The sequence below is a fragment of the Streptomyces sp. NPDC048516 genome, from assembly GCF_043199875.1.
Classification (GTDB): Bacteria; Actinomycetota; Actinomycetes; order Streptomycetales; family Streptomycetaceae; genus Streptomyces.
In genome coordinates this window covers 1-45,021 of record NZ_JBICWS010000022.1, presented here as the reverse complement: position 1 = coordinate 45,021, position 45,021 = coordinate 1, and the positions used below count along the sequence as shown (strand labels likewise).

The window sequence follows — 45,021 nt, the reverse complement described above, 5'->3', positions numbered from 1 at the left end:
GTGCCCGCATCCACACCAGCGGAGACATTTCCGTTGCTCTCGGCATCGTCGGCCCCATCGGCGTCATCCGCCCCGTATACGTCATCCGCCCCGTCGTGGCCCCCCTCATGGTGCCCGGCAGGCTCGGTGCCGTCCGTCTCGTCGTGGTGCCCGGCCTGCCCGCCGCGCTTCGTGCGCTGCATCGGGAAGTGGCCCTCACCGGTGGACGGAGCGTCCAGAGCCGGCAGGGGCAGCGGGCCGCCGAGCCCACGGACGAGGAGGGGATCGCTGTCGTGCACCTCGATCCGGCAGCCTGCCGGCCCCAGCTCCACCACCAGCTCGATGGGGTCCGTATCGCAGGTGTGCTTCAGGGCATTGGCCACGAGTTCGGCGGTCAGCAGCTGTGCGGTGGTGCGGTCGGCCGTGGCCCGGAGGTCCTGCATGGCGGTCCTGACCATCGCGCGGGCGATGGGGACGGCCGTCGCGCCGCGCGGCAGCGTGATGCGCCAGGTCGAGGGGGCGGGCGGTTCCAGCATGTGCTGTCCGTTCCGTTCGCAAAAGGCCGGGCCGGATACCTGAGGCCAGATGGGACACGTCCACGGTAGGAAGCGCGCGGGCGGTCGGAGCAGGGGCGAGTGACCAGGAAGGGCACGACCTAAGTCATACGGCGGCCGGGACCTTCGGCAGGTGGCGACGCGATGACGCGGTGACGCCGTGACGCGGTGACGCCGTGACGCGATGACGCCACGAGGCGATGACTCCACGAGGCGATGACTCCACGAGGGGATGAAACGGTGAAGCAATGGCGCGATGACATCCTCACGGCGCCGCCGCGCCGCTATCGCGTCCTCGTGACGACAGTCACCAACCGGTGATAACTTCGACACGGCATCCGGAACACCATCCACCCGGCCGGTAGGCCAAAGGGGGCAGGCAGCCCGATGAGCCCGTTCGCAGGATCAGCCCGCAGTACAGACGCCTGGCAACACATCCGCGTGACCAGGAAGGACGGGATCGCCACCGTCACGCTGGCGCGCCCGGACAAGCTCAATGCGCTCACCTTCGAGGCCTACGCCGACCTCCGTGATCTGCTCGCCGAGCTGTCCAGGGAGCGTTCCGTACGTGCCCTGGTGCTTGCGGGGGAGGGGCGCGGCTTCTGCTCCGGCGGCGACGTCGAGGAGATCATCGGCGCCACCCTGGGCATGGACACCGCGCAGCTCCTGGACTTCAACCGGATGACCGGTCAGGTCGTACGGGCGGTGCGGGAGTGCCCGTTCCCGGTGATCGCGGCGGTGCACGGGGTCGCGGCCGGCGCGGGCGCGGTGCTTGCGCTGGCCGCGGACTTCCGCGTCGCCGACCCGTCCGCCCGCTTCGCCTTCCTCTTCACCAAGGTCGGCCTCTCCGGCGGTGACATGGGTGCGGCCTATCTGCTGCCCCGGGTGATCGGCCTCGGCCATGCCACCCGGCTGCTGATGCTCGGCGACGCCGTCCGGGCCCCGGAGGCCGAACGGCTCGGCCTGATCAGCGAGCTGGCCGACGAGGGCCGGGCCGACGAGGCGGCCGCGGCGCTCGCCCGACGGCTCGCCGAGGGGCCCGCGCTGGCACACGCCCAGACCAAGGCGCTGCTCACCGCGGAACTCGACATGCCGCTGGCCGCCGCCGTCGAGATGGACGCCGCCACTCAGGCGCTGCTGATGAACAGCGCCGACTACGCGGAATTCCATGCCGCTTTCACGGAGAAGCGGACGCCCAAGTGGCAGGGGAAATAGCCATGCGGGTCGCCGTCATCGGCGGGGGACCGGGCGGGCTGTACGCCGCGGTCCTCCTCAAGCGCCTCGACCCCACCCGCGAGATCACCGTCTGGGAGCGCAACGCGCCCGATGACACCTTCGGCTTCGGCGTGGTGCTCTCCGACGAGACCCTGGGCGGTATCGAGCACGCCGACCCGGAGGTCTACCGTGCCCTCCAGGCGGAGTTCGTCCGCTGGGACGACATCGACATCGTGCACCGCGGCCGCACCCTGACCTCCGGCGGGCACGGCTTCGCGGCGCTGGGGCGGCGCCGGCTGCTGGCCGTGCTCCACCGGCGCTGCCGCGATCTCGGCGTCGACCTGCGCTTTCGTACCGAGGCCCCGCCCGCCGCCGAGCTGGCCCGCACGCATGACCTGGTGATCGCCGCGGACGGGGTGCACAGCGCGACCCGCACCGCCCATGCCGACGCCTTCCGCCCGCAACTGACCACCCACCGCTGCCGCTACATCTGGCTCGCCGCCGACTTCGCCTTCGACGCCTTCCGTTTCGAGATCGCCGAGACCGAGCACGGCGTCGTACAGCTTCACGCCTACCCCTTCGCCGGCCCCTCGCCCGCCCAGCAGCACCCCGCCCCGCAGCAGCACCCCGGGGCACCACCCTCCGGGACGGCGGAAGGCACCCTCGGGGCCAGCACGGTCATCGTCGAGATGCGCGAGGAGGTCTGGCGGGCGGCCGGACTCGACCGCTGTGATGAGCGCGAGTCGGCGGAGTGGTGCGCCAAGGTCTTCACCGACGCGCTGCGCGGCCGGTCGCTGCGCTCCAACAACTCCAGCTGGATCGCCTTCCGCACGGTCGTCAACGACCGCTGGTCGCACGGCAACACGGTGCTGCTCGGTGACGCCGCGCACACCGCGCACTTCTCCATCGGCTCCGGCACCAAGCTCGCCGTCGAGGACGCCCTCGCGCTGGCGGCCTGCCTCCAGGAGCAGCCCGACACCGCCGGTGCCCTGGCCGCGTACGAGCAGGAGCGCCGCCCGGTCGTCGCCTCCACCCAGCGCGCCGCCCGTGCCAGCCTCGCCTGGTTCGAGGAGCTGGCCACCTACCTCGACCAGCCGCCCCACCAATTCGCCTTCAACCTCCTCACCCGCAGCCGCCGGGTCACCCACGACAACCTGCGGCTGCGCGACCCCGGCTTCGTCGCCGCCGTCGAGCGCGAGGCGGGCACCCCGTCCGCCACGCCCCCGATGTTCACGCCGTTCCGGCTGGGGGAGCTGACCCTGCGCAACCGCGTCGTGGTCTCCCCGATGGACATGTACTCCGCCGCGGAAGGCGACGGCACCCCCGGCGACTTCCACCTCGTCCACCTCGGCGCCCGGGCGCTGGGCGGCGCCGGGCTGGTGATGACGGAGATGGTGTGTGTCAGCCCCGAGGGCCGGATCACACCGGGCTGTACGGGGCTGTATGCGCCGGAACACGAGACGGCCTGGCGCCGGGTCACCGACTTCGTCCACGCCTCCGCGCCCGGCACCGCCATCGGCGTCCAGCTCGGCCACTCAGGACGCAAGGGCTCGACCCGGCTGATGTGGGAGGGCATCGACCAGCCGCTCCAGGACGGCAACTGGCCCGTCATGGCGCCCTCCGCACTGCCCTACCGTGCCGGCGTCAACCAGGTCCCGCATGCGTTGTCCGCGGCCGAACTGCACACCGTACGCGAGCAGTTCGTCCGGTCCGCGGAGTCGGCCGCCCGGGCGGGCTTCGACCTTCTCGAACTCCACTGCGCCCATGGCTACCTGCTCTCCGGCTTCCTCTCACCGCTGACCAACCACCGCACGGACGCCTATGGCGGTGCTCTCACCGGCCGGCTTCGTTTCCCGCTGGAGGTCTTCGACGCGGTGCGCGCCGTCTGGCCGGCCGGCCGCCCGATGACGGTCCGTATCTCCGCGACCGACTGGGCGGACGGCGGCACCACCGGGGACGACGCGGTGACGATCGCGCGGGCCTTCGCCGCGCACGGCGCCGATGCCATCGATGTGTCCACCGGACAGGTCGTCCCCGACGAGCGCCCCGACTACGGCCGCTCGTACCAGACCCCGTTCGCCGACCGGATCCGCAACACCGTCGGCGTACCCGTCATCGCGGTCGGCGCGATCTCCTCCTGGGACGACGTCAACTCCCTGGTGCTGGCCGGGCGCGCGGACCTGTGCGCACTGGCCCGACCGCACCTGTACGACCCGCACTGGACGCTGCACGCCGCCGCGGAGCAGGGGTACGCGGGGCCGGGCGCCGTCTGGCCGCTGCCCTACCAGGCGGGCAGCCGCACCCCGCCCACCGGACGTACCGACGCGCCGAAGCCCCGCCTCACGCTGCGGTGACGGGGAGGCACGGGCAGCGGGGCGGGGCCGTTCCGTGGCCGGCCCGGCAGCCGGCGGGCCGGTGAGGACGGCCGGTCAGGGTGGCAGGGGCCGGGGGCCGGGGGCCGGGGGTCGGCGCGGGGCGGTCAGGACGTCGGTACGCAGGCGATCCGCGCCGAGACCACCGGCTTGCCGTGCTGTTCGACGGTGACCTCGACCTGTCGCCGGTCGCCGTCGGTGCGGTCCGTGGTGCGCGCCTCCACCCAGGTGGGCGCATCGAGTTCGGCGTAGCGCTCGAAGGCACAGTCCAACGCGGCGGGCACGGTGAAGCCGGGCGTTGCCGCCTGCGCGGCCTGCCGGGCGGCTTCGACCATCAGCATGCCGGGCGCGTGGTCCACGGGATGGTCGAAGAGCACCGGGTGCGAGGTGTCCACCCGTAGTTGCCAGCGGTCAGGGCGGTCGGTGGGGGAGAGCACCACATCGCGGTCGCGTTCCCGGGCGACCAGTTGCGGGGCGACGGCCTCCGGCAGCGGCAGCCTCCGGGAGTTGGCGAGGGCCAGGTCGCCGTATTCGCCGCGCAGCCGGCGGTAGACGGCCGGGCTGTGACAGGAGTAGAGGAGCGTCGCGGAGGCCAGGTCGGCGCCGTCGCACACGATCCGGAACTCCTGGTGGGCGCTGACCAGCCGGGTGCCGCGGTGGACCATGTCGCGGTCGGTGATGTGCAGCGTGACCTCGGCCGGCTGGTCCGTGGTGCGCAGCGCCTGCGGAGCGAGGTCATAGCGGACCCGCTGCCAGATGATCGGGTGGTCCAGCGGCAGCCGGTGCGCGACATGGCTCAGTAATATCGCGGCCTGCCGGATGGTCTCTATCACCAGCAGCGGGTCGTGCAGCCCGTGGACCGGACCGTAGAAGGTGTGGGCGCGCGGCCACTGGGCGCTGACCACCCAGCCCTCGTCGCCGCGCCGCCAGTTGGTCAGGAAGACCTCGGAGATGGCGGTGCGATGGACGTACTCGCGCGGCACGGTCGTGGTGAGGTCGGACGGTCCGGTTCCGTCGGCGAACCGGCCTCCGAGGTCGTGGGGCTGATCGCGCAAGTACGGCGTGAGTGTCGCGCCGGCCATAGGTCTTCCTTTCTGCGTACGGCTCTCAACGCCCTGACGCGCCGAGCCTCGGTGATGTGATGACAGCCCGACCATAAGATACGGACCATGTGGTTTGTTTTTCGGGCCTGGACGAGCCCTGGTCCGCCGGGGAGGCGGGGGCAGGGACGTCAGGCCGAGATCTTCACACTGCGGCCGTGCGGGTCCAGATGGCCCAGCGCGCCCGGCGACGCCAGACCCGGCAGCGTGTGCTTCCACAGGGCCGTGACGCGCTCCGGGAGGTCTGCGCGGTTGGTCGCGGCCCGCGAGAACAACTGCACCCCCATGTAGGCGGAGACGAAGAACTCGGCCGCCCGGTCCGGTGCCACGCCGGGCAGCAGCTCGCCGTTGTCCCGGGCCTCGGTGAACATCGTCGTGATGATGTCGGTCCAGGCCTGGTACGGCACGAGCGGGTCCTCGCTGAACGTCGTCTCGACCGCGATACGGGTGCCGGCCTGCAGCAAGGGGTCACTGCGCAGGGCCAGCGCCACCTGGTGGGTGAAGTCGATGGCGTCCTGCAGCCGGGACTCGCTGACTTGCGGAAGGAACGGATCGGTCTGCTCCGTTATCACCGCGCGGGCCAGTGCGTCCTTGGACGTGAAGTGGAAGTACACGGCTCCCTTGGTGACCCCGGCGCGCTGGATGATCTCGGCCATCGTGGCGGCCTGGTACCCGCGGCTGCCGATGACATGAGCCGCTGCTTCGAGGACGGCACGCCGGGTGCGCACTGCGCGTTCCTGCTTGACCACCGATCATCCTCCGTATGCTCTCTTGGAGTTGTTGTGCCTGAGTGCGACCCGCTCCCGTGGCCGTGCAGTCTATTTCCGCATCATAAAGAAGCCAACCATGCGGTATTGAATTGCGCGGAACGAGTGGGAAGTCCGAAGGGTGCGCTGAGGCGTCGCGAACCGCTGCGATGCCGTCGAGTACTACGAGCGCGAGGAGCTGTCCGATGCCCCCCACCGTCGTCCCCGCCATACCCGCCGTGCACCGCGAGGTCCGGCTCGCCGACCGGCCGGACGGTGAACTGACCACGGGTCACTTCACCATCGCCGAGGTCCCGGTGCCCGAGCCCGCGCCGGGGCAGGTGCTGGTGCGCACCCGTCTGATGGCGGTGACCGCGGCGATGCGGACGCAGATGGCCGGAATGCGGCTGCCCATGGCCTCATTTGTGCCGGGTGAGGCGCTGTGGGGCTCTGCGGTCGGTGAGGTGGTGGCGGCTCCGGACGGCGGCTTCACACCCGGCGAACTGGTCCGTCATCCGTACGGCTGGCGAGAGTTCGCGGCAGTCGAGGAGTCGCGCGTCCGGCGGCTGGCGGCGGACGAGCTGCCGACCCTCGCCGCGCATCTGTCGCAGGGCGCGACGGCCTGGGGTGCGCTGCGCCGTGCCGCGGAGGTGCGGCCGGGGGACACCGTCTTCGTCACGGGGGCAGCGGGTGGTGTGGGCAGTATGGCAGGGCAGCTGGCGCGGCGGCTGGGCGCAGGACGGGTCGTCGGCAGCACCGGCTCGGAGCGCAAGGCGGCCCGGCTGCGCGCCGAGCTGGGGTACGACGACACGATTGTGCGCGGCGCCGCGCCGATCGAGCGCCAGCTGCGCCGGGCCGCGCCGGGCGGCATCGATGTGCTGCTGGACACCGTGGGCGGCGAACAGCTCACGGCGGCGCTCGCCATGGCGCGCCCCGATGCGCGGTTCGCGCTGGTCGGCGCGCTCTCCAGCCAGCTGGGCGGGGGCGTCGGCGGCGGCGCCCCGGTGGAGCTGGACGCGGGGCTGATCATCACGCGGCGGGTGCTCCTGCGTGGCTTCGGCCTGCACGCGCATCCGGACCTGCCGCAGGAGTGGACCAAGGAGTTCGGCCAGGGCCTGCGGGAGGGCTCCCTGGTCTTCCCGCATGCCCTTCTGCAGGGGATCGAGCAGGCGCCGCAGGCGCTGTGCGAACTCACGCGGGGATGTCATATCGGGGCCGTGCTGGTCGAGTTGTGAGGCCGGGGCGCGAGAGCCGGGGCCGGGCGGGGCGGGGCGGGGCGGCGGGCGAGGCCAGGCGGCCGGTCCGGGTCAGCCGGCCGCGCTGATCTGCGTCGGTGCCGGGATGCCGACGGCGGGTACCTGTCCGGGCGCGGCCGGCAGCAGCGCCCACAGGCCGACCACGGCCTCCCGCTCCCACCACGTCCGGTCCTCGCTGCCCAGGTGGAGCAGGCCCACGACGAGTGAGGTCAACAGCTGTGCCGTGCGCCGCGGTTCGGTGTCCGACGCATGCGGTCCGACCGGACCGCCGGTCCCGCAGGTCACCGCCTTGTCGAGGAAGAGCGCGTACCAGCGCTGTTCCAGGGCGTAGATGCCGAGCCCCGGCGCGGTCTCCGGACGCAACCGCAGCCCGGCGCGCAGCACGGCGTCCGACTCCACCCGCTCGAACAGCTCGACGGTGAAGTTCCTTACGGCGGTGGCCAGTGGTTCCGGGGAGCGGGTGAAGGCGTCCTCGATCTCCTGGAGGGTCGCGAGCGCCGCGTCCCGCACCGCGAGCGTGAGGTCGTCCTTCGAGGTGAAGTGGAAGTAGAGCGCTCCTTTGCTCAGCCGGGCCCGCCGGCTGATCTCGACCATGCCCGCGGCGGGTACCCCCTTCTCCAGGAAGGTCTCTGCGGCCGAGCGGATGAGTGCCTGGCGGCTCTGGATGGCGCGATGCTGGGTGGGCACGGTGTCCGTCCCGTCTCTAGTACGGCTGCGAGCTCAATGCAGTCTACATAGAAAACCAACCATGCGGTTCTGTATGCTCCCGGTGATTGGCCGGAACTGGCGGGCCCTGACGTGAAGTCGGCGATCGACCGTTCGATCGGATCCCCGGCGGCCATTCCGGCGCCAAGCCCCCAGTCTGGCCCCCGGTAAGGGCGTTGTCGACCCGTCAGGGGCAGTAGGGGTCCATTGACAAACAGCGCAGACGGTTTTTAAATCTCCGAAGGCGGTAAGCGGGAAGGTCCCTTCCGTTGCAGCCGCCTTGACGGTCGCGTACCGCCGTTGGACAGCGGTGCGCCATGGCGAGACCGCCTCTGCCTTCACCGGTCCTCGACCGCAGGCCGCCCCACCAGCCGAGCCAGCAACGTCACCCGAGCCCCTGCACCCCCATCGGAATCCGGAAAGGTCTCCAGCCATGCGCGTAGCAACGGAAGTCGAACGTCCCGTGAGAGGTGCACGGGGCGCCGGCGGCGAGACGATCAGGGCCGCCGTCTTCGACCTGGACGGCACCCTCGCCAACACCCTGCCCCCGATCAGCAAGCTGCTGGTCAAGGTGGCCTCGGAGCAGGGGTGTTCGGTGACCGCCCGGCAGGCGGCCGCTGCCATCGGCAAGCCGCCCGGCCCCGCCTTCGGCCGGCTGCTGGGCAAGCCCGAGGACGACGGCCGGGTGCAGGCGGCCATCTCCCGCTACCGCGAGCTGTTCGCCTATGAAGTGCTGTGCCAGGGACCTCAGCTGCTCTTCCCCGGTGTGACCGCGGGGCTGTCCGCGCTGCGCGCCCATGGCGTGGAGCTGGCCGTCGCCACGTCCAAGACGACCCGCAGCGCCGAGGCGCTGCTCGACGTCATGGGCATCCGCGATCTGGTCGGCCCGGTCATCGGCCAGGACATGGTCCGGCGCGGCAAACCGCACCCGGAGATGGTGCTGCGGGTGGCCGGCCGGCTCGGTGTCGCGGCCTGGCAGAGCGCGTATGTGGGGGACACCGTGGGGGACATGAGGATGGCGGTCACCGCGCGGATGGAGCCGGTCGCGGTGACCTACGGGGTCGGTACGTTCGGTGAACTCGCCGCGGTCGCCGGCACCCGGATGTGCGGCTCGTTCAAGGACGTGGTCTCCGTGATCGCTGCTGCCCGGCCACGGCCGGCCGTGGGGGTGGGGGCCCAGCAGCGCCGCCGCTGAGGCGGCGGGTGGCGGAGCGAGGACGCTATGCGCCGGTCGTCACCTCGTGCGCGTAACGGGCCCCGGCGGCCTGCAGTGCGGCGTGCAGCCGGCTGAACACTTCCGCCGCGCGGCCCCCCGGCCAGTCCTCCGGCAGGAGGGGAGAGGGCAGCCCGGGATCCGCGTAGGGCAACTGACGCCAGGCGTCCAGCGCCAGCAGATAGTCGCGGTAGGCCGCTTCGGGGGGCACCGAGCGGCGCCGCGACCACCGCCGGAGGACGGGTTCCTGCTCGTCGAGGAAGGCGCGGTGCCGCGCGGCGATGCCGTCCAGGTCCCACCAGCGGGCCACCGCGTCGGCCGTGGGGGCGAAACCGGCGTGCTCACCGGTGAACAGGTCGACGTACGGGGACAGTTGCAGGCGTTCCAGGGTGTGCCGGGTCTCCTCGTAGAGCTGGGCGGGGGCGATCCACACACCCGGTGCCGCGGTGCCGAAACCGAGCCGCGACAGCCGGGAGCGCAGCAGATGCCGCTTGTGGCGCTCCTCCTCGGGGACGGAGAAGACGGCCAGCACCCAGCCGTCGGACAACCGGGCGGCCGGGCGGCCGAAGATCCGCCGGTCGCCGTCCTCCAGCAGTTGGCGGGCCGCGTCGGACAGCTCGTACGCGGCCGCTCCGGTGGCGGTGCGCGCGGGGACCAGCAGCCCGCGCCGCTTGAGCCTGGAGACCGCGGAGCGCACCGACGGCGGATCCACTCCGAGCGCACCGAGCAGCCGGATCAGGGCGGCGACCGGCACCGGTGCGGCGGTGCCGTCCGCCGACCCGGCCCCGCCGCGGCCGTAGGCGCCGTAGAACGTGACGATCAGGGACCGTGGGGTGCGCTGTGTTTGCTGGTCGTTCACCGGGTCACTCTAGAGGGGGTCCCGCTGGAGGTCCCGCAGCCGGAAGCGCTGGAGCTTACCGGTGGGGGTGCGCGGCAGCAAGGTGTGAAAGACGATCTCGCGCGGGCATTTGTAGGGCGCGATCCGGGTCTTGGTGAAGGCGCGGAGCGCGGCGACGGTGTCCTCCCCCCGGGAGACGCCGGGCCGCAGCACGACATGGGCCACGACCACCTGCCCGCGGTCCTCGTCGGCCCGTCCCACCACCGCCGCCTCGCTCACGTCGGGGTGGCGCAGCAGCGCGTCCTCCACCTCGGGGCCCGCGATGTTGTAGCCGGCCGAAATGATCATGTCGTCCGCGCGGGCCACATAGCGGAAGTAGCCGTCCGCTTCGCGGACATAGGTGTCCCCGGTGATGTTCCAGCCGTCCCGTACGTAGTCGGTCTGCCGGGTGTCCGCGAGATAGCGGCAGCCGGTGGGCCCCTGTACGGCGAGCAGCCCCGGTTCGCCGTCCGGCAGCGGCGTGCCGTCCGCGCCGACCACCCGCGCCCGGAAGCCGGGGACCGGAATCCCCGTCGTCCCGGGGCGGGCCGCGCCGTCGGCGGCCGAGAGGAAGATGTGCAGCAGCTCCGTGGCGCCGATGCCGTTGATGATCCGCAGACCGGTCGCCTCGTGCCAGGCCTGCCAGGTTGCGGCGGGCAGGTTCTCACCGGCCGATACGCACCGGCGCAGCGAGGAGACGTCGTGCCCGGAGAGCTTGGACAGCATGGCGCGGTAGGCGGTCGGCGCGGTGAACAGCACCGAGATCCGGTGCGCCGCGATATCGCCGAGCAGACGCTCCGGTCCGCCCCAGTCGGCGAGAAAGGCCGAGGCTCCGGCCCGCAGCGGGAAGATCACCAGCCCGCCCAGACCGAAGGTGAAGCCGAGCGGCGGGCTGCCGGCGAACACGTCGTCCGGCTCCGGACGCAGCACCTGCGCCGAGAAGGTGTCCGCGATGGCGAGCACATCGCGGTGGAAGTGCATACAGCCCTTGGGGCGGCCGGTGGTGCCGGAGGTGAAGGCGATCAGCGCCACATCGTCGGCGGAGGTCTCCACGGCCTTGTACGGCGCGCCGCCGGGCCGGGCCAGCTGCCGCAGATCATCCGGCGCGTCCCCGCCGAACGTGGTGATCCGCAGCCCCGGGATCTCGGCCTTGACCAGGTCATCGACCGAGCGGACGTCGCACAGCGCATGGCGCACCTGTGCGATCTCCGCGATGGTGGCCAGCTCCTTCGGGCGCTGCGCGGCCAGCACGGTCACCGCGACCGCGCCCGCCTTCATCACGGCGAGCCAGCAGGCCGCCAGCCAGGGCGTGGTGGGCCCGCGCAGCAGGACGCGGTTGCCCGGCAGCACCCCCAGCCGGCCGGTGAGCGCACGGGCGATCGCGTCGACCTGCGCACGCAGCTGCCCGTACGTCCAGACCGGCCCGCCCGCGTCCCGGAACGCGGGCCGGTCGGCACCGAGCCGCGCGATGGTGGCGTCCAGCAGCTCGGCGCCGCAGTTCAGCCGGTCGGGGTAGCCCAGGTCGGTGAGGTGCGGCCACTGGTCGTGGGGCGGCAGCCGGTCGCGCGCGAAGGTGTCGGTGTGGGCCGAGGACCGTAGCTCCATGGCGTATGCCCCCTAGGGCGTGTCTTACGGATCATGGCGGTGGCGGACTCGCGGGAAGGGGGCCGACGGGCGGCCGGGAGACGGCGGGGCGAGGGCGAGGGACGGTGCGGCAACCGGTCGGGGCGGTGCGGTGACCGACCGGGACGGCGCGGTTGCCTGCTCGTTCCACGGGTCGGGTACTGCCGTTCGGATCCGTCGTCAGCGTAACGTGTTCGTGACGGCAGTCAACAGACCGCGATAGAGGACCGCTACCAGGGAGCCGCCTCGTGACCGTATTCGCGCTGGGACCGGATGAGCTGGAATGGTGCGCCGAACTGCGCGCGCTGACGGCCGAACGGCTGAGTCCGCTGGCGGAGAAGGGGGAGGAGGGCCGGGTCAACCGCCCGCTGGTCGCGGCCCTGGGCGAACTGGGCCTGCTGCGCCGCCTGTTCCCCGACGGCGGCGCCCTGCGCGCCCTGGACCTGTGCCTGCTGCGGGAATCCCTCGCCCAGGAGTGCACGGAGGCGGAGACCGCACTGGCGCTCCAGGGCCTGGGGGCATATCCGATCGTGCAGTCCGGGACCGAGGCCCAGCGCGCCCGCTGGCTGCCGGAGGTGGCCGTCGGCCGCGCGGTCGCGTCGTTCGCGCTGAGTGAGCCGGGCGCGGGCTCGGACGCCGCCGCGCTGTCCCTGGCCGCCGAGCCGGACGGCCCGGACGGCTGGCGGCTCACCGGCGAGAAGTGCTGGATCTCCAACGCCCCCGAGGCGGACTTCGCCACCGTCTTCGCCCGCACCGGAGGCGGGGCGGGCGCGCGCGGCGTGACGGCCTTCCTCGTGCCGGCCGGCCGTCCGGGCCTGACCGGCGCGCACCTGGACATGCTCAGCCCGCACCCGATCGGCACGTTCCAGTTCGACGGCACGCCCGTGACCAGGGCGGATGTCCTGGGCGAGGTGGACGGCGGCTTCGCCGTCGCGATGGCCACCCTGAACCTCTTCCGGCCGAGCGTCGGCGCCTTCGCGGTCGGCATGGCGCAGGCCGCGCTGGACGCGGCGCTGGCGCACGCGGGCGTGCGCACCGCGTTCGGCGGCCCGCTCAGGGACCTGCAGTCCGTCGGTCACCAGCTCGCCGAGATGGCCACCCGGGTCGAGTCCGCCCGCCTCCTGGTGTACGCGGCCGCCTCCGCGTACGACACCGGAGCCCCGGACATCGCCCGCCGCTCGGCCATGGCCAAGCTGCTCGCGACCGAGACCGCCCAGTACGTCGTCGACGCCGCCGTCCAGATCCACGGCGCCCGTGCGCTGCGCCGCGGCCACCTGCTGGAACACCTCTACCGCGAGGTCCGTGCCCCCCGCATCTACGAGGGCGCCACGGAGGTGCAGCGCTCGATCATCGCCAAGGAGCTGTACCGCAAGCGGCCCTGAACTCCCGTGTGGTTCCGGGGCGTTGCGCGAACCGAGGAGTAACGCATCTCAGTGCGGGCCTACCGCCCCCGGCCCAGCCGGGGGCGGGCGCGCGGACGCCGGAGCCCGGCCGACGGGCGGTTGTCAGTACCGGATGGCAGGCTGAATCCAGAGGATCCGCGAAGGGAATCATCATGATCACTACTGACTTCGTCCCCGGCTCCCCGTGCTGGCTCGACCTCGGCGCCCCCGATGTCGAGGTCGCAACGGCCTTCTACCGGGCCGTGTTCGGCTGGCGGTCCGAACCCCATGGTGATCAGGACGCGGGCGGATACACGCTCTTCCGGCTCGACGGAACGGCGGTCGGCGCGGTCGGCCCGCTCCCCGAGGAGGGTGCCCGCTCCGCCTGGACGCTCTACTTCCACACCCCCGACGCCGAGGCCACGGCCAAGGCGGTGGAGCAGGCGGGCGGCTCGGTCCGCTCGGCGCCCGCCCCGGTCGGTGCGGACGACGGCAGGTTCGCCCGGCTCGCCGACCCGCAGGGCGCGGAGTTCGCCGTCTGGCAGCCGGTGCGCTACCCGGGCATCGAAACCGCGGACGGTGCCGGCAGCCTGTGCTGGACGGAGCTGTACACCACCGATCCGGCCGCCGCGCAGACCTTCTACACCACGGTCTTCGGCTGGAGCACCCAGGACATGCCGCTCCCCGGCGGTGGCGGCATCTACACCCTTCTCACCCCCGCGGGATGCGGCGAGGACCGGATGCACGGCGGCCTCATGGGCGTGCCCGCCGATCTGCTCGGGCCCGGCGGAAAGCCGTACTGGCACCCGGTGTTCGGCTCCAAGGACTGCGACGCCACCGTCGGCCTGGTGACGGGCAACGGCGGCACACTCTCCATGGGCCCGGAAACCGCCGCGGGCGTCGGCCGGCTGGCCGTCTGCAACGACTCCTCGGGCGCGGAGTTCGTGGTGCTCACCCCTGAGGGGGACCTGGGTTCCGGGGCCCTGTGACGTGCACGATGCACCTCGTGGGGGAAGGCGGTTGCGCTCGGTACCCGGCTGGAATGGGTACCGAGCACGCGAGGGAGAGCCCTCAGCGCCGGAACCGACGCGCTACACCGATCGCCACTCCCAGCGCGACACCGACGCCGATGCCGAGGCCGAGGTTGTCAAAGACCAGCAGTCCGAGTCCGACTCCGGCCAGCAGGCCGAAGGAGATGCTGAGCGCGAGAACCGCGTCAGGAGACGGGGTGCGCTGTTCCTCGTTGTGTGTCATGGGACCATTGTGCGGCAAACGGGCAGGCCATGATCCCCCGATGGTCGCCGCAGGCCGGACCGGTCAACGGCACCACCAATCGCGGTTCTCCCGGTACCAGGCCACCGTTTCCGCCAGCCCCTCGTCGAATGCATGATGCGGCTCGTACCCCAACTCGGTGCGGATCTTTGACCAGCCGACCGAGTAACGCAGATCGTGGCCCTTGCGGTCCGCCACATGGTCGACGCTGTCCCAGTCCGCGTCGCATGCGGTGAGGAGCCGGTCGGTGAGCTGCCTGTTGGTGAGTTCCGTGCCACCGCCGACGTTGTAGACCTCCCCGGCCCGGCCGCCTTCCAGAACAAGCCGGATGGCGCGGCAGTGGTCTTTCACATGCAGCCAGTCACGGACCTGGCTGCCATCTCCGTAGAGCGGCACCTGGCGCCCTTCCAGGAGGCGGGTGACGAACAGCGGAATGATTGGTCTGCTCACTGCGAAGCCGTGTCAGGTGCTGGAGAGTTCGTGATGCCAAGCGATCTCGCTCGGCCACCTGTATGGCATGCCAGGTAGATTGTTCGTCTGCCGCCTGGCCGGACGGCGCCGCTGACGGTCCTGCCCGCCGAATCCGGTGGCGGGGCCGTCAGCGGGTCACGTTCAGTGGACGAGTTGGATCTCAGTGTGCGTACCGGCAGCGTCTACGCCCGGATAGAGGCTGACCGCCCCGCTCGCCCACCGCACCATGATGTCGTTGGCCCGGTCGTTGGCGGCGAAGGCACCGGCGGCTACCACCGTCGCGTTCTTCCAGAAGGACATCCGTGGGCGGACGCTGATGTCGCCGTGGAAGCCATCGGCATCGACGCCTGGATAGATGCTGGCGGCACCGTCCGACCACCGGACGAGCAGGTCCGCCGTCTTCTTACCGGTGAACTCGCCCGCAGTGATCTGATCCGCTTCCTTCCAGGCTGTGTTCGCCTTCATCAGTGTCTTCTCGGCATTCAGACCATTGGTGGCGAGATCGCTGTTGAGCGTGACCCGGCCGTTGTCCCAGGTCACGATCATGTCGTCGCGCTGGGCGTTGGCCGTGTATCGGCCCATGGCGATCTGCCGGGCGTGCGGCCATTTGTCGTTCTTCGGCTTGGCGAGCTGCTTCTCCGCGTGGAAGCCGCTCTTGTCGACGTGGGCGTACTGCGTCAGCTCCCCGTCGCCCCAGCGCACGGTCAGCCCGTCCGTGCCGCCCCCGAAGCCCGCACCGGTGAACTGCTTGGCGTACTGCCAGATGCTCGTCTTGCCCGGCTTCGGCGGTGCCGCCAGCTGGTACTCGGTGGAGAAGGGGCCTCGGCCGTCCCTCTCGTCGGAGCCCTGGTAAAGGGTGACCTCCGCGTCGGTCCAGCGCACGATCATGTCCATGTCCCGGGTACCGCCGGCCGAGCCGCCGGTGAAGTACCCCGTGGCGATGTGGGTCGCCTTCGCCCACGGTGCGCCGGCGAAGGCCGGACGGTATCGGACGTTCTGCACCCAGGAGTTCAGGTTGTCCACGCGGGTGCTGGTCGCGTCCCTGCGCGTCTCAGCCGCGTCGACGCCGAAGCAGCCCGCCTGCCAGGATGTGCTGTTGAGGGCGACCAGCTGCGGTCGTCCTGACACCGTCCGGAAAGCGGGGCCGCCGGTGTCGCCCGCGCAGATGGCGGCATTGGCGGGATCCGCCCCGCCGATCTTCAACGAGGTGGTGTCCGCCGCCTTCACGGTGAACTCGGCGGAGTGCAGGCGCTCGGGTGCCCATTCGTCCTCGGTGCGCCCGTAGCCAGTGACCCGCAACGTCTCGCCCTGCGCGGCGGGATCGGCTGCGACCGTCGCCGGTGTGATCCCGGTGACCGGCTTGGCCAGTCTCGCCATGACGACATCCCGGTCCGCGTGGGGCACGAGTTCCACGATGTCCGCGATCTGCCCCTTGTCGCCACTCATGTCGGTACGGCCGACGGTGGCGACGGTCTTCAGCTTCGGGGCGCCGGGCTCGACTTTGGTGCTCTGATCGGGCCGGTCGGCGAAACACCGGGCGGCGGTTATCACCCATTGCGGGTCGACCAGCGCTCCGGTGCAGCTGCGCTGGCCACCGATGTCGAGCTGCGCGGTGAAGGCGAAATCACCGTCCTTGACCGCCGGGCCGACCACGGCGTGGGCCGGTGCGGCGGTGAGCAGACCTGCCGCGACGCCGGTGGTGAGGACTCCGGTTAACCACGCCAGGCGTGGCTTCCTGCCGAACACCTGTGTCTCCCCCGGGAGTTGTGGGAATGCAGCGAGAGCTGCTGGACGGGCAGCGGTGAGCCGCGCCTGCTTTCGTCGGACCGGTGCTGGGGGGCGTCACTCACCTGGTGGCGACGAGTTCCAGCAGGGTGTGGTCACGGTGGGTGGGGTCCGCGGTCTCGCCCACCGGGGTCCAGGCGTTCTTCGTGATGTCGAAGGACGCCTCGCGGTTGTTCACCGTCATGTTGGCGCGGAGCTTGTAGTCGTTGCCCTTGATGCCGTAGACCCGTGGGAGCTCCATGCTCAGGTAGCCCTTCTTCCCGGTGACGCGGAAGCAGAACTTCCCCAAGTCGCGGGTGGACACCTCGACCAGACCGGGACGGCTGTCGCAGGTGGCGAGCACGATGTGCCCGTCACCGCGCTTGAGGAGGATGCCCTTCTCCTTGAAGATCTTGTCGGCCTGCGGATAGGTGAAGTCTTCGACCGCCGACGGTTCCGTCGTGGTTCCCGGGTCGTCCGGCTGGTCCGCGGCCGCTGCCACGGCTGCGCCGTGCAGCACCGCGGCAGCGGCCACAATGCCGGCGGCCAGCAGTCGGCAGGCGGCCAACACCGCCACTTCCGCGGCCCGCACAGCCGCGAACGCCGCGTCCGCCGCGGCCTCGGCCGCCGCCGCCGCCGGGCAGGCGGCGTCGCGTGCCTACCAGTCGGCGAACTCCGCGGCCCAGGACGCGAGCCAGGCGTCGACCGCCCGGAAGGCGGCCCAGGACGCCCGTGCCGCCGCGGCCGGCGCACGCACCGCCGCGGATGCCGCGCTCAACGCGATGAAGGCCGTTTTCAACGCCGTCAACTCCGCGCAGTCGGCGGCCAGCGCCGGTACCCACGCGGCAGCGGCAGCGACGGCGGCGGCCGAGGCAGGGACCTATTCGGCGACGGCGGGTGCGGAGGCACACCGCGCAGCGGTGGCCGCGGCCAGAGCCCGCCGGGCAGCGGCCACCGCGACCCGGGCCGCCAATGCAGCCGAAACGCTGGCCAATACAGCCGCTGCTGCGGCGAAGGAAGCCCACAGCGCCGCAGACAGCGCCGCCAAGCACGCCGACGCGGCCGCCGACGCGGCCGCCGACGCGGCCGAGGACGCCGCACAACACGCCGGCCAGGCCAACCGGTGGGCGGACAAGGCCAAGAAGTGCGCCACCGCGGCGATCAGCGCGGCCAACGACGCCGGCAAGGCGGCGCAACAGGCCCGCACCGTCGAGCAGACCGCGGTAAGGCCGAAGCCGCCCAGTTGGACGCCGACAAGGAACAGGCCATCCAGTCCGCCGAGGACGCCAAGGACAAGGACAAGGAGCAGGACGAGGACCTCTCCTGGGAGCGGGCCGAATCGGCCCGGCAGGACAAGGAAACCGAACAACTCCTCACCGAGGCGACCGCGAAGGACGCGGACACCGGTACGGCTGTCGCCAAGGGCCGCCGGGCCGCCATGCGGCTGATGGTCGCCGGGGGGCCCTGGACGCAGCAGGCCGCGGCGGATGCGCTGTCCGGTACCGGCGCCGACGTTCAGCAGTGGCTGCTCACCGGCCGCAGGACCGCGGCGGAGCAGGACGATCGCGCCAGGGTCGGTCACCTGGCGGACTCCGACAGGCCGAATCTGAAGAGAGCGGCACTGGCCGCCCTGTCCGGATCGCCGGCCGAGATAGAAGAGTTCCTCACCACGGGTCAGCACACGGCACAGGCTGACGACTACCGTGTCGAGATCCTGCGGCTGATGAAGGACGGCGGGCCCTCGGTCAATGAGCGGGGCAGCGCAGCCATCGATGCCGGGACCGCCGACCGGCTGCGGGAGTTCCTCGACGTAGGCCAGTACGCGGCTCGCGAGGTGGACGACCGTGCCGAAACCTTACGGATCATGCACCAGGGCGGTGCTCGTGTGAAGGCCGCTGCCGAGGTCGCGCTGGCCGGTCCGCCGTCCATGCTGCGGGACTTCGTCGGCGTTGCCCACTTCAAGGCGGCCAAGCAGGATTTCGACGCCGCGGTCCACGTGGCGGAGGTCAACCGCCTCGTCGCCAACGCGCAGCGCTCCGCCGCGACGGCCAAGAAGAATGCCGCGCAAGCAGCCGAAGCCGAAGCCAGGGCCCGGCACGCGGCGGACGAGGCGAACAAGTACGCCAAGCAGGCACGGGACTCGGCCACCGAGGCCCAGGGGTATGCCGACGACGCGAAGAAGTCGGCGCACGACGCCGATGTGTCCGCCGAAAGCGCCGCCGACTCCGCCCGCCAGGCCAAGCAGGCTGCCGCATCCGCGGGCAGAGCGGCAGTTGCCGCCACCGCTTCCGCCAACCGGGCATCGTCGTCCGCGGCTCAGGCCCGCACATACGCGGACCTGGCCTACGCCTCCGCGGAGTCGGCCCGCAAGTCCGCCCTCGACGCTAACAAGGACGCCGCCGAAGCGGCCAAGGCCGCCACTGAAGCCGTCGAAATCGCGGCCGAGAAGTGGCGCAAGGAAGACGCGGAACGGCGCAAAGACACCTCCGAGCCTTCCGGCGGCAAGGGCGCCGGGACCGTGGACACCCTCAAGGACTATGAGAACGGCTCGGCACTGCTGTCCTTCGACGGCACCTGCTACCTCAATGGCGTCCCGCTCCCCGACAAGCTGGGCGTCGGCTCCTGCGAGGCGCTGGCTGCGGACTTCGACAGGTGGATGGGGGACAACGCCGACCACCTCAGGATGGACACCTTCAAGGACCGCGACGACGCGGCCGCGATGCTCCTGGCCGGGTACTGCTCGTGGACGAGCAACAGCATCTTCTCCGACGCGGGCAACAGCGACAAATGCGGCCCGGAACTGATGAAGCAGCTCCAGAACACCCCGGCCGTCGAGCCATACCTGGAAAACGGCATCGGGTCCGGACTGGCCAAACTGTTCAAGCCGCTCGGCAGGAAGCTCGGTTGGAAATGGCTGGGAGGGCTCTCGCGCCCGTTGAACCAGCTGGCGCACAACAGGTACCTTCACGAGGCTTACAAGGACATCCTTTGGGCCGAGATGCAGAAGCCGCAGGTGGGCAACGAGAAACTGCAAGAGTCCATAGATAAGCTGTGGCGCAAGAACGCCGTTATCGGCAATGGGAGCACCGCAGCCGCCGTCCGGTTCACCAAGCTCACAGGGAAACTCGTGGGCGATTCGGACCATATAGATAAGGCTGAGCAAGCCATCGTGTTCCTAGGCAGATGGCTCAGGAATAATCCCGAGGCAGCGGCATCCGACCGCCATGCCGCGGAAAATGTGATCCGTGATCTGCAGAATTCTTTGGAGGGCAAGCCCTGATGTCCACACCTACCTGGTGGAGTGAACTGCTCGGCGCGAGCCAGGTGCTCGCCGAGAGTGACCGCGAGGAAGTCCGTGAGTGGCGGAACAAACCGGATGGTGAGGATCTGGTTGTTCCCACGGAGCGGGACGAGGATGACGTTCCGCCACTGACCGCACGCCTGGGTTTGCTCGCCGGCGCGTTCTGTAAAAATGTTCCCGCGATGCCCTCGGAGGAACGCAGGAGAGTCCTCGGAGTCCTGGAACGCATCATGGCCACCGAGAGCCACGAGGACCGCACGGCGGTGGGAACCGGTTTCCTCGAACCGCTGCTGATGGCTTGGGACGAAGGCTTTGATCTTCGCCTGATCTGGGGCGAACTGGGTCGGGAATCCCGTTCTTTCTGCCTGGCACTCAACGAGTTCTGGGGCGTTAAATCGCCCGACTGGATGCGCGGGGAGTAGCCCACCGCGCAAGGGAATGACCCCTTCATCGGCGGCGGGAGCCCTTTGCCTCCGCCGCCCTTGAGCCGACCACAAGGGCTGCCCCGTGATCCTGATACCTGAAATGACGGCCCGCCCGCCGGCAGCCAACCCGGGCCGGGTCGAGGCATGGCCGCCCGAACGCGTGCTGTCCGTCCGGACAGCTCTAGCGGAGCGCTATCGCGTCCTCGTCGAGATCGACGAGGGCCTCGGCCTCCGACAAGGGGAGGCGTTCGGCCTGTCGACGGAGGACATCGACTTCGCCGAGGAGGTCGTGCGCGTCCGACGTCAGGTCAAGATGGTGCGGCACGCGGCAGCTCCGCCATCGATGCGGTCTTCGCGCAGTCGTAATTTCAGGACGGCGAGAAGAGACCGATCCTGGCACAAAGTCCCAGAGAAATCCCAGAGGTGCCGCGGCACCCTTTCCGGGCCCGTATCCCTGCAGGTCAGGAAGGGGGCAGCGGCATCCAGATGACGGCTGTCAGATATCCCGGAAGAGACCAGGGGGTGCCGTGACCTGGCGCGATGGGTGGCTGCGGGGCGCTGACCTGTGCTGATGGTCTTTCGGCTGTTTCACGCTCGTGCCTGTGATGCAGCCGGAAATCCCAGAAAAGTCCCAGGGGACTCCCACCTGTGATCGCCTCTCTTGCGGCTCTATTCCTTCGTGGTTGGGTTCGGGCAATCATTGCGACTGATCTCGGTTGGCAGCAGGCCCCGTGAAATCTGGCGGGGCCTGCTGCCGTGTGGGCCGCCGCCTACGGGTGGTGCATTGGTGAGACCGATGCCGAGTGCGATGGCGTCGTGCCGACCGGTGCCTTGCTGCCTGTTCCCGGCCCGCCGGCCAGGGCTAGTAGTAACAGGAGCAACAGGAGACATCCTCCGACCCTGCCTTGCCGGCTCCTCTCGGCAGCCTGCCGGGGTGACGGCCTCAGCACCTGCGCCGTTCGGAGCCGATACGGGGACGCAGTCCGTACGCGACCTTGGCCACGCCTCCGTGTTCGCTCCACAGCCGCGTTCCCGACCGCATGAGTGCCCAGCCGATCTTCTCGTAGGGCATGAGTTCACCGACGCTGAGTTGTCCCAGGAGGTGGGTCAGCTCCTCGGCCGTTCGCAGATCATGCTCGCGTTCTCGTTCGTCGGCGCTGGCGTACCCACCGGCACGAGCGGTGAACTCCTCATATGTCAGCTCACCGAGGCGGCGCCGGTGTGCCAGCAGCGCCTCCCTGTCGACGTACGCGTCGGAGTACTCCTTGCCGAAGCGGCGCCCATACTCGCGGACCTGTTGACGTTCCTTCTCCAGCACCTTAGGGCTGATCTGCCGCTGGCGGGCCGTGGCGGCTTTGTCGGCGCGGGACAGGAGCCAGGTCAGAGGGGACGGGCAGAGGAAGATCCCCAGCCTGCCGTAGCCCTTCCATTGGCAGTGCGTGTATCCGACGGCCTGCGCAACCCAGCCGTAGCGGTCGCCGGTGCTGGTGTTCGGAGCGAGGCTCTTGAACTCGACGCCGAAGGCAGGGCCCTCATCGTGCCAGCCTCCCGGATTTCGAGGCCTCAGCACTGCGTCTATTCGTGTCTCTTCTCCGGTCCAGTAGCGTCCTGGTACCTGCTCCTCAATGTGGAACCACTGGTCCAGCTTGCCGAGGACGAACGCGGCAAGAGCCTTCTCGTCAGGGAACGTTCCGGGATCTGGCAGCAATGCCTTCTGTCCGTAGCGCACTTGGCCGACTCTACGGCGCCGCCGGGCCTATGCGACAGGCAGTGGCTCCGGATATCCCCGACGCGATCGCGGTGCGATCTCGGTGACCTGCCCCTCGACGAGGGCCTTGATCTCATCGCGGATGGGTGCCGACGGCATCAAGGCCCTGTCCGGCAGAGTTCGCTGCCAGTCGAGCCGGCGAATGCAACCACAGCTGCAACCATGAGCAGTGCGTCGTGCTTGGTCATGAGGGAGCCGCAGTTCTGCGGCTCCTGGTTGCGGCTTATTGCCCTGGCGACGTCCCGGGATGTTCGTCCCACGCGAGCCAGCACGAGATGGGGCATACGGAGGGCATGCCGACCCCGAGATGCCTGGAGAAGGAACAAGCCCCCCATGCCGCTGAACTGGGGCTTCGGCATGGCGCGGGTGACGAGACTCGAAACTGCGCTCTGAGCTTGGGAATCATGAGCTCCTCAACAATCAAAGTGGCTCTGACCTGCGTGTTTCCCTGGAGCGGGGTGATTGGCTTCGGTCTCTGGGAGCCGTACTTAACGCTGTTGTCCGCTCCGAAGGGCACGGATGGGGCACGGCGACGACATCTTCAAGGCGGGCTCCCATTACCGCGGTCCGTCGACACCTGCACGGATGCACGACTCTCGTCGCCTGGTGCCGGCATCCAGGGCTGCAGCCCCTGCGGGGTGTGGAAGCCCGCGTAGGCACTCCAACAGTCGACGGTCCCGTTGCTGTTGGGGCTGCTTGTGCATCAGCCCTCTGGGGACCCTGTAGCGCCCCGTTGCCAGACAGGGATGCACCCTCCAATGGTGAACTTCTGTAGCAGTTCGTACGCATTGTTATCCGGTATTCAAGACTGTTCGAGGGGAGCCCGCTTTCGGAGTAGTGCTCAGCGACCCAATCTGCTCGAGAGGCCAGCTATGCCTGGGCAGCTTCGTCTCCTGAGTGCGCTGCCTGATGGAGTTCTGCCGCTGCCACCCACTGGTATCCGAGGGCCCTGATGCGCTGACCTGCCGTGTGGACGCTGGCTGTGCAGCGGTAGCGTTGTTCAGAGCGTTGAAGCGCACCGATACGGGAGGAAACCAGGAACTCGAGGGCTTCCACGACCGTGCCCTCGTCGACGCGGTACCCACGGGTCCGGAGCTCGCGTCGGATCGATGTGAGATCGAGCCAGCCCCCCTCCTCCAGTGGGTCCTCTGCTTCCGCATTCAAGATGTCGACCAGCGCGTACTCGAGCCGACTGCGTATGTCCTGGGCCTCCCAGCACCCGCGCATGGCGTCGCCGCGGTGAGCTCCCTTCAGGGCTGGGTCAACGAGGGGTGCCAGTTGGGCCAGGGTGAGCGGCGTCTGTTCCTGGCGACGGACGACTTCGGCCAGCAGTCCGGTGTCGATCACGGCGATGGCGGGATCGTCGTCGGCTTCCTTGAGCATGCGACGCTCGAAGCCCGGCCCGATGAGGAGGTGTACATGTGCCCCGACCCTCGCTCGATGTTCCGGCAACCCGAACAACGGCTGATCCCTTACCGGACCAGTGGCCGAAGTCTTCGCCTCGATGGCCAGGGTCCGCGAGTCCGTACCGACCCCGAATCGCACATGGCCGTCCACCGCTCCGGGGCCGCCCACGTGCTGGCCCGGCATGCCCAGGTAGCTGAGCGCAACGATGGCAGCCTTCTCCAATCGTTTGGATTTCGCGCTATCCCGTGCGGCATCCTCCAGCTCCGCCGCGATGTGCGACGCCGTGGAACTGGATTGGTGAGTGATGCCCGAAAGGCCGTCACCGTGGTGGTTGTCGGTGGTTCCGTCGGAGGGTGCGCGACTTGCGGCGTCATTCGGCTGGAAGCAGGGCAGTGAGTCCTTGAACGCTCGCCCAAGAGTCGTCGTACGGTAAGTGGTCTGCGAGAGCCGGGTGACGAGCCCGCAAGCATGCAGCAGATTTAGACGGGTATTGACCGCACTGCGGGACAGAGGCTTCCCGCGGTTGGGGAGGTAAAGGGAACTGCGTTCCGTAAGCGTGCCGGTCGTGGGCCGAACCGTATGGTCAAGCTCGCCCAGCACCTCACAGAAGAAGGCGATCGCGGCATGAACAGTGCGTGCAAGGTCCAGCGGTTCGCCCGACGCGACCCAAGCAAGGGCAGCTGGTGTGGCGGCCCAGCTCTTGGATGACGTCCGCTGAATCAGCCCGAGCGCCTTGAGGGTGTCCTTCGCCGTTCGTGCCGTGGCCACAGTTTGGGCCTTGGGGAAGTTGCTCTGTACGAATCGCACAAATTCCTCGTCACTGACCGATGGAATGGCTGCCTCGGTGAGCACCTGTAGTGCATCCAGCATTCCGCCGTTAGCAGCGACTCCCGGAATATAGAGATTCGCGCCGTCCGCTCTATCCCTGAGGCCAGCTTCGTCGAGCTGTTCGACAAGCCTGGCGATGGCTCCGGGTGTGGGGGCGAGCTGTACGACGGTGTCGGTGCCGTCGGGCTCGGGCTTTCCCAACTCGATGGTAGCCAAGACGCGCCGACCTGCTTCTGTCAGGTGGACTTGGCGGTCGAAGAGTTCAACCATTCCCGTGACAGCGAGCCACCCTGTGCGATCACGCACAGGGGCCGGGGTGTCCCACTGCAGATCGAACTCTTCGCGGGCCAGCCTCAGGAGCTGCTCATGCGTGCGAGGCCCGGAGTACAGGGCGTCCATGGCTTCACCCACGAACCTCACGTTGCAGTGGAGCGCTTGCACGAGCACGGCAGGGTCGCCACTTTGCTGCCAGGAGGTGGCAGCGGCACTGGGCATAACCGTCGCCCCTTCGCGAGCGAGCAGTCCGGCGCGGACGAGCCGCTGAAACTGGTACCGGTTCAGCCCACCGGTCCGAGGGAGGGACACCTGATCGCTTGACGCCGGCTGTCTGTTGGTGGACAGCTCCTCGATCAGCGCGTGAAGTGTGATGAGCCAGGTGGACTTTGCGCCTGGCAGCACTGGCATACCCATCGATCGTTGCGCCCACGTCCGAGGGCGTATGAGGTCTCCCATGGTCATGCACGCTACGTTCATCGTGGCCGTGATGGAGCAATCTTTGGAGAAATTGCTGACAAGAATCGCAAGAGTGATCGCGCGCATCGTGCTGACCTTGATCTCTCTGGACTGAAGACTGCTCATCGGGTGACCGGTGAACACCAGGTCTCTCCCGGTACGCAGGAGGGCAGGCTTCCTGGCTTCGTTTTCGGTCGGCGCCCCGTATGTCGGCCGGAAGGTAATCTGACGCACCCAAGAGAAGGCATGGCGCGCGATGTCATGGTGACCCAGAAAGGTTCGGCAACATAGAGGCGTCCGACTGCTGGCTGGGGCTCTTCAGCGGAGCGGGTGACGGGAATGGAACCCGCGCTCTGAGCTTGGGAGTCACCGTGCGTGCCGTGCCGACTGTGTGGCTGAGCTGCGCGAACAGTGGTCGGCGTTGTGGCGGCGGCCTATGTGGTGACCCATGATTGACCGCGGTTTACCCCTCGTTCTGGTGCGCATCTGGTGCGGTGTGATGCAGCCTCGCAGGTGGAGTAGTTCCTTGCAGCAGGGGGATGCCAGTCTCCCGAGGGTTTGGCGCGCGGGCCTTCCGTACAATTAGGGGTGAGGCATGGAGTGGACAGCAGTCGTGGCGACGGCTGTGGGTACGGTTCTTGGCGTAGCCAGCACTCTTGTTGCCGACCGCATTCGGTGGCGTCGAGAGAGGTCGGAGAGGGACCGCGCTGAGCTGCGCACCTCATTCATGGAATACCTGGGTGCCCTGGCTCAGGCCCGTGACGCTTTCTCTCGGACTGAGCCTTCACAGGGCGAGTACATCCGCCACGGCATCGTCTCGGTCACCGTCGCGCTGGACGTGCACACCGGTCAGGTGGTCATGGAGGAGCTGAAGCGCAACGACTCCGCGCACTTCATCCGGTTCCTGGCCCGGCTTCAGCGGTGCATTCCAACCGGGCTGACGATCCATCTGATCCTGGACAACGGCTCCTCGCACACTTCCAAGGCCACCCGGGCCTGGCTGAAGCGGCATCCGCGGATCGTGCCGCACTACACCCCCAAGCACGCCTCCTGGCTGAACCAGGTGGAGATCTTCTTCTCCCTGCTGGCCCGCGCCGTCCTGCGTCACGGCGACTTCTCCTCCCGCACCGACCTGCTTGAGAAGGTCAGCGACTTCGCCATCGTCCACAACGAGACGGCTTGTCCGTTCCGTTGGAACTACGACGGTCGACCCCGCCAGGCCGGGGACGAGCCCGCCGCCGCGAAGGAAGAGTGCCATGCCCGCTGACTCCGTCCTGCAGATCAAGGTCACCCTGGCCGACATCCACCCGCCGATCTGGCGACGGCTGCAGGTCCCGGCCGACCTCAAACTCGCCCGTCTGCACCTGGCGATCCAGACCGCGATGGGCTGGGAGAACTACCACATGCACCTCTTCACCACCCCGGCTGGCAACTACGGGCTACGCGACAGCGAACCCGGTCACCGCGACGAGCGGAAGGCCCCGCTGGATACGGTCGCTCCCACCGCCGGCGACACGCAACTAGGGTACGGCGTAGGAGCCAGACTCCCGTCGACCCCGTCGCGCACAACCGCCTCGCCTGGGACCGCGAGGTGGAGGAGGGCAACGAGTGGTCACGCCCGGTCGGCCCCGAGGTGATCGCGAAGGCGCGGGCCGGCCAGTGGTCCATCGTCCTGATCGGGTACGAGCCGGTCGACCCGACCTGGTTCCCGCCGGAGATCGCCGGTCGCGACGTGCTCTGCCTCGCCTCCGGCGGCGGGCAGCAGGGTCCGGTGCTGGCCGCGGCGGGCGCGCGGGTGACCGTCTTCGATAACTCGCCCCGCCAGCTGGCGCAGGACGAGATGGTCGCGGCGCGGGAGGGGCTCGACCTACGCACCGTGCTCGGCGACGCGCGCGACCTGAGCCCGTTCCCGGACGCCTCGTTCGACCTTGTCGTCCACCCGGTCTCCAACCTGTTCATCCCGGAGCTGGCGCCGGTCTGGCGCGAGTGCCACCGCGTGCTGCGCCCCGGCGGGACGCTGCTGTCCGGCTTCCTCAACCCGGACGTCTACCTCTTCGACGCCGAGTCATTGGAGGCGCGCGGCGAGCTGGTGGTGCGCCACCGTCTGCCCTACAGCGACCTCACCCACCTGGAGCCCGCCGAGCGGGTACGGCTGTGGGGCCTCGACGCGCCGGTGGAGTACAGCCACACGCTCACCGAGCAGCTCGGCGGGCAGATCGCGGCGGACTTCGCCATCACCGGCTTCGCCGAGGCGCCGCACCACTCGGAGGCCACCGCCGGCTGGCTCTCCGGCTACTTCGCCACGAAAGCGGTCAAGGCTGGCGCCGGTCACTGACCCTCCACCGGCCGGGCCAGGTCAGCAGTGAGGCCGGCGGGCGGCTGGGTCAGGTGGCAACGACCCTGCTGATACACAAACCGGGAACACCCCGGCCTCGGCAACCCCGCGTCGCTCATCGTGCTGGCAACCGTGGGGCACCCGCACCGCGCATGACCGCACCGCCTCGACATCGACGCCATCAACGAACAGCTCACCGCCTGATAGCCATCGGCGGAACTTGTGCGGTGCAGCACTAGATGCGAGTCGCCACGAGATCGCTGGCATCTATGCGGAGTTCACGAACGTTACGACGCAAGTGTTGGGTAACCCGTACGGAGATGACGCGACGAGTCAGTTGGCGGAGCGCCCATGACGGGCTGAGCCACATCGTGTCAGTAGATCGCTCCCCCGGCCACGTGTCGGGGTACGTCCGCTCCACGCTCCCGCATCCGTGACGGTAGGGCGCGTGCGGGACGGGTGGCCTCGGTCAAGCTGACCACCCGGCTGTCACAGGAATGACGCGTCAGCAAGGGCCGTCCGCGAGCCCTCCAGCTCACGGCCCGGTTCGATGCCCTGACTGTGAACTCCGGCGAGGAGTTCACGAATCTCGGTTGGGCGTGCCGTACTGATGGGCGGGCAATGCGCCAACTTCGGGCTGTGGGCATCCGTCCCACTGACCACTTGTAGGAATCTCGTAGACAATCTCGCACAGCCTGGCGGGGACGAGGATGTCCGCTTTCTCCACGGGCCGCCCTTGACCGCTGTAGTACGTCCGCCGGATGCGCGTGATCAGGCTGGCCTTCTGGGTGCCGAGGAGTGATGCCTCCTCGGCATTCGTTTGCCGCGGCTTCGGCTGCTCCACAGCGTGGCTGACCGTAATGCCGATCTCGGCCATGCGGTTCACCACGCCCACCCCGGCGTGCGGCCCCCCACCCTCTGGGGGGACGACAGAGTGCCGCCTGTGAGGTCGTACGGATCCAAGTTCGTCGACAGCTGCACCAGCTTCCCGTCAGCGAGGAACTCGTACACGATGCGGACGCACAGGTCGCCCTCGTCAATGCCGAGGCGTGCCGCGATCTCAGCCGGCGCCGGGACCTTCGCCGCAGCCCTGCTCTCCCAACCCCCTTGCTTGCCCGGAGCCTTCATGTCCGCGCGAAACGGGGAGTCGTTGGGCTGTTCGCGTACCGAGGAGTCGCCGTCGACTCGCTGGGGGTTCGCTCCTCGCCTCCCACCGGCTTGCAGCGGAACCAGGACCACGATGCCTCGTGCCGTGTTCTTGTAGACCCCGGTGAGCTCGTCCACCTCTACGTGGATGCCGGACTCTTCCCAGATCTCGCGTCGCACTCCGGCCTCCGGAGTCTCGTCGCGTTCGAGTAACCCGACCGGCAAACCGTTCCGGCGTTCCACCTTCGGGCGGAAATGGCGCAGGGCCCGCGCGCTCGTCGGCATGCCGGAGGGCTTCCGCCTCTACGACCTTCGTCACACTGGGCAAACCCTGGGGACGCGGTCCGGAGCCACGTTCAAGGACACGATGGTGCGCGCCGGCCAGTCGTCGGAACGAGACGCACTGATCTACCAGCCCTCGGGCCTTGCTGCGAGCGGGCTGGACGATCTGGTGCGGGCCGCTCGCAGCAAGGCCCGCCAGCAGCCTTCCGGTGAGCCTTCTGGTGCGGATCTGGTGCGCGACGCTTAACGGGGTCTAGACGACAAACAAGGCCCAGGTCTCTGACCTGGGCCTCAACTTTGGAGCGGGTGACGGGAATCGAACCCGCGCTCTGAGCTTGGGAATCAGGGGGCTTTCGCAGGCTACGAACGCCCGCCCCTGACCTGTACAAACAGTGTGCTGAGCGGGCTGTAAGCGGACGCTTTTCTGCCCATGGTTAACCGCTGTTTACCGCTGCATCTGGCACGGCACTGGCACGGGGCCGTCAGAGATACGGATCGGACCGGACTCCCAGGGCGGGTTGTTGCGACGCCGCGGTTGTCGATGTGTCAGTGACTGGTGGAGTTGTGACGCCAGACGCGACAGGGCGGGGGCGGATGGAGGGTTACCGCTCCCAGTACTTCGCCGCCGCTTGTGCGTACGCCACGCGGTGGTCGAGCCTGTCATCCGGGACCCGGAACCGGCCGCGCGCGGACTCGGTCAGTGCCGCCCGGCCAAAGAGCTCACCCGGCCGCTTCCAGGCCGTCCGCAGTGGGGCGGTGGTGGCGTCGGCAGGGGAGTCGGACAGCGTCAGGGCAACCAGGTACAGCAGGACGAACGGCAGCATCACCAGGCACAGGAGCAGCGACGGCACCGTCCCCTCCCGTCCACGCAGCACCGTTCCGTCGGGCAGGTGGATTTCGTACACGGGCCGCCACCGCTTCTTCTTTGGCGGCAGGCGCAGTTCGGCCAAGTGCTCGTGCTCCGGGGTGAGCACGGCGAGGCGACCACCGTCCTTCCGGACGACCACGGCGAGCGGCGAGCCACCGGCAGGCTCAGCGGCGAGGACGAAGCGTGGTTTGCATCCCTTGGGAAGGGGGCGGCCGTCGGGGGCCCCACGGCGGACGTGGACGGGGGCGGAGCCCCGGGGGCGCAGTTCGTAGCGCTTGCCGTCGAGGTGGCGGGTGAAGGCGAGTGTCATGGAGTGTCTCGTCTCGTCAGTTCTGGGCGCCGCACAGTGTGCTCAGGGGAAACACGCTGACGCGGTGAAGAATTGCGAGGGGGCCGACGAGCGGGCGCGCAGCGTGTGGCCGTCCGGGAGGAACACCTCGCACGACGGCAGGCGGCTCCCCGCCGCTCGCGGAACTCGAGGCGCGCGAGTTTTCGGTCGTGCGGGTCCGAGACCGTGGGGGTCACCGTGCCTCCCGCCTAACCGAACACCGCGCGCACGCCGCCAGCCGCCGGCGTCTCCGGGAGGTCCTCCGCCTGCTCCGCCGGGCGGATGACCAGAGACTCACCGATCTGCCGCAGGATACCCGTGTACCGCGGCAGGTCGGCGAAGCACGGTGTCGTGAGAGCGAGCACCACCAGCCAGCCTCGAACCGGAGAGGGTACGTACAACTCGACGTGGGCGAACTCCAGTGCCGGAAGGATGGCCTCGCCCTCCGTCTCGGTGGCGTGTAGGGAGAGCACGGCCGGGCCACAGGGCAGGTCCACCCGGGCGATGCTGCGGTGCTCGTCGAAGGAGAGTGTCTCCTGGAACGAAGCGGCGACGATTTCCGGAGCCTCCGGGGCCACGGCCTCTGCCCGTACCAGGAGGTGAGCTGTGCTCGCCGCGCCGTCCTCCGTCTCGTAGAAGGCGACGGACGCGTGAAGAACGTTGTCGGCAGCCAGGGTGGCCGTGAGGTCGGAGTAGACGACGGCGGTAGTCTCGCGCTGGAAATCCGTACCACCCGGCCAGATCTTCTCCGCAAGCTCCCACAGGGCGGCGTCGAAGACGTCCGGGGGGAGGTGCAGCGGCAGCTCGTGGAAACCCTCCGGGGTGTCCAGGGCGAGTGACACGCTCTGCGGAACCGTGGTCATCAGAGCCGCCCCGCAGCCGGCGAACCGGGATTGGTGGCCTGGCTGTAGCCGTCGATGGCGAGGCCCGGCACCTGCTGGGCCACCTGCGGGCCCTTGGACCACCACGAGGTCGGGTCGATGGAGCCGTCGGCCCTGAGGGCCCCGCGCAGGGACGTCTTGACCGCGTCGGGGGTGAAGCCGCTGTCCATGATCTTGGTGAGGCTCTTACTGAGCCCCGCCTCCTTGATGCTCGCCCCCGCAACGTCCTGGACGTGGCTCGTCCACGCCAGCTTCACGCGGTTGCCGATGCCGGTGGTGGTGAAGACCTTGCTGCCGCCCGCGTACTCCGCACCCCTCCCGAAGAGTGACTTACCCTCCAGAGCCCGGCCGGTGAACCCGGCGTCCCGCAACGCGCGGATCTTGTTGACCTTGTCGATGGAGGCGACGGTGCGGCCTTCCACCTGTACCAGCTTCATGGGTACCTTGGCGCCCTTCATCGCGACGGAGCCGAACTTCCCGAACGGGACCACCCCGATCCCGTCGCCCACCAGGTCCATCACGCTCACGTTCGCCCCACCGAGCTTCGCCGCCCCGTGGGTGGCGAGGGCGCCGAGGGAGGCACCGGCGCTGGCGAGGGCCAGGGCACCGGAGAGCGGCGGGCACCACAGGGTCAGCAGCGAGGCGACGCCCAGGATGCCGGAGGCGAGAGAAAGCCAGTCGCCGATCTCCTTGAGCAGGTCGGCATGTTTGGTGCACCACTCTTGGATGCCGTGGCCCATGCGGGTGAAGAGGTCACCGAGACTTTCCCAGAACCCCGGGTCCGGCGCGTTCTCCGTGGCCCGCCGGATGCGGTCGGCGATGTCCCGGGCCTTGTCCTGGTGGTTGCCGAGGAGTTCCTCAGCCCTCTTGACGATCGCCTCAAGCTCGTCGGTGGCGGAATCCAGACGGCGGCGGGCGGAGTCGAGGGCGGTGTCCGCCTTGTTCAGGCGGTCGTTCGCTGCGTCGATTTTCTTCTGCGCGGCGTCCAGGGCAGCCTGGTCGGTGTAGTAGGTGCCGGCCAGGCGGAGGTCCGGGTTGGCTGCGGCCTCGTTGTAAGCGTGGTGCGCGCGCTCGTTCTCCGCCTTCCGGGTGGCCACCGTCTGCTTGGCCGCGGCGGCATCCGCCTCGTGCTGGCGGCCCTTGGTCTGGTACGAGGAGAGCGCGGTGTGCCAGGAGCGGAGCTGGGTGACGGCGTCGTGCATGGCCTCGCGGCTGTCACTCACGTACTTGGGCAGGTCGCCGACCTTTCCCGCGAACGCCTTCGCCGCATCGCCCTCCCAGTCACCGCCGCCCTTGCCGAGGCGGGACAGGACGGCGTGGGCAGAGTCCAGGGAGCGCTTGGCCGAGCCGAGCTTGCCGGTCAGGTCGTCGACGGAACCCAGGTTGCCGGGCGCCGGGTTGAAGCCGAGGGCGGGGAAGTCGTGCGTGGTCATGGAGTCACCTGTAGTAGGTCGGAGAGAAGAGGACGGTTCGGGTGAACGCACACTGCACGGCGCCTACTTGGCGTTCTTCGCAAAGGCGTCGCGCAGCGCGTGCTCAATCGACTCGTAGTTCTGCTTGACCTGCTTCAACTTCTCCTCGATGGCCTGGGTGCCGTCGGCGATCTTCTTGATGGCGTTGTCCCAGCTGTCGTGGAACTCGTCGCAGGCGTTGTCCAGAGCCTCCGCTCCCGTCGACTTCGGGCCGGTATCCTTCAGCGCGTCCAGCGCCTTGCGCATGTTGTCCTGGCTGTTGTGCAGGTCCTTCAGCAGGCGTCCGAGGTTGTCTGCCTCGACCTTGAAATAGCCCCCCATGCGCCCTCCCTGGCGTTCCCCGTATCTGTGCACAGTCGTCCCACACGTTACCGTCGGCCGGGCGTTGGCCCGAACGGGCTGTCGGATACCCGTCGCGCCTCCCCGCTTCGATGTTCGGATCATCGAGCGCGGCTCGAACCAGTTATTGGGCTCCACGGCGTTAAGCACACGCACCCCGTTTCCACCACCGCCGCGTCCTCCCCCTCGTCGACTCTGCCTCGGTGCGGCGGTGCGCATTGTTGCGGGGCAGCGTGCGGGGCACGCTTATTCGTAGGCGGCTGCCAGCAGGAGGTGAACGATGGTGGCCAGGGGGGTGCCGGCATCGGACGCGCTGGAGTCAGGCGTACGGAGAGTGAGAGCCCCGCCCGATCAGGGCGCGGGGCCTGGCTCACCCCCGCTGTTCGTCTGTCTCGTACAGCCTCCAGGCCGGCCATCGAGCGGCTTCGACTTCGCCGTCCCCACTGCCCAGCAGGTTCCGCCGGTGCAGCATGAGCCGGATGTGGCGTGCCGCGTCAGCGCCCTCTTCGACTCCTCTGTCGAGCAGTACAGCTCTAGGGGCGGTGTCGCCGACGCCTCCCACCAGAGCGTCCGCCGGATGCCCGTGAACGGTCTCGCCCAGCGTGACAGTGGCTCCCGCCTCGCGGGAGAGGAGCTGGTACAGGCGTTTGAGTAGCACGTCTTCGCTGCTGTCACGCGAGGGCACGCCGTCGCGCTCCGCGCTCCCCAGCAGCGCGGCGGCCACCCCTCCCCGTTTCCGCCAGCGCTCCTTGTCTCCCACCACGATGAGGTGACTTCGCGCGCGGGTGACGGCGACGTTCCAAAGGTTCAGCTGTCCGCCGACCCATTCGACGGCACCGGGGTGCATGCCGTCCCCTGCGACGAGGGTGAACACCATGACATCGCGTTCGCCGCCCTGGAAGGTGTGTACCGTTCCGATGCGCAGACGCTCCTCGTCGTACGGTTGCAACCGCCTCCGCAGCGCTTCGGCTTGCGGCGCGAAGGGAGTGACAACGCCGACGGTGGCTTCGGGCGGCAGCTGTTCCAGCAGGTAGTTGACGCTGTCGTGCGTTTTTCGGATCTCGTCTTCGTTGACCCAGGAGCCACCCAACCGGGGGCGGGTGGCCCGTCCGGGCACGTCCGTCCAGATGACGGCGGGACGCGGCAGAGCGGGGCGGCCGCGGGTGTCGGTGAGGACGGTCAGTCCGCCGTCGTAGAAGAGGTCGTTGGAGATCGCGGCGATGTGCGGGTGGCAGCGGAAATGTTCGTCGAGAAGCAACGTGCCGCCCGCGGAGCGTTCGGCGGCGTGGAAGGCGGAGTGGCGCCGGTAGGCAAGGCGGTGTTTCTCCAGCCATTCGGACCGCAGCCCGTTCCCGCGGCGAATGAGCGCCTCGCGGTGCGGGCTGGTCTTCGTGATGTGCGTGAGCTGCATGGGGTCGCCGATGACGAGCGCGCGCCGCGCGCGGAAGAGCAGCGGCAGGACATGCGGGATCGCGCACTGGCTGGCCTCGTCGATGACGACGAGATCGAACAAGGCCGGGCCCAGAGGGAAACGCCGGGCGGAGAGGCTGGTGACGGCCCACCCGGCCACTGCAGGCATATCCGGCGAGCCGTCTGAGCGGCCCAGAACCCTCCGCATCTGCGGCCAGTCGCTGCGACTGCCGTCCTGAGCGGTCAGCAGATCGAGGATGCGACGGCGCCCAGCCAAAGCGGCGGCTTGCACCGTGGTGGCGAGGAGAGTGCGTGAAGCGTCCTGAACGCTGTTTTCGGCGTCGCGCAGTGCGCGCGCGAGCGCTGTGTCGTCCACGGAGGCCGCGTGCTCGCGCCCGTCACGCCACTCCGTCTCGGCCGCGGCGAAGCCGGCGAGCGCGAGGCAGCCCGCGGCGGAATCGCCGTCGTACCCGTCCAGACCGGCCCCGCGCAGGAACCGGGCCCGGCGCCACGACCCGAGAATGCGCGCGCGGGAGAGACGGCGCGCCTTGTCCTCCAGCTCCCTCGGCCGGGGCAGACGACCGAGTAGGTCCTGGAGTTCGGCGACGGCGATCCCGAGCTGTTGCGCATGGTGGTCGCGGGCCTCGCCTGCCCGGCGGAGCCGCAACTCCGTCTCCGCGATGTGCGCCAGGTCCCGCCGTACTTCTGCCAGACGGTCGGCGGCCAGGGTGGCCTCCATGGACGCCGTGGTCACGGTGGACGACGGCTCCGGACCGGTGCGCAGTGCGTGCAGCGCGGCGGCCTCGTGCTCCGCGTTGCTCTTGGCGTTCTTCCGCGCCGAACCTGTCCGTACGATGCTGCCGGGCACCAGTGTGTCGCAGCGGCGCCAGACCTCGTCCACGGCCTCGTTGTTGGTGGACGCGACCAGTACGGTCTGACCGGCGGAGATCGCGGTGGCTACGAGATTGGCGACCAACTGACTCTTGCCGGTGCCGGGCGGGCCGGTGGCCACCGTGAGCCGGCGGGTCATGGCGGACCGGAGCACTGCGGTCTGCGCCTCGTTGCAGGGCAGTGGCGTCACGAGGCGCGCCGGTTCGGGTTCCGTGTGGCCGAGGGCTCGGTCACGCTGCGAGGCTTCGGGCGCGAGGGCCCCGAGGGCAGTCTTCTCGATCTGGTCGGTCCGCTTGGCGATGTCGGCGAAGTCGTTGAGCAGGCGCTTGGTGAAGCCTGTCTGGGGGCGGGCCGAGAAGAGGACCGCGGTGTTGCGGGCGCCGTGGCCAGGTGTGCGGACGTCGATGCGGTCGGCGAGTTGGTCGGGCTGGAGCTCCTGCACGCACGGCAGCTCGAACTCCTGCGTAAGAAGGTTGCGTACCTCCAAAGCCATACGGTCGTGCTGCCCTCGGTGCCAAGACGGCTGGAACGTGTCGATGAGCTGGGTGGCCTCCTCCTCGCCGAGCCAGTCGAGAGCCAGCTGAGGATGCGGCTGGACCGGACCGTACGGCTTCAGCCTCACCTCACCCTCGCCTTGGACGATCTCGACGCGGCGTACCAGAAGCGGCGCGAACTTCGGGTGCCGCCAGGGGCTTCCGGAGCGCGGCCCGGTGAGGACCACGGCCGGGTAACCCGCCCAGAGCTCCGCGTCGTCCTCGGCCGCCGAATCCACCAGCGAGGCCGCTTCTTCGGGGAGCGCGGTGCATCCGTCGTCGTCCACGTCGCCGGAGATGAACCTCTCCGCGCCGTCCAGGCATACGTACGACGTGTTCTGGTGGCCCACCTCCATCAGAGGCGTCTCGGCGCCTTCGGCCAGAACGCACTCGCGGTAGTAGTCCAGCAGGCCGGCCCAGGCGGGCTGCGTATGAGCGGACTTCGCGGCGTGCGGCTGTGGCGGCTCCTCGGCGCCGGGGCGGGGTCGCGGACTCAGGGGATCGAGGATGGGGGCCCGGCCGAATGGACTGTCTGCGATGACGATTCGGTCGTCGACGCCGAGAGCGGAGTGCACCGGCACCTGACGGCCACCGTCCTGGGCACGCATTCGCCGGTTCACATAGTGGAACAGGTCGCTGACCTGTACTTCACGGCCGCCGTCCTTGCTGACCTTCCCCGTGCGCAGCGCTTCGATGACCTCACCGGTGAACGCCGACGGCTTCACGTCATCGCCGCCGCCCGCGTCAGCGAACGAGTCTTCCCCGGCCCGTGAGGACGACAGGACGTACACACCCCTGCTGGTCAGCGGGGGCTGCTCGCCGGATTTCGCCACGGAGCTGTCAGGCCGTCGGTCCGACGTACGCAGCCCCATGGCGAACCCGCCGCTGCGACAGCAGTCGATCATCACGACCTTCTGCGGTGCGACGCACTCTTCCAGCGAATCATTGAGGAACCCGGCGCTGATACCGGTCGCGGCCAGTCTGTCGTAGTCGGTGTCCTTGGCGACGAAGTGGAACTCGCCGCCGTCACGCACCGTGCGTACACCGTGCCCGGAGACGTACACGAGCGCGAGCTCGTCCTCGTCGCGATCCTGAAGGAACTCGCCGATGACTGCTCGCATGTCGTCTGCGGTGAGATCGGATTCTGTCCGGACGGAGACGAAGTTGCCGATGTTGCGGTGCTTCAGGACCTGAGCAAGTCCCCATACGTCCGCTCGGACGGAGGCGAGTGGCGAGAAACGGCCGTCGTCGTAGTGCTCGTTGCCGATCAGAAGAGCCCGGCGCTTATGGAGGCGGGTCACGCCGCGCTGTCATCCGGTCCGGGGCCGTCGTTGCCGGAGATCCGGTCCTGGAATTCGCGGACCATGCGTTCCTGTGCGGCGTCAGGGCGCCCGGTGATCTCGACGGAGTCACCCGCGATGGTGACCACGACCTTGCGGTGTCGTTCCTTGGCGCACCACTCCTTGATCAGGGTGATCAGGACCTGCGACGCCGGGCGAATGACAGCGGCAGTGGTAGCGGCCCAGAGAGCCACCTCGCCCACGCCCGTACCCTTACGGCCCGGTGCGGCGGGCCCTTCGGCGTCGTGAAAGCCGACGACGAGACCGTCTGCCCTCTCCAGGCTGTCGTGCAGATCCCGGGTGAGGCGCTCCTGCCGGAGTGTGTCGCCGCCTGTGGGCACGGTGAGTGTCCACTGCTGTCCCCCGTCGCGCATGTGCTGCTCCTCGCGTTCGCTTATTTGCTAGTCCGGTCCGCTCGGCGACTTTGGCACGAGGACGTTCGCTGGTGACAGCCGAGGTCGAAGGGAGGGGCGGCATCCGGCCACCTCCGCTCTTTGGAGGAGCGGCGTCTCAGCCGCCGACGGCGTCTCCCCGGGCGATCGCAGGTATCGAGGCGGGAGAGACGTTTTGCCAGCATCCCGTCGGCACTGCTCAGGAGTGAGAGGACGCGGCACCCTTCGCCTCGGTGCTCAGGCTGCGGCTTCGCCGGGGTCCTCGTCCTCCGGGGGGTGAACCCAAGTAGTACCGGGTGCGAGGTCGGCCCCTGTCTCCGCCTTGTGCTGCGCCTTCCTTTCCTCGCTGGCGTTCTGACCCTCAGGGAGCTTCCGCAGGTGAGGAATGGGCGACTGCCGAGGCTCGTCCGTGGTTTCAGTGGCGGAGGTCTGCTCCTGATCCTCGGTGTCCTCGGGGACGCTCGGTTCCATGGCGTTCCTAGCGATCACGGCAACGGCGGACAGAGCCACGATGCCGACAGCGCCGCCAACGGCGAGGATTCTCTCCCTGTGCTTCCTGTACAGGTCCTTCGCCCTCTCGGCGAAGGAGGTGGGCTCGCCGTCCTCGGGCGTGAAGTCAGTCACGCGCACACATCTACCGGACCCATCCCGCACCTGTCAGGCAATCAGTCGATACCACCCGATCAAGTTAAGCGGCTTGGCACCGTTCGCCTCGATGTGTCCGGAGGAACTGGCGGAGCTGCGTCGCAGGGACGTCGACGTGGACGAGGAATCGGTCTGGGTCAAGCGTGCCGCACCGGAGTTGACCACGGGCACACGGGTCATCGGCAGGCCCAAGTCCTGTGCCGGTAAACGGGAGATCGTCTTGCCGCTAATCGTGCTCACCGACCTGCGACAGCAGCTGGACTGGTTCGCTGAGCCGGGGCCGGAGGGGCTGGTCTTCGTCGGGGAGCGCAGGGTGCCGTTCCGCCGGTCCACCTTCGGGCGCAAGTACCGCAAGGCGCGGAACAAGGTCGGCCTGCCCGACGACTTTCGCTTCTACGACCTGCGGCACACCGGCAACACCCTGGCAGCGGACACCGGGGCCAAGCTGAAGGACCTCATGGTCCGCGCCGGTCGGTCCAGCGAGCGGGCGCAGCTTATCTACCAGCATTCCAAGAGGACGCACCAGCGCAAGATCGACGCCACCATGGACGCCGACGTGCGCCGTCAGCGTCAGGAGGCCAGCGAGTACGGGGAGCAGGTGGGAGAGCTGGCGACCGTCCATGGCCTTGGCGTTCGAACCAGCAGGCTGATCGGTGACCTGGGCCGGGCCGACGAGAAGTCGGCCCGGCCCTTGCCGTACCCGTGTCTCGTCCGCCTTTGATCGAAGGCGGTCTTGGGCCGACGCGGCTTTCCCTGTATGTACTGACACGAGAGCCGAACTGGCCAGTGGCAAGTTCATTCGGAGGGGGACTCGTGGCGATCAAGATCATGCCTGTGGCGGAGACGCAAGCCGAGTTAATCGATGCGGCCGTGGCGTTGGGCGATCGCTATACCAAGACGCTCGGGTTGCTCACGCCTCCCGCGTACCGCAAGCACGCGAGCGACGGCGGGCTGCTCGTCGCTGTCGATGAGGGCGAGGTGATCGGGTACGCACTCTTCGGGCTTCCGAAGCGGAGCCCGCATGTCCGGCTCGCGCACCTGTGCATCGCGAAGGAACACCGCGGCAAGGGCGCGGCACGGCTGCTGGTGGAAGAGATCCGGCACAGGCACTCGGATCGGCTGGGGATCAAGGCGAAGTGCCGTCGTGACTACGGGCTCAGCGATATGTGGACGAGCCTGGGCTTCGTTCCGCAAGGGGAGGTGCGTGGGCGCGGACAGGACGGGGAGACCCTGGACGGGTGGTGGCTCGACCACGGGCACCCGGACCTCTTCGCCGACGTGGAAAGCGAAGCGCTACTGGTCGTGACCGTGGACCACGGCGTATTCGCCGATCTGCGGGGGCGGTCACCGGCGAGCGAAGCGGCACAGTCACGGGCCCTTGAGGCCGGTTGGTTGGCTGACCTCATCGAATTCGCCTTCACGCCACAGCTTCTGCACGATCTGCGGGCCATCGCCGATACGGCGGAGCGCAAGCATCAGCGGGCTGCCTCGCACGGGTTGCGTCGGGTCACTCCGGACGCAGAGGCGGTGGCTTTACGGTGTCACGAGATGCTGGAGGCGGCTCGGACGGCTGAAGTTCACGACCTGCCCGCCGAATCCGAGCTGATGCCACGCCTGCAGTACGTGGCCGAGACCTCGTGCGCCGGCCTGCAAGTTCTTGTCACCCGGGATCCTCTGCTGATGCAACTGGCTGATGTTGCCTGGAGCATCGCTAGGGTCAAGGTGGTGGCACCGTCGGCTGTGACGCTGCACGTGGACGAGTTGCGACAGGCGCAGATGTACCGGCCGGCCGACCTCATGGGCACGGAGTTCCGCGTCAGTAAGGTGTCGCCCCGGGCAGAGGCCGAACTCGTGGCATTCTTCGACCAGTCAGGAGGCGACCGTGGCTCGGCGTTCGCAAAGCGGCTGCAAGCCTTGGCTGCGGACACGGTCGTGTGGAACCGTGAACTGCTTCGGGACGGGCAAGGCCGCCCAGTTGCGCTCTACGCATGGGCGATGGACGGGCGCACACTGAGCGTGCCGGTGCTGCGGACCGCGGCGCACCCTCTGGAAGAGACGCTCGCCCGGCAGTTGCTGTTCTCACTGAAACGTCTCGGACGGGAGTGCGGCGCCCAAGCCGTACGAGTCACTGATGCTTTTCCATCGCCCGCCACCAAGACGGCCGCGGGTGATGACGGCTTCTTCGAGCACGATGGCGGGCTGGCGTCCCTGCTGGTCGACGTCTGCGGGACCGCCCAAGAGGTGGCAGCCGTCGCCGGTGAGACGGCCCGTGAGCTGGGGCGTGAGGAAACGGCACTCGAAGCCGGATTACCCGCCGAGGTGGCTGGCTTCGTTGAGCGGGCCTGGTGGCCGGCAAAGGTCATGGACTCCCTGATGCCGTCCTTCCTGGTGCCCATCGAACCCCGCTGGTCCACCGAGCTGTTCAACACCCCTGCGACGCTGCTGCCACGCCCCGATGAACTGGGGATCAGCAGGGAACACGTCTACTACCGTTCTTCCGGGCACCGTGGCGAGAGCGTCCCGGCGCGCCTGCTCTGGTACGTCAGCAGGGGCTCCTCCCATGAAGAGGGTCAAATGGTCATCGGATGCTCGCAGTTGGACGAGGTGGTAATCGACGCGCCGGATGCCCTGCACTCGAAATTCGAACACCTGGGCGTATATGGTCGGGAGCAGGTACGCGCAATCGCTCGCCGCGATGCTTCAGGCCGTGCGATGGCCTTGAGGTTCTCGGACACCGAGATCTTTCCGAGGATGGTGCCGCTGCGGCGATTGAACTCACTGGCCAAGGGCCTGGGACTACAGTTTTCGCTGCAGTCGCTGTCGAAGATCAGCAACAGGCTGTTCCAGGCGGTCTACGAAGAGGGACACCGAAGGACGTGAACGATCTGGACCGCCCGATGCTGCTGTCCGTGCACCCCCGCTTCGCTACGGCGATCCTGGCGGGCAGCAAGACGGTCGAGGTGCGCCGACAGCGTGTCGCTGCGCCGCCCGGCACCACTGTCGTCCTCTACGCCACCGCCCCCACGATGGCGTTGGTGGGGCTGGCGCGCATCGCGGCGGTCAAGGTCGGCTCCCCGAGGGAGGTGTGGCGCGCTCATCGCTCCCAAACGGGCATCAGTCGACGGGAGTTCGACGAGTACATGAGCGGTGCCACCCAGGCCAGCGGGCTGACTCTCGAAGAGCCGCAGCCTTTCGAGGAGCCGGTGCCGCTCAGCGCTCTGCGTGCCGCTGGGACCTTCCATCCGCCGCAGAGCTACCGGTATCTCAAGGACGAAGCGCTGAGGCAGGTAGCCGAAGCTTCGCCGTCCGCGGGTACGGTCCTCCGCGGAATTCTGGGAGACCCCGTACCGGCGTAGACAGGAGCTGGGCCGGGCTGACGATGCGTCGGCCCGACCCTAGTCATACCCGCTGTTGTCCTGTGGCACCGAAGGCGCAGCTGGGTGACCCGTGGCCCACCGCTTACTAGGAATTCCGGGATGGGCGACGTTTAAACCGCTCGACCTGTCGTGGCAGTGGGTCCGCGGGCTGAATGATCTCGGCGGCCTCGATCGGGTCGTCAAAGTCGATGGTGCGATGATTTGAGGGATTCTCATACGCGCCCATGGCGCCAGCGAACAGGGACGAGGAACCCTCTGCTCCGGGAGTGAGTGCCTGCTGACTTCTTCTACTCAGCAGTTCATGCGGTTGGCCATGATCTGGTCTACGGCGGCTTTGGCCTTGGTGTAGGTGTCACGCTGCTGCCAACTGAACATGATCGCGTGGCTGTTGCCGGCGACCTGCTTGCGTGTGTCTGTACTCCAGGCCGTGATCCGCTTCGGGTCGGTGGCATCGGCGAAGTAGAGGTAGCCGTTGACGAGCCGGGTGGGCTCCTTGCACTGGATGGAGACCACGTTGACGAGATGGATGGTGGCATTCCTCGCGCCGCCCAGCTTTCCGATGGCGCGTCGTGAGATCTCGGCAATTCCGGGTGTGATGGTGAGGGTGGCAAGCTGCCCCTTAAACGTCAGGGGCTCGGCGGGCGCGTGGCCCTTGGAGAAGTCCATTGTGGTCCTCAGCGCTCGGGGTCGGCTCGGCGTAGTGGTTGACCTGACGGAGATGCAGGGTGCCGGGCGTTAGCCAGACGCCTGCACCGCCGGGTGCTGCTCTGGGGGCGTGGCCTCTGCTACTTGACGCTGCCGGTGTAGATCGCGGCCGCCGACTCTGGGGTGGGCGTGACCTCGATCTGTACGTGCTGTTGGCCCTTTGGCAGCTCGCAGGCCCAGGGGATGCTTACGGTGCGCCCGGCCAGCAACTTGGTGCTCGGTGAACCTTCCAGGCCGTCATCGAAGATGGATTCCGCCTGCTTGCCTTCCTCATCACCGTACTGGCAGTTGACGGTCATGGCGGTGACATCCAGGGTGCTCTTGGCCCCATTGACGACGCGGACGTTAAACCTCACGTAAGGCGTGTTCCCCGGGGCCGCGTAGTCGTGGGAGACACCACGGCTGAACCCTTGGAGCGTGACGGAGGCATTGTTTTCGTAGGTCACCGTGTCCGTGAGGCTGTGTGGCTGGTCCGAGGACTGGCTCGAGTCGTCTGTGGGCTCCGGTTCGGAGGCGGGTGTGACGGTCTCCTCTGCCTTTTCGGAGTGCGGCGTCTGGCTGTCGATGCTGGTTCCGCCGCAGGCGCTGAGAGACAGCGCGAGCGCTGTAGCGGCAAGGGCGGTACAGGCGTTGGCGATGTGTCGCATAGGTCCCCCCTGTAGTTGAATGCTCATGAATAATGCAGCGCAGTGTGGTTCCACGAACGCGGAGTGTTCATTTCGTGATGTGAACCAGCGAGCTCCTCAGCGGTGGCGGATCAGCGCTCGGTGCCGCCGGCGCTGACGGGCTGGTGGGCTTAGCTCCCTCGCGGACTACGCAGTCAGCTAGGCCGTTTCCTTTGAACTGAAACGTTCGACTGTTGCCGCCAGCTAGGTCGGTCCGCCGGAGCATGCGCAGATCCAGGCGGTCGTGGCGGCGAGAACCACGGTGCCGAGGCACTGTCGCTGCTGGAGGAGGATCTCCCAGGTCCGTTCCCAGAACGGAGCTCGAGAGAAATTTCAGCGCCGCGCTCCCCGGGCGAGGTAGGCAACTGTCCAGCCACCCTCGATCGTCCTTGGGGCATGACCTCTGCAAACCCCGAACCCCCACCGAGCACCCCACCGTTGTGGCCGCACTGCGGGCACAACGCCACTCAGGAACACCCCGTCGGCTGCCACGGCATCCGCGTCCCCGGACACACAACCTGCCTGGCCCACCTGGACGAGGCTGACTGCGACGCCTACCTCGCTACCCTGGCTCCGGGCGCCGACATCGACCATCGCAGCACGCCGTTCACCGAAGACCTGCTGGCCCGGTTACTCGACGCCCTGCGCGACCCCGGCACCGAACAGCCCCGCATCGGGTCGGCACGGTTCGACGGAGCGTCCTTCACTGGCCCAGCGCGGTTTGATGAGGCGACCTTCACCCACGTCGCTTCGTTTGACGGGGCAACCTTCACCCGTGCTGCTTCGTTCGATCGGGTTACCTTCTCTGGTCTCGCCGCGTTCAATCAGACGACCTTCACTTACTCCGTCTGGTTTGACGGGGCGAACTTCACCGGCGCCGCTGCGTTCGGCCGGGCAACTTTCACCGGCGCCGCCCACTTCCGTGCGGCATCCTTCACCAGCGCAGTCCAGTTCCCCGGAGCGACCTTCACCCGCGATGCCACGTTCATCGCGGCTCGATTCGAGGCTGCCCGGTGGCTAGGCCCGCTGGTGTGCGGCGGCGCGGTGAACCTGGATCATGCTGTGTTCGAGGCGCCGGTGACGATGATGATCGCCGCGCGAGAGCTATCGCTGAGGCGGACGCGCTGGGTGCCCTCGGCCACGCTGCGGCTGCGTTGCGCCGAGGTAGACCTCGCCGGGGCGGTGATGGAGTGTCCGGTCACCGTGGCGGGCGAACCTGTCCCCTTCCCGGGTATCGGGGAGGCCCCCTTGTCCGAAGAGGTGCTGGCGGGCCGGGATACCGGTGTGCGCGTGAGGGAAATTGGCGGGGTGGACGCCGCTCACCTGGCTCTGACGGACGTGGACCTGTCCGAGTGCCGCTTCGTCGGCGCGGTGCACCTGGACCAGCTCCGCATGGACGGCCGCACCACCTTTGCCCGCCCCCCGATCGGCTGGCACCGCTGCGGACTGATGCCGCTGCGATGGTCCAGACGCCGGACTCTGGCCGAGGAACACCAATGGCGCGCCGCCACCGTGGGACAACCCACTCCCGGACGGGTCTCTTCCGCGCACGAGTGGCAACCCGGGCCCCACCACCCGGACCTGTTGCCCACGCCCGGCCCGGAGACCCTCGCCGCGCTCTACCGGCAGTTGCGCAAGGCCCTGGAGGACGGCAAGAACGAGCCCGGAGCAGCTGATTTCTACTACGGCGAGTGCGAGATGCGTCGTCATGACCGCACCGGCACCCCCTGGGCCGAACGCGCCCTACTGACCATGTACTGGGCGGCGTCCGGATACGGGTTGCGTGCCTCCCGCGCCCTGACCTCGCTGGCTGCTGCGATGCTCGTCACCGTGGCGGTCATGATGCTTTGGGGACTACCCACCCAGGCCCCGAAGAGGGAAACCACCGGCCGCCAAGTTGTCGCCGGCCAGACACTCGCCCTGACCACCGACACCCCCGACCCAGTCAATCCCACCGGCCCCTGGGGAGAGCGCGTCACCACTGGGCGGTTCGAGAGGGCTCTGCGGGTAACGGTCAACTCGGTGATCTTTCGCTCCTCCGGCCAAGACCTGACCACTGCCGGCGCATACACCGAGATGACTTCCCGCCTCGCCGAACCCGTCCTCCTCGGCCTCGCGGTCCTGGCCGTTCGCAGCCGTGTCAAACGCTGACCACCACCCCAAAGCACCGAACTACCGCAGACGACACGGCTACAGGCACTGAAGTGATCGGTGCGCTCATGCTGTCCCAAGCTGCCCAACACCTTCAGTGCCCCCCCGTCTACCTCAGCACTGTCAGTCTCGGAGCCAAGGTTGTCTAGCTCCGCACATGATCGGCCCGGGCAGAACCTAGATGAATGAGTCCGATGTTTGTGCTGGCCGCGACCATGGCGAAGGGCGCCCGTTGGCTCGTGTGTGACGACAAACCTGGACGCCCTTCTGG

General features: G+C 68.8%; 37 protein-coding genes and 4 pseudogenes. 16 read left to right on the top strand and 25 right to left on the bottom strand.

Going from position 1 to position 45,021, the window contains the following annotated elements; all coding sequences use genetic code 11:
• A partial coding sequence (locus ACGFR7_RS31795) for an ATP-binding protein (protein ID WP_393325833.1) occupies positions 1-515 on the bottom strand: 515 nt, incomplete at its 3' end.
• Positions 516-920: 405 nt separating this feature from the next.
• Here ACGFR7_RS31795 and ACGFR7_RS31790 point away from each other — a divergent pair.
• Together ACGFR7_RS31790 and ACGFR7_RS31785 are read left to right on the top strand one after the other, a co-directional pair.
• The gene (locus ACGFR7_RS31790) at positions 921-1,748 is read left to right on the top strand and encodes an enoyl-CoA hydratase family protein (RefSeq protein WP_311624555.1); all 828 of its coding nucleotides are present in this window, start codon (positions 921-923) and stop codon (positions 1,746-1,748) included.
• A gap of 2 nt (positions 1,749-1,750) precedes the next feature.
• Positions 1,751-4,102, top strand: coding sequence for an oxidoreductase (locus ACGFR7_RS31785; protein WP_393325914.1), 2,352 nt, complete (start codon positions 1,751-1,753; stop codon positions 4,100-4,102).
• 125 nt (positions 4,103-4,227) lie between these two features.
• On the opposite strand, the gene ACGFR7_RS31780 is transcribed toward ACGFR7_RS31785, so the two are convergent.
• Together ACGFR7_RS31780 and ACGFR7_RS31775 are read right to left on the bottom strand one after the other, a co-directional pair.
• Positions 4,228-5,202: a ScbA/BarX family gamma-butyrolactone biosynthesis protein gene (locus ACGFR7_RS31780; protein WP_393325831.1), complete on the bottom strand. Its 975-nt coding sequence runs from the start codon at positions 5,200-5,202 to the stop codon at positions 4,228-4,230.
• A 149-nt stretch (positions 5,203-5,351) separates the two neighbouring features.
• Entirely contained in the window at positions 5,352-5,969 is a 618-nt protein-coding gene (locus tag ACGFR7_RS31775) for a ScbR family autoregulator-binding transcription factor (RefSeq protein ID WP_393325829.1), read from the bottom strand.
• 203 nt (positions 5,970-6,172) lie between these two features.
• Between ACGFR7_RS31775 and ACGFR7_RS31770 the strand changes: the two genes are divergently transcribed.
• Complete coding sequence (locus ACGFR7_RS31770; protein ID WP_393325827.1) at positions 6,173-7,201, top strand: MDR family NADP-dependent oxidoreductase; 1,029 nt, start codon at positions 6,173-6,175, stop codon at positions 7,199-7,201.
• 72 nt (positions 7,202-7,273) lie between these two features.
• Here ACGFR7_RS31770 and ACGFR7_RS31765 read toward each other — a convergent pair whose 3' ends face one another.
• Positions 7,274-7,909: a TetR family transcriptional regulator gene (locus tag ACGFR7_RS31765; protein WP_393325825.1), complete on the bottom strand. Its 636-nt coding sequence runs from the start codon at positions 7,907-7,909 to the stop codon at positions 7,274-7,276.
• A 481-nt stretch (positions 7,910-8,390) separates the two neighbouring features.
• Between ACGFR7_RS31765 and ACGFR7_RS31760 the strand changes: the two genes are divergently transcribed.
• The gene (locus ACGFR7_RS31760; RefSeq protein WP_393325823.1) at positions 8,391-9,122 is read left to right on the top strand and encodes an HAD family hydrolase; all 732 of its coding nucleotides are present in this window, start codon (positions 8,391-8,393) and stop codon (positions 9,120-9,122) included.
• Positions 9,123-9,147: 25 nt separating this feature from the next.
• On the opposite strand, the gene ACGFR7_RS31755 is transcribed toward ACGFR7_RS31760, so the two are convergent.
• Together ACGFR7_RS31755 and ACGFR7_RS31750 are read right to left on the bottom strand one after the other, a co-directional pair.
• Positions 9,148-9,999, bottom strand: coding sequence for a PaaX family transcriptional regulator C-terminal domain-containing protein (locus ACGFR7_RS31755; RefSeq protein WP_393325821.1), 852 nt, complete (start codon positions 9,997-9,999; stop codon positions 9,148-9,150).
• Positions 10,000-10,008: 9 nt separating this feature from the next.
• Positions 10,009-11,622 carry an AMP-binding protein gene (locus ACGFR7_RS31750; RefSeq protein ID WP_393325819.1) on the bottom strand — a complete coding sequence of 538 codons (1,614 nt, stop codon included), beginning with the start codon at positions 11,620-11,622 and terminating at the stop codon, positions 10,009-10,011.
• Positions 11,623-11,888: 266 nt separating this feature from the next.
• On the opposite strand from ACGFR7_RS31750, the gene ACGFR7_RS31745 reads away from it, so the two are divergent.
• Together ACGFR7_RS31745 and ACGFR7_RS31740 are read left to right on the top strand one after the other, a co-directional pair.
• Positions 11,889-13,022 carry an acyl-CoA dehydrogenase family protein gene (locus tag ACGFR7_RS31745; protein WP_393325817.1) on the top strand — a complete coding sequence of 378 codons (1,134 nt, stop codon included), beginning with the start codon at positions 11,889-11,891 and terminating at the stop codon, positions 13,020-13,022.
• 173 nt (positions 13,023-13,195) lie between these two features.
• Positions 13,196-14,011 (top strand): VOC family protein, encoded by an 816-nt coding sequence (locus tag ACGFR7_RS31740; protein ID WP_393325815.1) that lies wholly within the window; start codon positions 13,196-13,198, stop codon positions 14,009-14,011.
• Positions 14,012-14,093: 82 nt separating this feature from the next.
• Here ACGFR7_RS31740 and ACGFR7_RS31735 read toward each other — a convergent pair whose 3' ends face one another.
• From ACGFR7_RS31735 to ACGFR7_RS31715, 5 genes and pseudogenes are all read right to left on the bottom strand, one after another.
• The gene (locus ACGFR7_RS31735) at positions 14,094-14,276 is read right to left on the bottom strand and encodes a hypothetical protein (protein ID WP_393325814.1); all 183 of its coding nucleotides are present in this window, start codon (positions 14,274-14,276) and stop codon (positions 14,094-14,096) included.
• A gap of 63 nt (positions 14,277-14,339) precedes the next feature.
• Positions 14,340-14,732, bottom strand: a pseudogene (locus ACGFR7_RS31730) (GDP-mannose 4,6-dehydratase); the annotation flags it as partial.
• A gap of 174 nt (positions 14,733-14,906) precedes the next feature.
• A complete protein-coding gene (locus ACGFR7_RS31725) occupies positions 14,907-16,511 on the bottom strand; it encodes a S1 family peptidase (RefSeq protein ID WP_393325812.1) in 1,605 nt (534 codons plus the stop codon).
• Positions 16,512-16,611: 100 nt separating this feature from the next.
• A complete protein-coding gene (locus ACGFR7_RS31720; protein ID WP_393325810.1) occupies positions 16,612-17,100 on the bottom strand; it encodes a hypothetical protein in 489 nt (162 codons plus the stop codon).
• A gap of 87 nt (positions 17,101-17,187) precedes the next feature.
• Positions 17,188-17,328, bottom strand: a complete 141-nt coding sequence (locus tag ACGFR7_RS31715) for a hypothetical protein (RefSeq protein WP_393325809.1) — start codon at positions 17,326-17,328, stop codon at positions 17,188-17,190.
• Positions 17,329-17,772: 444 nt separating this feature from the next.
• Here ACGFR7_RS31715 and ACGFR7_RS31710 point away from each other — a divergent pair, with 444 nt between their 5' ends.
• Together ACGFR7_RS31710 and ACGFR7_RS31705 are read left to right on the top strand one after the other, a co-directional pair.
• Positions 17,773-19,809 carry a hypothetical protein gene (locus ACGFR7_RS31710; RefSeq protein ID WP_393325807.1) on the top strand — a complete coding sequence of 679 codons (2,037 nt, stop codon included), beginning with the start codon at positions 17,773-17,775 and terminating at the stop codon, positions 19,807-19,809.
• Positions 19,809-20,252, top strand: a complete 444-nt coding sequence (locus ACGFR7_RS31705; protein ID WP_359008322.1) for a hypothetical protein — start codon at positions 19,809-19,811, stop codon at positions 20,250-20,252. The genes ACGFR7_RS31710 and ACGFR7_RS31705 overlap by 1 nt, the downstream gene beginning before the upstream one ends.
• Before the next feature lie 184 nt (positions 20,253-20,436).
• Here the strand turns inward: ACGFR7_RS31705 and ACGFR7_RS31700 are convergent, their stop codons facing one another.
• The 3 genes from ACGFR7_RS31700 to ACGFR7_RS31690 all read right to left on the bottom strand — a co-directional run bounded on the left by ACGFR7_RS31700 (position 20,437) and on the right by ACGFR7_RS31690 (position 25,224).
• Entirely contained in the window at positions 20,437-20,580 is a 144-nt protein-coding gene (locus ACGFR7_RS31700) for a hypothetical protein (RefSeq protein ID WP_359008320.1), read from the bottom strand.
• Between the two features lie 618 nt (positions 20,581-21,198).
• Positions 21,199-21,984 (bottom strand): hypothetical protein, encoded by a 786-nt coding sequence (locus tag ACGFR7_RS31695; protein WP_393325805.1) that lies wholly within the window; start codon positions 21,982-21,984, stop codon positions 21,199-21,201.
• Between the two features lie 909 nt (positions 21,985-22,893).
• Complete coding sequence (locus tag ACGFR7_RS31690; protein ID WP_393325803.1) at positions 22,894-25,224, bottom strand: hypothetical protein; 2,331 nt, start codon at positions 25,222-25,224, stop codon at positions 22,894-22,896.
• Between the two features lie 493 nt (positions 25,225-25,717).
• Here ACGFR7_RS31690 and ACGFR7_RS31685 point away from each other — a divergent pair, with 493 nt between their 5' ends.
• From ACGFR7_RS31685 to ACGFR7_RS31675, 3 genes are read left to right on the top strand one after another with little or no spacing between them, the layout of a single operon-like run.
• Positions 25,718-26,257, top strand: coding sequence for an IS630 family transposase (locus tag ACGFR7_RS31685; protein ID WP_393325801.1), 540 nt, complete (start codon positions 25,718-25,720; stop codon positions 26,255-26,257).
• Positions 26,247-26,627, top strand: coding sequence for a plasmid pRiA4b ORF-3 family protein (locus ACGFR7_RS31680; RefSeq protein ID WP_393325799.1), 381 nt, complete (start codon positions 26,247-26,249; stop codon positions 26,625-26,627). Before ACGFR7_RS31685 ends, ACGFR7_RS31680 begins: the two co-directional genes overlap by 11 nt.
• The gene (locus tag ACGFR7_RS31675) at positions 26,582-27,325 is read left to right on the top strand and encodes a class I SAM-dependent methyltransferase (protein ID WP_393325797.1); all 744 of its coding nucleotides are present in this window, start codon (positions 26,582-26,584) and stop codon (positions 27,323-27,325) included. The genes ACGFR7_RS31680 and ACGFR7_RS31675 overlap by 46 nt, the downstream gene beginning before the upstream one ends.
• Positions 27,326-27,992: 667 nt before the next feature.
• Here the strand turns inward: ACGFR7_RS31675 and ACGFR7_RS31670 are convergent.
• Positions 27,993-28,651 (bottom strand): annotated as a pseudogene (locus ACGFR7_RS31670) (UTRA domain-containing protein); the annotation flags it as partial.
• A gap of 40 nt (positions 28,652-28,691) precedes the next feature.
• On the opposite strand from ACGFR7_RS31670, the pseudogene ACGFR7_RS31665 reads away from it, so the two are divergent.
• A pseudogene (locus ACGFR7_RS31665) lies at positions 28,692-29,000 on the top strand (site-specific integrase); the annotation flags it as partial.
• A 355-nt stretch (positions 29,001-29,355) separates the two neighbouring features.
• On the opposite strand, the gene ACGFR7_RS31660 reads toward ACGFR7_RS31665, so the two are convergent.
• The 7 genes from ACGFR7_RS31660 to ACGFR7_RS31630 form a co-directional block, all read right to left on the bottom strand.
• Positions 29,356-29,931, bottom strand: a complete 576-nt coding sequence (locus tag ACGFR7_RS31660) for a hypothetical protein (protein WP_393325795.1) — start codon at positions 29,929-29,931, stop codon at positions 29,356-29,358.
• 227 nt (positions 29,932-30,158) lie between these two features.
• The gene (locus tag ACGFR7_RS31655; protein ID WP_393325794.1) at positions 30,159-30,812 is read right to left on the bottom strand and encodes a hypothetical protein; all 654 of its coding nucleotides are present in this window, start codon (positions 30,810-30,812) and stop codon (positions 30,159-30,161) included.
• Entirely contained in the window at positions 30,812-32,263 is a 1,452-nt protein-coding gene (locus ACGFR7_RS31650; protein ID WP_393325792.1) for a putative T7SS-secreted protein, read from the bottom strand. The genes ACGFR7_RS31655 and ACGFR7_RS31650 overlap by 1 nt, the downstream gene beginning before the upstream one ends.
• Before the next feature lie 63 nt (positions 32,264-32,326).
• Entirely contained in the window at positions 32,327-32,623 is a 297-nt protein-coding gene (locus ACGFR7_RS31645) for a WXG100 family type VII secretion target (protein WP_393325790.1), read from the bottom strand.
• Positions 32,624-33,011: 388 nt separating this feature from the next.
• Positions 33,012-36,776, bottom strand: coding sequence for an AAA domain-containing protein (locus ACGFR7_RS31640; RefSeq protein WP_393325789.1), 3,765 nt, complete (start codon positions 36,774-36,776; stop codon positions 33,012-33,014).
• Positions 36,773-37,189, bottom strand: coding sequence for a hypothetical protein (locus ACGFR7_RS31635; RefSeq protein WP_393325788.1), 417 nt, complete (start codon positions 37,187-37,189; stop codon positions 36,773-36,775). Before ACGFR7_RS31635 ends, ACGFR7_RS31640 begins: the two co-directional genes overlap by 4 nt.
• Positions 37,190-37,444: 255 nt before the next feature.
• Positions 37,445-37,831 (bottom strand): hypothetical protein, encoded by a 387-nt coding sequence (locus ACGFR7_RS31630; protein ID WP_393325786.1) that lies wholly within the window; start codon positions 37,829-37,831, stop codon positions 37,445-37,447.
• 73 nt (positions 37,832-37,904) lie between these two features.
• Here ACGFR7_RS31630 and ACGFR7_RS31625 point away from each other — a divergent pair.
• From ACGFR7_RS31625 to ACGFR7_RS31615, 3 genes and pseudogenes are all read left to right on the top strand, one after another.
• A pseudogene (locus tag ACGFR7_RS31625) lies at positions 37,905-38,573 on the top strand (tyrosine-type recombinase/integrase); the annotation flags it as partial.
• A gap of 92 nt (positions 38,574-38,665) precedes the next feature.
• The gene (locus ACGFR7_RS31620) at positions 38,666-40,732 is read left to right on the top strand and encodes a GNAT family N-acetyltransferase (RefSeq protein ID WP_393325784.1); all 2,067 of its coding nucleotides are present in this window, start codon (positions 38,666-38,668) and stop codon (positions 40,730-40,732) included.
• Positions 40,729-41,208 (top strand): ASCH domain-containing protein, encoded by a 480-nt coding sequence (locus ACGFR7_RS31615; RefSeq protein ID WP_235446835.1) that lies wholly within the window; start codon positions 40,729-40,731, stop codon positions 41,206-41,208. The genes ACGFR7_RS31620 and ACGFR7_RS31615 overlap by 4 nt, the downstream gene beginning before the upstream one ends.
• Positions 41,209-41,314: 106 nt before the next feature.
• Here ACGFR7_RS31615 and ACGFR7_RS31610 read toward each other — a convergent pair whose 3' ends face one another.
• The 3 genes from ACGFR7_RS31610 to ACGFR7_RS31600 form a co-directional block, all read right to left on the bottom strand.
• Positions 41,315-41,524 (bottom strand): TIGR02391 family protein, encoded by a 210-nt coding sequence (locus ACGFR7_RS31610; protein WP_393325912.1) that lies wholly within the window; start codon positions 41,522-41,524, stop codon positions 41,315-41,317.
• Positions 41,521-41,895 (bottom strand): hypothetical protein, encoded by a 375-nt coding sequence (locus tag ACGFR7_RS31605; RefSeq protein WP_235446833.1) that lies wholly within the window; start codon positions 41,893-41,895, stop codon positions 41,521-41,523. The genes ACGFR7_RS31610 and ACGFR7_RS31605 overlap by 4 nt, the downstream gene beginning before the upstream one ends.
• 119 nt (positions 41,896-42,014) lie before the next feature.
• Positions 42,015-42,581 carry a hypothetical protein gene (locus tag ACGFR7_RS31600; RefSeq protein ID WP_235446832.1) on the bottom strand — a complete coding sequence of 189 codons (567 nt, stop codon included), beginning with the start codon at positions 42,579-42,581 and terminating at the stop codon, positions 42,015-42,017.
• A gap of 414 nt (positions 42,582-42,995) precedes the next feature.
• Here ACGFR7_RS31600 and ACGFR7_RS31595 point away from each other — a divergent pair, with 414 nt between their 5' ends.
• A complete protein-coding gene (locus tag ACGFR7_RS31595; RefSeq protein ID WP_393325782.1) occupies positions 42,996-44,750 on the top strand; it encodes a pentapeptide repeat-containing protein in 1,755 nt (584 codons plus the stop codon).
• Positions 44,751-45,021: the final 271 nt, after the last annotated feature.

Coding starts and splice junctions, on each gene's coding strand:
- ACGFR7_RS31790 (WP_311624555.1), top strand. CDS start 921: ATGAGCCCGTTCGCAGGATCAGCCCGCAGTACAGACGCCTGGCAACAC.
- ACGFR7_RS31785 (WP_393325914.1), top strand. CDS start 1,751: ATGCGGGTCGCCGTCATCGGCGGGGGACCGGGCGGGCTGTACGCCGCG.
- ACGFR7_RS31780 (WP_393325831.1), bottom strand. CDS start 5,202: ATGGCCGGCGCGACACTCACGCCGTACTTGCGCGATCAGCCCCACGAC.
- ACGFR7_RS31770 (WP_393325827.1), top strand. CDS start 6,173: ATGCCCCCCACCGTCGTCCCCGCCATACCCGCCGTGCACCGCGAGGTC.
- ACGFR7_RS31750 (WP_393325819.1), bottom strand. CDS start 11,622: ATGGAGCTACGGTCCTCGGCCCACACCGACACCTTCGCGCGCGACCGG.
- ACGFR7_RS31740 (WP_393325815.1), top strand. CDS start 13,196: ATGATCACTACTGACTTCGTCCCCGGCTCCCCGTGCTGGCTCGACCTC.
- ACGFR7_RS31735 (WP_393325814.1), bottom strand. CDS start 14,276: ATGACACACAACGAGGAACAGCGCACCCCGTCTCCTGACGCGGTTCTC.
- ACGFR7_RS31705 (WP_359008322.1), top strand. CDS start 19,809: ATGTCCACACCTACCTGGTGGAGTGAACTGCTCGGCGCGAGCCAGGTG.
- ACGFR7_RS31685 (WP_393325801.1), top strand. CDS start 25,718: ATGGAATACCTGGGTGCCCTGGCTCAGGCCCGTGACGCTTTCTCTCGG.
- ACGFR7_RS31680 (WP_393325799.1), top strand. CDS start 26,247: ATGCCCGCTGACTCCGTCCTGCAGATCAAGGTCACCCTGGCCGACATC.
- ACGFR7_RS31660 (WP_393325795.1), bottom strand. CDS start 29,931: ATGACACTCGCCTTCACCCGCCACCTCGACGGCAAGCGCTACGAACTG.
- ACGFR7_RS31655 (WP_393325794.1), bottom strand. CDS start 30,812: ATGACCACGGTTCCGCAGAGCGTGTCACTCGCCCTGGACACCCCGGAG.
- ACGFR7_RS31650 (WP_393325792.1), bottom strand. CDS start 32,263: ATGACCACGCACGACTTCCCCGCCCTCGGCTTCAACCCGGCGCCCGGC.
- ACGFR7_RS31645 (WP_393325790.1), bottom strand. CDS start 32,623: ATGGGGGGCTATTTCAAGGTCGAGGCAGACAACCTCGGACGCCTGCTG.
- ACGFR7_RS31635 (WP_393325788.1), bottom strand. CDS start 37,189: ATGCGCGACGGGGGACAGCAGTGGACACTCACCGTGCCCACAGGCGGC.
- ACGFR7_RS31605 (WP_235446833.1), bottom strand. CDS start 41,895: ATGGACTTCTCCAAGGGCCACGCGCCCGCCGAGCCCCTGACGTTTAAG.
- ACGFR7_RS31600 (WP_235446832.1), bottom strand. CDS start 42,581: ATGCGACACATCGCCAACGCCTGTACCGCCCTTGCCGCTACAGCGCTC.
- ACGFR7_RS31595 (WP_393325782.1), top strand. CDS start 42,996: ATGACCTCTGCAAACCCCGAACCCCCACCGAGCACCCCACCGTTGTGG.